The organism is Clostridium sp. OM05-5BH (genome assembly GCF_003481505.1).
Classification (GTDB): Bacteria; Bacillota; Clostridia; order Lachnospirales; family Lachnospiraceae; genus Otoolea; species Otoolea fessa.
This window is the reverse complement of sequence record NZ_QULJ01000004.1, coordinates 1-57,671: the sequence shown is the minus strand read 5'-3', so window position 1 is coordinate 57,671 and position 57,671 is coordinate 1. Positions and strand designations below refer to the sequence as shown.

Genomic DNA, 57,671 nt, shown 5'->3' with positions numbered 1-57,671 from the left:
TCAAGGGGGCAGTGGACAATACGGTGGATTATTCATCGCTTACGATTTACTAATTTCCCTAAACCATCCCACATTCAATCAAATTAAAAAGAGACACGGCATAAATTATTCTGATAGATTTTACATCAGATTGCTTTATGCCGTGCCTTTTATGTTATTATAATGATTGCTACATACATATAGCAGGCTTCACCCTCCGTTATACACCGGATTCGCATTGATTTTCGGTACGAAGGCAACAGCCGTTCCGCAATTTTCACCATCCTCCCCATACTTCTTCATAGATCTGTCCGGCAGAAAATACCCAGGATGGATGTTTTGCCAAGTATACCAATGTTGCAAATTCCCGACGAGTCATAGAAATCAACTCACCGTTCCGGTATGCTGTTCTCTCCTTCAGCCGAAGCTCCAAGCCCGGAAAAACAAGAGTGTTACAAGGATGGGATGTCACAATATGGTCAAATCCTGGCTCGACCGCAATAATCTCCATAATTCTACTGAGTATATATTCTTCATGGTCGGTAAGCGACATTACCAGAAACTTGCCCATATTGTTCACATCCCTCTTTATTGATATTATTTTTGCATTACATTACGGGTTCATTTTTCATCTGTCGGATGCGGTATTCACCGCCATCGTCCCGTCTGCATAGAAGTAGTACCACTTACCATCGATCTGCTTCCAGCCTCCGGCAAACATCATTCCGGTGACCTTGTCCAGCCAGTACCACTTCTGATCCTCGGAGAGCCAGCCCTTCACTGACTCCCCGTTTCTGTAATAGTTCCACTGGCCGCTGTCATTCTGCTGCCAGCCGTTTGCGGCCTGCGGGTCAATGACGATTTCCACAAACCGCCGCAGAACCGTGGCGACCTCGGCGCGGGTGGCGGTTCCCTTGGGGTCAAACTTATTTTCATTCTTCCCGGTCAGGATGCCCGCCTGCTGCATGGACTTGACCGCATCCTTCGCCCAGCTGCTGATCTGTGTGTTGTCCGCAAAGGTCACAGCCTTCAAGGTCTGGGGCAGATCATAGCCCAGCTTTGCAGCATAATTTTTCATAATCACCGCCATCTGTTCCCGGTTGATGTTGGTGTCCGGTGCAAAGGTGGTGGCGGTAACGCCTTCCACAATACCGGTCTGCGCCGCCCAGTTCACATAGGGGGCATAGTAAGCGTCGGCTTTCACATCGGTGAATTTCCCGGTCTGGTAACTGTCCGGGTTGATGCCCGCCAACCGCCCCAGAGCTGTCACAAACATTCCTCTGGTCATGCCGGCGTCCGGGCTAAAGGTGGTGTCGCTGGTGCCGGAGAGCAGTCCCCGGCTGGCTGCAAAGAGGATGTTATCTGCTGCCCAATGGTTATGAATATCGGTAAAAGCCGGGGCAGGGTTCTTGTAGCCCACGCCGTAAACGCTGAAATGACCGGTTTCAAAAACCACCGCTTTCAGGCTGGCATTGTAGCTGGATTTGGTGATCCATTCCACCTTGCCAGCGTCATCTACATAGACTGCATAGAGATTACCTGTCTGCTCACCCTTTGCCGGTGTGTAGGGCAAACGCACCGATATAGTGTGACCATTTAAGTTGGCAATCGGTGTTTCTTTGCCGCCGGAGAGGTAGACCAGTGACAGGTCATAGGCCGGTCTTGTGCCGATGGTGGCTTTGGCCTCGGTGGAACGCAGTGCATCCACCTTATCTGCCCGGAGAATGATGTCCCCGCCAGCGTAGGCGGTATCCAGCTGCTTCAGAGTATCCAGGCCGATATTAACCGAAACCAGATGGTCTGTTGCTACGGTAAACTGCCGGACGTTTTCTTTAACCAGCAGATCCAGTGTCTGCGCCTTGATGGTCACGTTAAAAGAGGTCTGGTCTGCCGCCGGGGTGATGGGAACAGTAACGCCAATCCCGTTCTCTGTGGTACCGTTCTTTTTCGCATCCTGTTTGGCCTTGTCGATGGCGGACTGGACAGAGCTGTTATCCACTGCCGCATTGCCGTTTTTATCCGGCTGTATGGGTTTGGTTTCACCGGTGACAGGGGCTTGAGGCTTGTCCTCCGGCTGGTTGGTGTTATCATTGCTTCCGGAACCGTTAGAACCGCCGGAGGATGAGCCTCCACCGCTGCCCGAACCACCAGAGGAGGAACCGCCGTCGCTGGAAGATTGCTTGGAAACGGTCAACGTTCCAGAAACATAGGTGATCGCATAGTTGTCATTTGACAGCGTACCAGTAATGTTGATCGCAGTTTTGCCGGTTTTGCTCATATCCGGTGTCTGTGCGTAGTCCAGTGTTACCGTGCCGCTCAGGGTATCTGCACCAACCAGACCTTCCACCTTGTAATCCTTATCTGCTTCCGGGCTGCTCAAATCGGGCGCGGTGCTGCCGGTGTAGGCGCTCTTATCAAGCGCCGTAACGGTGACCGCTTTCTTCGCTACGGTCACAGTCACGTTCTGTTCTGCCACATCTGCGTACTCTGCGTTTCCCTGAACCTTATACCAAACAGTGTATTCCCCGGCGTTTTTCGCTGTGGGGATCTGCTCGCTCCACTCAGAATCGTCAAGCCGGTAGAGCATCGTGCCGCCAGTGGTCTTGCCTGCTGTAACCAGAGCCTGTTCTGCACCATTGTAGGTCAGTGTATTGACCGTAGGTGCCGTAACAGTGGAGACAAGCTTGTTGGTCGCATTGACATTGACGGTCAGCGTGATGTCCTCATAGTTTGTGCTCTTGATTACCACGGTCACTGTGCCCACAGAGCCGGTGGTTTCCACGTCATTTTTCTGAATCGGCAGGGTCAGCTTGCCGTTTTCCACCTTCGCGCCGCTGGTGTAGTAGCCGTCATTTAGTTTGATTTCGACGATCTCATAGGTGAATGCACCGTACTCTTTGGGCGTTTCCAGCTTGGGCAGGGCGGGGAGCGTCACAGTGTAGGTCTTTTCGTGGCCGTTTACAATGGTAAGCGCAGTTTCCTTGGCGAAGTCAGGCGCAGCTGCCTTGGTGATGCTGCCAGTAGTAGCGGAGCTGCTCTGCTCCAGGGCGTAATTCTTCGCGGCCTGCCCCATCAGGGTCACTGTGGCAGTGACGTTCTTGCCGCTGCCCACACTGGCATCGTCAAAGCTGGCGGTCACGGTGTAGTCCTTGTCCTTCTGCAAGGTTACGCTACCCTCGAAGGTCACGCTGGAGATGTCCGCGTTTGTCGTGCCATCATAGGGCTTGGACGCAGCCGTTACCCCGGTGATCGTCAGCGATTTCTTTCCAATGCGGACCAATACGCTGGCGGGTGCAGTATCGTTGTGGTTTGCATCTCCAATCACCCGATACCACACGGTATACGTTCCGGCATCGGTGCCGGTAGGGATGACCTGGCTGTATGTACCGTTCTCGGTCAGGCTGTACTGCATAGTGCCATACTTCGTCACGCTACCTGCGGTAATCAGCGCCTGCTCCTGGCCGGTATAGGTCAGGTTTTCCTGCGCTATGGGCGGCGTGATGAGGCTTGCGCTGATGTTGGCCTTTTGTACCGTCACAGCAATATCCTCGCTCATCTTCTCGTAGCCGTCGCAGGTGGCCAAAAAGCGGAAGGTGTGCTGGCCTGCGGACAGCTTTAGCGCAGAAAGATCAAATTGATTCTTTGTTGTCGCACTGCCGACCGCTGTGGCCTTGCCGTCCTCCACCTTGTACCACTGGAATCTTACAGCGCCTGTGCCGGTTTCCTTCTTTACATTGACAAGAAGTGTCCCCGCACCGCCATAAGTCATGCTCATCTCGGTGGGATAGTTCATGCTCTTGATGGGGATCTTGGCCATAGAAACATTGGTCAGCTCCGTACTGCTAAGGTCGCTGATCCAGGTACTGCCGCTCTTAAACACGTAACCCTCCGGCAGCAGGGATGCCAGCGTGACATCTCCGGTGACGGTCAGCTTTGCCGCCGTCTTACCGTTCAGATTCAGCTTGAGCGGGCTGTTGATGGTAATCTCGTCTGCATTTGCCAGCAGCTTCACCGTACCGCCGTCGGCTGCGGCGATGGCCTCGTCTGTCGTCCGATGGTAGGAAATGCTGCCGTCCGTCTTTGTTACCTCAGCGGCATAGCCGCAGTAGGGGCAAACCTTCCCGCCGGAATGGTCATCCGGGTGGCTGCACTTCACAACAGTTACGGCAGTATTCTCCTTCATCTCCGACAGCTTGAGCAATGCGCCGTCTTTCTTCCGATAAGCATATCCCTCTGCCAGCAGGGACTGATAATCTGCGCCATTCTTGATTTTGATGCTGTCAAAGGATCCGCCGGACAGGGTCACTGGAATACCTTTGAGCGCACCCAATTCCAGCAGATCCGCGCTGCCGCCGGACATGGTCAGCGCTCCCTCCGTGTAGATGCCGCCGATGAACTTGCCGCTCGTTACCACGGCTTCGTTCCCGGTAAGAATGCCAAGCCCCACTCCACGGTTTCTCCCGTCTGTGCTGCCCTCCAGGGTGACATTGTCCAGCGTCAGCTTTGCGCCTGTCTGCTTAGATTTTCCGACCGCCACCGCATGATAGGGGTCGCTGGGATGGGTGTTTTGCACCTTGCCGTTTATGATGGCTACATTGGAGCCGAGGATACGTAGAAGCCCCTTCCCAGCGGATTTGCTCAGGGTGTGTCCATTCAAGTTCAGTATAATATTTTTGCTGATTTCGATAGGCTCTGCGTTCTCGATGGCCAAAGGCCCCCGCAGCGCGACCGTGTCACCGTCCTGCGCGGCAGCCAGCGCGTTTTCCAGACTGGTGTATCGCTTGCCGCCGATTTCAAATGCCTCCACCAGCATATGGCAGCGGGTGCAGTAACCGGCGCTGTCCACCTTGCCCGCATGGTCGCAGATTCTGCCGCAGGCGCATTTGCCGTTCTGATATTGGTCGGTATGCGCGACCACCTTGACCGCTCTATTCGCAATATCTACATTGGAAACGTTCAAAATTTCGTCGCTATCAGCGTCTGCAAAGGCATATCCGTCCGCCAGCAGAGCCAGGGCCGGCTCACCAAGTTCTACATTGATTCCACGTTGGAACGTGCCGCCCTGGAGCTGGGTTTTCCCGAGGAAATTCACCTGACGCTCAAACACGCAGTCGCCCTTTACCGTCAGGGTAAACAGGTTATTAACGAGACCCCGGCCTATTGTAACGCTGTCTAATATCAATACCGTGGGGCCTTTGGTGGCAATGACCTCTCCAATGCCCTCTATCGTGCCGTTTTTGATGGTGACGCTGTTGTACGGGCAATCTTGCAAATCCAGCGCCTTGACCTTGTGGCCCTGCAGGTCCAGCGTAAGGTCCTTTTTGTTGGTCCCATCACCTCCTCCCGCACGCAAGATTGCGTCAATATCCCGCACAAAATAAAAGGTTCCGCCGGAGGACCCGGAGGACAGAGTGTCCCCAACCAGGGCCTCACCGTTATCGAGTTCAGACGAATAGGGGAGACCATCTTCGCAAATAAAGAGCACTTCCGCACGACACGGTTCGCCGCACTGTTGGCATTTGCCATCGTGGGTGTATTTTGCATGGGGGCAGGTGTTAAAGGTAACGGTGACCGTGTCTGTATTTGCGGTATAGCTCTGATAGGACAGCTTGCAGTAGACCTGGGCGCTGTACTCCCAGTCCTTGCCCTCCGTTGTGGTCAGGTCGGATTGGGTCAGGGTGATTTTATAATTGCCGCTGCCTGTGCCCTTAAATTCTGTTCCGTTCACATACCACTGATAGGTAATCTTACCCTCCGGACCGCTTGCCAGAGAGGCATTTACCCAGACCTTCGCCTGAAATTGCCCATCGAATTTCACTGTTGAGACCTCCGGCTGCTTGTTTATGGTAATGGGGTTTTTGGGCGCGGCGGCGACGGTGACCGTTGCGGTGGCGGTCGCCTTGTTAGGAGAGTATCCTGCTTTGCTGTCTGCGGTCAGCTTCAGCTTATAGCGGCCCTGCTTGACGGTGCTGTCGGCGGTAACGGTGATGGTCGCGCCGTCAGAGGATTTTTCCGCCGTCAGACCGGTGTGCGCGCCATCCCAGTCCACGTTCAGGGTATTCATCTGGACCTTGCTGCCGGTCACGGAGAAGGTCGCCTTCTGACTGCCTAAGCCTTCCTGTAGGGTTCCCTGCTGCGCGCCGACGGTCAGGCTTGCGCGGGGCGCCATCTTGGCGATGTAGATGGTCTTGACTTCCCCGTTTCTTATTGTATCGTCCACTGTGCCGCCCGACATATCGTCTGTGTTTGCATTCTGTTCGTCCGAATACAGAACGGTCAGGCTGTTGTTGATGTTTCGGGCGTTTCCATAACGACTATAAATCGCACTATATTTTCCGGTGGTGTAGAGAGTGCCGCTGTTCATAGTCAGGGATGCAGTCTCAATACCGTCACCGGAATTTAGATTCAGATTTCCATTCTCAATCACGATGGTTTTAGCGCTCAAGCCGTTCACACCGCCGTTGGTGGTTATCTTTACCCCGTCTTTTATGGTAAGTGTCCCGCCTGCGGTTTCGCCCCAATTGCCGTCCACAATACCACTTTTCCCTTTCGGAACAGTGACCGTCAGACTGCCGCTTCCCTGAATGGTCAGATTGGCGGAATACATATCCAGAGCGGCGGTATAGTCGGTCTCGGTAATCGTAATGGTATTCTTGCCTTTCAGCGTGATTGTTGTGTCGCCCTGCACCACCACCGGGGTAGTTATGTTTCTGTTATCCCAAGTAACCTCGCCGAAGATGGTTTCTTCAGTGCCTGCCGCAGCTGCCATCAGGGGCGTTGCCTGCTCTGTTCCCTTGCAGGCAGAGAGGTCTGCATCTTCCGCAGAGCAGACCGGACAGTCGGGATTGACCGCCTCCTGCTCACAGTGGGTTTCGCAGATACACTCCACCGGAGCATTCCCGGACACGCCGGGAACAAGCCCGCTGTCCTGGGAATTGCACTGCTCGCAGGTATACCCGCAGGGCGTCCCCTCTGTGGCCGGAATGTAGCCGCAGCTATCGTCATGCTCGCCGCGTTCATGAGGACAGCTTAATTTTTTTGTGATACAGCCGCTTTCCTCACTGCATTTATGGGTACACTCGGTCGGCTGGACCTCCTCTACTTCAGATGAGGTCGCCGTATTTTCTGATACGCTGCCTTCCAAAACAGGGTAACAGCTTTCGTCATGTTCATGGATACACTTCTTCACAAGGGGGTAGCAATCCTCAGTATGCTCATGTTCACAGTCTGCCCCTTCGGTTCCTTCCGTATATCCGCAGTCCTCTGTATGTTTCGGGTGATGCTTGCACAACCCCGTATGGACGGCGGATACACCCGCTTCCACCGCAGATGCCGGAACTCCCGGCATCGTAAAAATCATTGCCGCCGCCAGTAAAAATGCGGCCGGCCGTTTCCATTTCCATATCATTTATTCATCCTCCTCACGCGGTTCGTTCCTTCTCGTTGTTTTCTGAAGCAGCTGGGATACCGCCTCCCGCAGCTGATATTCCGTCACAGGCTTCACCAAAAAGGTGTCCGCCTGCATCCTGCGGCTTTGGGGTTCAAATTCTGCCTGGTCGCTGATCCACAGGAGCGGGACATCCTTGCTGTACCCTCGTATGCTCATGCAGAAATTCATTCCCCTGGCTCCGTCCTCCATGACAACCACAGCATCATAAGGCCCATCCCGCTGCATGGCATAGACGCAGAATACGCCATTGTCAAAGCGGTCTACTTTGCCAAGCTTCATCAGTAACGCCGTTTCTTTCTCCTTCTGACTATAACTGCACAGCGCAATTCGCATTTTCGCACCTCCATTTTGTGATGGGTTTTATCGCCTCATATAGCTCCTGATCGGAGCAGTCTGCCGAAAGGAACGCAGGGATACGCAGGTGATATGCGATCAGGGCAAAGTTTTCATCATCGCTCCACCAGACAAGCGGTGTTTCCGGTGCCAGCTGCTTTGCCTGAATGGCAGCCTCCAATCCCCTTGCCCCGGTCATGGCGATGACAACCGCATGGTAGCGGCTCCGCCGCAGTGCCTGAGATAGCTGTTTCTCATTCCATAGCTCGTCGATGACAAGCTGTCCGTCCCCAGCAAAAAGGGAGCGCAGCCTGCTCTCAAACCATTCTGCATTCCTTAATTCCGTACAAAGTGCGATTTTCATGCTGAGCCTCCTTTCCTGAAAAGAAAAACAAGAAAGAATGTGCCTTGGCACATTCTCGCGCCGAGCGCGATCGCTTGCGACATGTTTCTTCTTCGCGCGAGTGCGCATCCCGCGGAGCGTTTTTATGTCATAGGACGTTCCTATGACATAAAAAAACCAGACCTTCTCATCGGAAAGTCTGGTAGTATAATTAGAGTAGCATCTTGTCAAGGGAAATGCAACCGACTTTGTTTAAGACGCAGGTTTTCTGTTTAAGACGCAAGTTTTTCCTGCGGTTTTATGTTATACTAATATTGGATTATTGTGCAAAGGAGATGGCACGATGCAGATTGCGATTGTGGATAACAGAGCAGATGACAGAGCCGAACTGTCTGCCTGTCTGGAAAATTATATGAAAAAGCATCAGCTGGACTATACGCTGACAGAATTTGAGGACGGAGAGAATTTTCTGAAAGCTGCCGCCGAGGTCAATTTTCAGCTTGTCTTTATGGACATCTATATGGAGAACATGGATGGAATAGAGACCGCCAGAAGGCTGCGCCAGAAAAACAGGCTTTGTAAGATCGTTTTTCTGACCATTACAGAAGATTATGCCCGGATGGGGTACAGCCTGTCCGCCAGCTATTATCTGCTGAAGCCGCTTTCGCTCCATCAGGCAGATTTTGAAGAAGCGATGGAGCTGTGCCAGCTAAAACCGCCCTATGAAGTGATGACACTTTCGGTTATGGCTGACCGTCAAAAGCTGGAACTTCCCACAGAAAAGATTCTATACATAGATTATCAAAACCGTATGACACGGATTCATACGGCGGAACGCGTGATACCGGTAAGCGGAGGCTTTCAGGAGGTTACTGCCGCATTGCAGAAGGACAAGCGTTTTTTGCCCTGCTACCGGGGCATTTTAATCAACATGGATTACATCAGCCAGGTTGACAGTCAGACCTTCCGTTTGATAAACGGGGAGGAACTTCCGATTGCCCTCCGCAATGGAAAACAGCTGCGGGAAACCTACCGTCAATATGTTTTCTCTGGAATGGGGGGTATCATATGAGAATGAAGCAAATGCACAGGCGTATTCTGGAGGGCTGTCTGGCCTGTCTCCTCTGCTTCACCTGCAGTATCCCAGCATTTGCCGCCGAAACTGCAACCCCATCCAATGCCGATGAAAGAAGGGAGATTTTGCCGGATTTAGAAAGCGAAGCTCCGGGGACACTGGAGAGCAAAACCCCGGAAGCATCGGAAGAAGTATCCCTCGTCCTTGTCACAGAAATACAAAAGGAAGACGAACTGCTCTCCCTGCCAGATTTCACCCTGCCCCTTAGAACCACACCGTCTGATGATGACCTGGAGGAAATTTATCAGCTGGCCCTTCGGTATCAAACCGTCCGCGCCACGGTAACAGCAGGTGAAGAAATCCGGCAGGAAACATTTTCTGTCGCATGGGATTTTTCGGCCATTGACCAGACCACTCCAGGCAAATATACCGCAGCAGGCCGGATTGAACTGCCGGAGGGGTATGCCTTTGGTGAAGCTGTCTTGCAGGAGCTTCAGATTTCCGTCCGGGTGAAAGAAATGCCGCCTGCTGTCATCACCTCCATAGAGCAATGGTATCCTTATACGGACGCGTTTGCGGTTCAAGAGGGCAGCGAAACCGAAACGCTGGAAAATTTGTTTGCCTTTTCCCCTTACTATCTGGAATGCTATGCGGAAAATGGAACCAGCTACACCGCTGTGGTGGAATGGGATTTTTCTGGTATTGATTTGAATACTGTGGGACTGTACCATGCAGCAGGAAGGCTGACTGCACCGGAAAATACCATATTTGCGGATCGTGTCGATTTCCCTGAAATTTCAATTCCTGTTTCTGTTCAGGCTCCGGGCAGCCCAGACATCAACTGCTTCCTGGTTCGCAGAGGAAGCCTTTATTTTCCCTGGGTCACACCGCCGGGGAATCTGGACAAGGTCAGTATATGGCTGTCCGAAAACAACGGTTCATGGAACCGTCTGGAAAGTGGCGTTTATGTGGGTCAGGAAATGCTCTCGATTGCTACCCGTCTGCTGATGCCGGGAAGCAGTTACCGCCTTCAGGTGGATTATGACGGCGGACAGACCGGCATCCTGTCCTTTACCTACGCAGATGGAATTGTCCTTGAAGGGTATCATGAAGGCGACCGGGATGGAGGGGATGCAGGCGGAAATCCTCCCGATACCATCATTCAACCGCCTCCTGAAGATACCGACGATCAGGATGACGGTTTCGCAGACAGGCCCTCCACAAAGCCTCCAAAACCGCCTGCAACAAATGGCGGCAGAGTGGATTCCAACGATTCTGAAAAAACACCACCTGTCAGTGAAGAAAATGATCCTGCGGATCATGAACCATCCCACAAGTCTTCCGAGCCATCCTGGGAGGGAAAGGATGATTCCATAGATATAGATAAAGACGATTTCCCATCGGAACAGGCAAACGGTGATACAGAGGAAGATGCGGATTCCAAAAGCCCTGATTTTTCAGAGTTCTTCGATGAAACCACCGACCGGATTTCCGGCACGCGCTTTTTGATGATGCTGCAAACAGGGGAGCAAAGAGCCGTCTTTTCCAAACAGGGAATCACCATCAGCATACCAAAAGACGCCTTGCCGGAGGGCATCCAAAACGAAGATCAGATTGAAGTCATCATCCAAAAGGATACGGACGGCGGTTTTTCTTTTTCGTTTTCCATCAATGGAACTGCACTCAGCTCCCTGCCGGATGTTTCTGTCATGCTGCCCTGTCCAAATGACCCGGCAGCCGGCACATGGTTCCTCTGTGATGAAAGCGGCGTGGAAATTCCCATGACCGGTTATGACGATGCGGCAAAAGCCGTCTCCTTTCAGATCAGCCATACAGGGGCATACACCATTGTGGGAAAGGAAGATGCCGTTTCCCTGGCACAGGCCGCCGACACAGAGCATAGCCGGTCGCCCATACTCCTTTTGATTCCGGCCTGTCTGCTTCTTCTGTCTGCCGGTGTGTTTTTCCTAAGGAGGAGGCGAAAATAAGATGGTATCTTCTGCGGTAAAAAAATATGCTGCCTTATGTATGGTCTGCCTGTGCTCATCCCTGTTTTTTCTTGGCCTGTATCAGTTCAATAATAAATATAGCCAGAACACAATCCAGGCGGCAAATGGGATTCTGGCGCTTTCTGAGGAAGAACTTCAAAAGTCACCGGTGCGCTTTCTGGTATCCGGCTGGGCATTTTATCCTGACGCGCTTTTGACCCCGGAAGAAATACGGGATGAAAGCCATTATATGCGCTACCTTTCCATCGGAGAGCAGACCAATTTCTCCAGCCCTGCAAACTCTTCTCCCTATGGCTGCGGGACTTATCAGATGACATTCTTTCTGCCGGAACGGAAGGAAACATATGCGCTGGAAATCCCAGAAGTGTTTTCTGCTTATAACCTTTATCTGGATCATGACCTGATCCTGCAAATGGGGGAACCGTCACAGGGGACACCATTGGTTCAAAACCGCATGGTCACTTTTCATGGCGGAAAACCGGTCACACTCACCATAGCGGTCAGCAACTATGACCACTTTTACGGAGGGATTGTCTATCCGCCTGCTTTCGGAACGATGCTGGCGGTCAATACAACCAGAGGAATCCGGTTTGCATTCTGCCTGTTCAGCTGTACAGTTACCTTTGTCTGTGCGCTGTTGTCCTTTTATTTCAGCCGCCGGATGAAACAGAAAAATACATTCCTGTTCGGACTGATCTGCCTTGCCATGTGCGGCCTGTCATCCTATCCTGTGCTTCATATGCTGGCTGCGGTTCCCGTATTCCCCTGGTACACGATTGAACTGTTCTGTATCTATCTGGTTACCTGGCTGATCGTAGTTCTGCAAAACCGGATATGCAGGCCGGGCTTCCTGCCTGCGGCCATCAGTAATGGGGTGGGCGCTGCCTTCCTGGTATATGCGTTTGTGTATGGCATGATGGCTTCCCATCTCTCCCTTGGAGCGATTCGTTTCTTCTCTGCATCGGTCTTTTGTTATAAGGCGGCATCTGCGCTCTATCTGCTTATCATCGCTGTGCTTGCCATTCACAGAGGAGAAAAACGGAGCAGGCCGATCTTCTATGCTGCGGCAGCCGCAACCTGCGCCTTTATATGGGATCGCCTTCTGCCGGTTTATGAGCCGGTTATCGGCGGTTGGTTTTTGGAATGGGGCAGCTTTTTCATAGCAGCAGCCATCGGTTATTCCCTCTGGCGCGATGTGATAGAAGGATATGGAAACAGCCTGATTTTCCAGGAAGAACGCAAGCAGGTCATCCGTCAGCTTTCTATGCAGACCGAATACAGCCGTCAGGTTTCTGAAGCAGCGGCAGAAAACAGAAGGTTGATCCACGACATCAAACACCATCTGCGCACCATAGACCGCATGGCCTCTGAACGTGGGCAGACGGAGATCTGCTCCTTCCTGTTACAGGTAGAGGAACAGGTTGCGGCATCATCGGGTCACTCCCCTGCCCAGTTCTGCAAAAATCCCGTCGTAAATGCACTGATTGAATACTACTACGGCATGGCGCAGACACAAGGGACAGAATTTCAGGTGCGGCTCGATCTTCCCGAGCAGATGCCGCTTACCGATGTGGAACTGTGTACGGTGCTGGGCAATCTTTTGGACAATGCCGTTGAGGCGTGCAGCCGCCAAAAGCAAGGGGTGCGCCGCGTTTTCATTGCAGGCGAAACCAGAGGCAATATGTACTTTTTGAAGATTGAAAACACTTACGACGGTCTGACCTTGCAAGAGGGAAAAACATTCCTCTCCCGAAAGGGCGCATCCGCCGATCATGGAATCGGGCTTTCCTCTGTCCGAAAAATCATTGAAAGCCATGGCGGTGATCTTGATCTCGTTCCCGGTGAGGAATCCTTTCTTGTTGGAATTACAGTGGGTTTATAAACATTGCTCATACAAAAGGACACCATTACTTACATTTGCATAAGCAATGGTGTCCTCTCTATTTTCCAAGTTCTTCTTCCATAATATTCCTAATCGCTTTAATACCCGTAAAAGTCAATTTTATTCCACGATTATACATAGCCAATACTTCATTCAGATTTTCAACAAGTACCTTATCCAACTTTTTATGTATCGTTACAGGCTGTTCCTGAATCGTATGAACATGGTCAAAATATTTTTCAATAACAGGAAATGTATTCTGTATCAAAAAAGCATTTTCTTTCCCTGCAAATAATCCAATCACTATCGTATTGCATTTACCATATCGTTTCTTTTTCTTTTCAACGATTTCCTTGTATTTCTCAGCTTGTGAGCTAATTGGTATCATCCAATACAATTTTGGATTTTTTCTATCCTGAATTGCATAGTAATGAGGACGATAGTTCCCCTGTTCCTTATTACTCATCAAATATTTATCCTGAACCAAGTCAAAAAATTCATCCTTGATATGATACGAATATCCCTGTTGTATCTCCATAAATAACCTTTCCTATGTGATAAAATTCCCCATCAGCATTCACTGATGGGGAACATTTACAAACTATACTATTTTTATCCCACCTGTATAGCAAGTGGCTTCATTTACGAACTGAATTATTTATACCCCGCACCATCAGCAAGCGGCAAACATTTACTTCTATCTTTAGTATATACAGTTTCTCTGAATTTAGCAACCTGTTTTTTAAGTTTAGAAATATTTTTTACTATATCATAGCTCATCATTTGTCGTAACTCTGTCGTAAAATACATGCATTTACCTTCTTAATACAGCTTAGCCCCAGCAGGAATTGCGTCATCTAACATAAGCAGATTCAATCCTTCGTGTCCGTCATACTCATACACTGCTGAAATCAACATTCCTTCTGATGGGATTCCCATCATCATTCTGGTAGGAAGATTTGTGATCGCTACGCATGTCTTTCCAACAAGCTGTTCCGGCTCATAAGAGTGTTCCACTCTCTGCCGCAATCCTTACACTTCCACCAAGCCTTACGATTGGCAAAGACCGTAACCTGAGTCGGAAGTAAAGGATAATTTCTGTCCGACCACTCGGCAGCTATATCCGGCAGAAGCGTTGCAAGGTCATTAAATCCTGCCAACACTTTATTATGGGAACAATACGGGCAGCCTGTCCTATTTATCGTTCTGCTCTTAACGGCAGCTTCCCACTCGTGTCCTTTCTCACATCTCCAAATCACTTTCTTATGAGAACCAATAGAAACCTCTGTCGGTTTTATCTTATTCTTTTTCGACCACTGTTTTACCAGTAATGGCTCTAATGTCGCCAAATCGTTAATACCTGCAATCACTCTCGCACCGGAACATATTGGGCATTTTTCTCCATTAGAACGAGCCTTAACGCTTGTCTGCCATTCGTGACCGCAAGCACCTCTCCACCATACTTTTTTATTTGAACCGAAAGTAATGTCATCAGGTGTAAGCGGTAAGTTCTTCTCCGACCACTCCGAAACAAGCTCCGGGTGTACTTCTGCTAAACTGTTGTTCATAGCCAACCTCAACCTCCTTGTGCTTAGAGTATATGAAGTTTTGGCTTTATCTTGTAGTTTGCGAATATCTGTATAAATAGAAAAAGCCCTTTGAGAAAAGGATTTCTCCTCTCTCAAAGAGCAAATTGGCAAACTGGAATTGTTCTACTTCTTTATCTTTTTAATATCCTGATACAGCCCATATCCCAGAAACAGGATTCCAATAATAAACGCAATACCAGCCGCTATTGCTAAAAAAGGACCTACATATTCAAGACCTCCTGCAAATAAAGTGGCATTCCACGAAGCTACTCTACTCATAAATATCGCAGCAGAAATATATCGTGCAGAAATTAAAACTGCTGACATGAAACAGAAAATAGCACCTACAATTTTGTTTTCCATTTAAATCACCTCCAAATTCCGATTTGTATTTCTGTTTGTTTTAAAAATGGGCAACTCCGATTGGAATTGCCCACTCATTGCACTAATTATGCGATTTTTTCTTGCTTGCACCGATTTCTGCATCAATTGATGTAAGTTTGATGTAAATCGCTGCTTTTTCAGTTTTTTATCAAATGAAGTACGTCCCGTCTATTCGGTAAAACGGTACATCTTTACATCACGTCGACTGGCGTCTCCGTGCGTTTTTCGCCTTATGTCGGTGTTCGCAAGCGCACACCGCCGCAAGGCTCAGTTTCTCATCTTAATAGAGCTTTGCACCTGCTGGAATGTGGTTATCAACCATCAGAAGATGAAGCTTTTCTTCGCCTTCTTCTTCATGAATAGCACTGAGGAGCATACCGCAAGAGTCAATGCCCATCATAGCTCTCGGTGGCAGATTTGTGATTGCAATCAGTGTCTTTCCAACTAACTCTTCTGGCTCATAATAAGCGTGAATACCGCTTAAAATGGTTCTGTCTGTGCCTGTTCCGTCATCAAGAGTAAACTGTAACAGCTTCTTTGACTTCGGTACTGCAACGCACTCTTTAACCTTTACTGCACGGAAATCTGACTTGCTGAATGTATCAAAATCAACCATTTCTTCAAACAATGGCTCGACTTTTACCTTAGAAAAATCAATCTTTTCAACCGGTTTTTCAGCCTCTGCCGGAGCTGCTTCGGAAGTCTTGGAAGCTTTCTTATCAGCGTCCAGTGACTTCATCGTCGGGAATATAACCGAAGCTAATCCACCACAGTCCAAATAAGTTGATAAACGCTTTTTTACACGATTTTCATTATATATCGCCAGTCCATATTTGTCCACCAAAATCCAACAAACTAATGTCATTTTGATGTATTCTGACTTTTTTGATGTCAGGTTTGTCTTGGAAATCGTCCCCTTGCAAGGACTTCTTCCTAAAATATATCACTATTATTTTCCAGAGCTTTAATTGCTTCCTTTTTCTTCACATCTGTTGCTTCCGCATAAATATCCATCGTTGTTTCAATATTTGCATGACCCATAATACTTTGAATCACTTTCAGATTTCTTTCATTTTCACAAAATCTGGTGCAAAATGTGTGTCGGATATGATGACACGAAAAATGAGGAATCAATACCGGGCGTCTGCTCTCCCGTTTTGCCTTAATAATTTCTTCGGCATTGTAGGCTTCGTAAATTCTTTTGATTGCACTGTTGATTACGCTGGGTTTATGGATAATTCCGTCTTTATTGCAAAAGATAAACCCACTCATACCATCAACCACTTGCACATTAAAACCGGTTTCTTTCTGTGCTTCGTATTCATCCTTAAATGCCTGTTCTACAGCCTGCATCATCGGAATAGTACGAATCCCGGCTTCTGTCTTTGGCGAAGAAATATGAAATTCACTCTTTCCATTCTCCATTACTCGATAGATAGCCGCATGGTTTATACTAATGGTTTTATTCTCATAATCCAAATCTTCCCAACGCAGCCCTATCATTTCTCCTATGCGACATCCCGTTCCAAAAAGTGCTGTAAACAGTGGCAACCAATGGCAATACACAGGACTGTTCGATACATAATTCAAAAATGCTCTCTGCTGTTCCAATGTAAGTGCGTGTCTTATGCCCTTATTCTTTCCATTCGCCTTTTTGATTTCTGCCATTACACCGCTTGCCGGATTATTGCGTATCACATTGTCCCTAACTGCCATCTGAAAGGTTGGGTGCAGAATCGTATGAATATTATCCAATGTATTCGCCTGTAACCCCAATATGTTCATCAACGAACAATAAAAGAATTTCACATCAGAATACTTTATATCATTGATGATTCTTTTTCCAAAAGTATCTCTGACAAAACGGTTATACATATACTTATAATTTACCCGTGTGTGTTCTTTCAAATCATACTTCGTTGAAATATACCTGTCAAATGCATAGTTCAAAGTTGTCTTTCCACTGCAATAGCTTTCAAGACCGTCCAACTGATTGCGAACAAGTTCTTTTTCCTTTTCCCTTAACTCCAACAGGTCATTTGAATAAACGACCCGCCTTTTACCTGTCGAATCGGTGTACTGGTAGATATACCTTCCGTCGTTTTTCCTCTGACTTTCGCCTTTCCTTAATACTCTGCCTTTTGAATCTTTTCTCGACATTGACATTATGTACCACCTTCCTCTCAATATAAGAAAGAGGTCACAAATGCCATTACTCATTCTCGGTATTATCCTGCTCTTGCAGCTTTCTAAATCCTTGAACAAGCGTCTGTGTTATGGTCAGATCATGAGAGCTGGCATACTCTGTTATATCTGTATGCTCATCTTTTGTAAGACGGATGAATACACCTTCACTTCTCGGATTTTCTAACTTAGGTCTACCCATTCTTGCCATCCGTCAACACCTGCCTTTCATAACCTGACTTCATTTTACTACTTGTATATCAAAAAGTCAAATACTTTTTGATATACAATAATTCGTTTTCCTCTTTCTTATCATGTCTACGCTCGAAAAGATTCCAAATACTCCTCAAAAATCTTCACGTTTACCAATGTGATACGGTTAATTTTATAAACAGCACGAGCATCCTGTGCCAATTTCATAAAGCTGTGTTTACTCATAGAATACCTCTCCGCACCCTCGTCATACCTTATAAAATTTTTTGTGTTCACTTTTGCCTGCATTCTTCCACCTACCTTTTCAAAGTGTGTTCTTTTTCTCTTGCTATGGTTATGGCATATCTGCCAATAAAAACATACTTAGCAAACAAATATGCTTTTATTGGAAGATATTAAAAAATCCGTACAGGTGGCAGCTCATTACACTACCCACATCGGTATCGCACCGTCATCTTATCTGACCGGACTAAGCCGGAAGTATCATTATCAAAAATATGTATCAACGCCTCCGTGTAACTGCTACACATTTATGCCGGATATTTCCCGCTCCACACCTTAACTTCAATATCTGCTTTCAATATTCCTTCGTATCCACCTCTGCCAAAGGCAAAAGCAGGTGTCTTATGGCGTATCCTCAAAGCGGCTCCACATATTCCACACGTCCTGTACGCATTGGTTTATGAAATTGTCAAGGTACAATCGCAGACATCGTCTGCATTTTGGATAAAATCAAAGCTGAAATTGTCAGCCTAAAAAGCACATAAGCACACTTCCGTCTGCTATGAACGGTTCTGTAAAAATTATGTGCTTTATCAGAATGACAAGATCAAAGTTGTAATTTATCCGGTCCATATTTTCTTAGGACTTGAAATAAAACTTTTTTATGTATGCCCTCCGTCCAATCATATAATTCATGCAAGGCAGCTACTTCCATAGGTGTCAGCGAATTGGCATAAGGCTTGTAATCCTCTCTTATAAAAATTCCTCCGTTCTCTCCCTGTTTTGTATAAATCGGATAAACCGGAGTTAAAGCCTGAATATCATACTGTATCGTGCGAATGGAAACGCCAAATTCCTGTGCCAATTCATTCGCTGTTGTATGTCGTCTGATAATAAGAATATTGATTATTTCCGTTCTACGATGTACGGTATTCATGCTTCACCCCCTCTCTTCTGGTTTTCCAATTCTAATTTTAAATGCAGAATATGCAGTATCTTTGCTTATTCCCCTAAATTTCTCTGTAAATCTTTTATCTCTCTCCAGCCATTGACTTTCCCCTTTCCCATTGATAAAATCATTATGGATAGAATCAAAAATCATAAAAAGTCACACAAACTGCTATGGAGTTTTTACGGGCAATCAATGCCCTTATGAACCGTGGCAGTTTTTTTATTGCTTCTGCCCAACTGCAAAGTCGAATTATCAACGCTATCCATAACAAGGGCGGTAACGCCCTACTGTGTTGCAAACCGCTCGCCTATACTCACGCAACACGCAAATTCCCTACGGGTAATTTGCAGAAGAATAGCAAGCACTGCCTGTGTTCCCTCACAGGCACCATTTCCGCAAGTTTCTACCAAGTGAAAACTTGCAGAAATTGGCTTGCATGGGGCATATCCCCCTGTCCCCCTAAAAGCAAAAAACAACCGCCGGCTACGGCATATTTGAAAATCTTTTATACAAATAAGGAAAGGACTGATACTGCAATGGCAAACCGAGAAAGACAAAATGAACTTAAAATCTATCTCAGCGATGACGAGCAATACATCTTAGATCAGAAATGGAAAGCCTCCGGCATGAAGAGCAAATCCGCATTTATTCGGCATCTGATTTTGTATGGCTATGTCTACGATGTAAACTACGAACACCTGCGGGAATACAACACCACGCTCGCCCGTATCGGCAATAATCTGAACCAGATTGCCAAGCGGATGAATGCTACTGGCAATGTCTATAAAGCCGATGTAAACGAAGTAAAGGAGCTGATGAAACAGGTATGGCAATCACAAAAATCCATGCTATCCAGGCAACCGTCCATAAGGCAGTAAACTATATCTGTAATTCCCAAAAAACAGATGAAAGTATTCTCATTTCTTCCTTCGGATGCAGTCCTGAAACCGCTGCCTTTGACTTCAAATTTGCTCTGTCAAAAACAAATCAGGCAGACCCCAACAAAGCCTTTCATCTGATACAGGCTTTCGCTCCGGGAGAGGTATCTTATAAGAAAGCACATCAGATCGGTGTGGAGCTTGCCGACAAGCTGTTAGAGGGGAAATTTTCTTATATCGTTTCCACTCATATTGATAAAGGTCACGTTCACAACCACATCATTTTCTGTGCCGCAGATAATGTGAATCACGAAAAATATCATGACTGTAAACAGACCTACTACCACATTCGCCGCCTGAATGATGAGCTGTGTTCCAAGCATCAGTTATCCGTCATTTCTCCCACAAACCAGCGTGGTAAAAGTTATAAAGAATGGACATCCGGCAGAAATGGCACCTCGTGGAAAATCAAGCTCAAGCAGGACATTGATGAAGCAATTCAAAACGCTGATACATATGAACAGTGCATGGAGCTGATACGGGCAAAAGGTTATGAAATCAAAGGCGAAACCATTGGAGAAAACGCCTTAAAGTACATTTCCTTCCGCCCCCTTGACCGGGAGCATTTTGTCCGTGGCAGCTTAAAGTCTTTGGGTGCAGAATACGCCAAAGAACGGATTAAGGAACGGGTAGAAACAAAGGCTTTAGCACAGACACAAAAACGTGTCCCATTCCCTGCCCGAAAGAAACCTCTTATCAAGGATTATTCTTCCCGAACGCTGATTGACACCTCGGAAGAAAAGTTCACGCAAAGCCCCGGTCTGCAGCATTGGGCAGCGATTGAAAATCTCAAAATCGCTGCCAGCAGTTACAGTAAAGCAGGTTCTATCATCGAGCTTGAAAAACAGATTGAAAGTAAGTCTGTTCTTGCAAAAACCGCACGGAACAGTCTTGTGGAAACAGAACGTCAGCTAAAGGATTTAGGACAGATATTGAAATACGCTGAACAATATCAGAGCAATCATATCTATCACATCCGTTACCGGAAATCGAAAGACCCTGACGCTTATCTCCGCCACCATGAAACAGAACTCCTGCTCCATGACGGTGCAGAAAATATGCTGAAACGCTTTGGAATCAGCTTAAAACATTTTGATATTGATAAGTTTCGTAATGATTACAATGCTCTGTATGCCAAGAAAGAAGCCTTGCAGAAAACCTATAAATCTGCTGAAAAAGACATACAGGCTCTCAACCGAAAACTGGATAATCTGAACCAGTATCTTGACCGGACTCCGGGACAGGAACAGACCACAAACCGCAAACCCGAAAAAGACTTTACATCGCTCTGATTTCCCCACAAAAAAGGTGTATCGCGTTGAAGTTTTATACTTCTTTGCGATACACCTTAGTGTGTAATATGCTGCTATCTCAAAACTTTTCACTATTCTTTTTCTATGTATTTTCCCATACTTTACATTCATGTATTACACTCCATATCTACACTGTATTCTATTGCAATTCACTCGTTTTAATAGGTATTGTAAACTACTATCGAGGTGAATTATAATGCATGACATAAAACAAATTCTTGCCATTGCAGTGCGTGAAGCCCGTACCGAACTCGGACTTTCACAAGAAAAGCTGGCTGAAACTCTTAATATGGATACCCGCACCATACTAAATATTGAAGCCGGACGTGGTAACCCCAAATATGATAAGCTGTATCCTTTGATTACATATCTGAAGATACCCGCCGATAAGATTTTCTACCCAGCCAACGCAAACCAACAGCCAAATCTCCAAAAACTCCTGACCCTGCTGAATGACTGCACGGAACAGGAGGCTGCGGATTTATTGCCTATGGTTCGTTATCTGCTTGATCTGCTGCACAAGCAAGACCATCCAACTCTGTAAGAATGCCAATAGACTCCTTGTGACTCTATTGGTTTTCTTATTTTCAAAGCACTTTATTTACAATTTCAATCATCCTGATTCCACTCCTTTTTTTAATTCTTACTTATGTAATATTTGAATTATTACATAAGTAAGATTTCAAGTCAATCTATTTTCTCTTAAATTGACAACTACACAAATAACATCTATAATATTTTTATTACAGCCGTAAGATTTAAGGAGGGATTTGAAATGAGTGATTTACCACAGATTTCTGAAGCTGAATTTGAAGTTATGAAAATCGTATGGAAACATGCGCCGATCAGCACCAATGAAATAACTGATAAATTATTACAGACTACGAGCTGGAGTCCAAAAACAATACAAACTCTAATTAAACGTCTAGTGAACAAGGGCGTTCTGACTTATGAAAAACAAAGTCGGGTGTTTGTTTACACTCCAGTTGTGAAAGAAAGTGAATACATCGGTCAGGAAAGTAACTCTTTTCTAGAACGATACTACGATGGAGACATCACTGCCATGCTGTCTGCATATATAGAAAATGACAGACTGTCCGAAACGGAAATAGACACTCTCCGCTCTCTTCTTTCCAAGAGGTCAAAAAAAGGAGGTAATTAACATGGCTGATTTTATGATACGCTTTTTAATATGCAATGTATTTATCAGCGGTATCATCGGAATTCTTTTGATAGCCAAGCGGATATTCAAAGGCAACCTATCCAGCCGGATGCAGTATAATCTGTGGTTCCTGCTACTTGGATTGTTGGTAGTTCCTTTTATACCGTTCCGTTTAATTGGGTTTCCGCAAATCCTCTCGTGGCTCAGTAGCCTGAAAAGTTCTCCTACTTCTGGCACCAGAACCGCCCTAGGAGAAGCTGTTGGGATCAATCCAGCCGGAAATGCAGACTGGATGAATGACTTTGCCCTTTCGGTAAATAGTGAGACTCCATCCAGCATCGGATACATACTATTTGGAATATGGCTTGTAGGCATCCTTGCAATGATTATATTGGTAATCAAGTCCTCTATCCGCTTACAGAACTTGAAAAAATCTGCACTTCCCCTTCAGAACCCGGAAGTTCGAAAACTATATCATCGATGTATGAAAGAAATGGGAATTAACAGAAATATCCATGTTTACAGTACTGCATTTTTGAAATCTCCGATTATTGTGGGGCTTTTGAAACCTTGTATTTATCTGCCGATTCATCTCATCTCAGATTATAACGAATCGGACATGCGATACATGCTGTTACACGAGCTACAGCACTATAAGCACAAAGATGCTATTGCCAACTATCTAATGAACTTTGCCGGAGTAATATATTGGTTCAATCCTCTTGTCTGGTATGCTCTGAAAGAAATGCGTAATGACAGAGAGGTTGCCTGTGACACCTCTGTTTTAAAGATGCTTGAGGAGGATGATTATGCAGATTATGGTAATACACTGATCAATTTTGCGGAAAAGATTTCACTTACTCCATTTCCGTTTGCCGCCGGTCTTGGTGGAAACATGAAGCAGATGAAACGGAGAATTATCAACATTGCATCTTATGAGAAGCCGACATTTATAAAAAGAGTAAAAGGTATGACTGCATTCATGTTGACTGCTGTCCTTCTCCTTGGATTCGCACCTTTTATTTCTACATACGCAGCAGATGGAAGCCACTACCAATGGGATTCCTCTTCTGAGAATATTTCCTATGTAGACCTCTCCACATACTTCGGAGAATACGAAGGCAGCTTTGTTTTATACGATTTGGAAAACGATGCATGGAGTATACATGACATGGAGCATGCCACCTTACGGGTTGCTCCAAACTCCACCTACAAGATATACGATGCTTTGTTCGGATTGGAAGAAGGCGTCATTACACCAGAAAATTCGTTCATTGCATGGAATGGAGAAACCTATCCATTTGAAGCATGGAACGCAGATCAGACCTTACAGTCTGCAATGAACTCCTCTGTGAATTGGTATTTTCAAGCAGTAGACGAACAGCTTGGAACCTCTGACGTTTACAGCTATGTTCAAGAAATCGGATATGGTAACGAAAACATGAGTGGCGATTTCTCCTCTTATTGGATGGAATCCTCCTTGGAAATCTCTCCAATAGAACAGGTCGAACTTTTAACCAAGCTGCAGAATAACAGTTTCGGCTTCGCCCCTGAAAATATCAATGCCGTAAAAGATGCCATCTGCCTTTCAGCTTCCAATGCCGGAACATTCTACGGAAAGACCGGAACCGGACGTGTGAATGGACAGGATGTAAACGGATGGTTCATCGGTTATATCGAAACTGCAGATAATACATACTTTTTTGCCACCAACATTAGTGCAGACAGCGATGCTACCGGAGGCAACGCAACTGAAATAACCATGTCTATCTTGTCAGACATGAATATCTGGAAATAAAACATAATAAAATCGGGTAAAGGTCATAGTCAGTCGTACAATCTTTTACCCGATAGTATTTATAACATAAGGTTCAAATCTCTAATTTTAAGTATTCCAAATTGTTATAGAAGCATCCTTATTTATAGACTTTTCTACATATCCTTACAAAAAAGGTGAAATGCTTGAATTCAAGTATTTCACCTATATCGTCATAGAAGAATCTTATCTATGGTTCTTTTTGAGAGTTTCTAAGATAAAACTTTTGTAATTGTATTTTGGTATATTAATTTATTTTTGAGTGAATCAATTTTTATGATATTAAATCAAAGATGATTTTTGTGGCATCTGCTATCAGTTTATTGTCATATTCTGCATCTTGTTCTGCTTTTTTTGAAAGTACAGCTACAAATATAGGTTTTTTATTTGGGGGTGTTACAATAGCGATATCATTTCGTGTTCCGTAAGAACCAGCACCACTTTTATCTGCCACAATCCAATCACTTGGTACACCAGCGCGAATTAATTCATCACCAGTTGCATTATTTGACATCCAATCTATAAAAATCTCTTTTTTATCATCTGACAATATATCTCCAGTTGCATATTCTTTTAAATTTAAAGCCAATTGTTTAGGAGTACTAGTATCTCTTATATCGCCAGGTACAGCATCATTCAATTCAGTTTCTATTCTAGAAGGCTCACTTACAGTATCACCAATTTTACTTAATGATTGTTTAAAACCATTAGGTCCATCAAGAAGAGTAAATTGTAGATTTCCAGCAGTATTATCGCTTTGTCTAACTGCAGCATCACATATTTCTCTAATAGTCATTCCAGTATCTACTTTATCTTTTGCAACTGGTGCATAAGATAAAACATCTTCTTCTTCAAAATATATTACATTATCAAGTTCTTCAATAGAGTATTTTTCTAAAATGGCACCGGCAGCTAAAGCTTTATATGTTGAACAGTATGCAAATCTTTCATCTGCATTATAAGAAATTTCTTTATTAGTTTCTGTATCAAGTGCATAAATTCCTAATGTAGCATCATATTTTTCTTCCAGTTCTTGAAATAGAAAATCATAATCTGCATTAACATTTTCATTGCCATCAGAAATGTTTTCTTGATTATTACTACATCCAACAGATAATAATATGACAAAGATCATTAAAATACTTATGGTAATTTTGTTGTGTTTCATAACTTTATCCTCCTAAAATATAGATTATACATAGAATTTTGAATTTTTGAAGCATTTATATCATTTCATATAGCTAACTTATGCATTTGTAATATATTATCTCCACCTTTCAAGTTTTTCATTGCAAATCCATAATAAAATAGTAGTATTTACATTTTAAAGGATATGAGAGTTGTATTTGTCACAATATATAATTCTTTATTTAGGTTAAATTTAGTAAACCATTCATTTTAGTTGTGCTTACGAACTATAATCCAACATAGTTTATCTTTTCTCAACATATTTGTATTAAGATTTTGAAAATGTTTTGTCACCTCTCTTTATAAATAAAATGAATTCTATATGTATTTGTCAATATAAAATTTTAGTTGAGAAAATATAGCAATAAGTCTATTGTGTGAAGCACGCTTTAAATATTACAATAGTAATATTTAAAAGTCAAGCAAAATTTAAAATAATTTTTCCTATTGTATCTGAGCATAAAAAGTGAACTGAACCAATAAAAACGGACAATGACAAAAAGCCCCCTTATTTAAAATAATAGAATCACATAAGGAGCCTGTGGTTTCAACAAAAAACACTTGATTATATGAGCAGGTTTTGTTATAGCAAAAAGTAAATACACGCATATCAAATAATTGAACCAAAGCTGATTGCTATGTGTAAAGTAGGAAAAACCAATCCGTAAGCTTGTAAAATACTTTTAATTAGAGATTCGACAAATTGAAAACTGAATCAATTACTATAATCGGGAATAGACTCGTCTTATTGCTGGGCTTCTGCTAAAATACAGAGGACGTCCTAAAAAACAGACAGAACCAGCTAGTATCAGAGAATATCAGTAAGAAATTGAGTGCCTGAAGATGAAAAATGAACTTTTACGGAATTTTCTGCGATTAGAAGAACGGATGTGAGAGTACAGGTGCAATATGAGGTTATATACAGACACAGAGTATGCGATACATTATCAATGATGTATCATTTCTTTTAGGTATCTTGCTGTGGATATTATGATTTTCGAAAACAATCATGCAATTTATGAAGAAATATGGATAGAAAGTTGCTGACACAGAAAATGGGTAATAGATATTTCTTATATGTATATATAACAGGATATTTTTGTGTTTTAACACTATTCGTATCTTTTATTTCTTATTGTAAATCACCTTCGCCTGTACTTAATCCCTCATACATCCATGTCTTTCCATTGTCGTTAGATGTAAATCTCAAGCCTTCGTAACTGCTGTATTCTGCCTTGATGATTACAGTCCATTGTCCATCGGATACTTGTGGCATCTCTGCGTAATCATAATCTGCGATTGTGTATCCTAGTTCATCAGCAATATCCGGCAGTTCCGTAACCTCTTCCATTGGAAATTCCATCTGTGTAAAAGTAACTCCACCATCTGATGTCACATATAAAGTTGAGGCATCCTGTGAAGCGCCTGTCATACCAATCACACCAAGATTTTCATCGTAAAATTCTATTCCCAGTGCCACGCCAATCTTGTTGTTAAACGGATTGGCATTTATCACATTCCATGTTTCACCACCATCTGATGACTTTTCCAATTCATAATAACGGCTTCCTGCTGCCGCATCAGTAACTACTAATCTCCATCCAATTTCTTTATTCTCAGACAACCAGTAATATACAGAACCGTTGGAATTATCTACATACCAGGATTCTGTTTCTTTAGCATCATCAATAGTCTGCTCTTCCTCCCTGTCGATGATAGTTTCTAATGGAATCACTTCCGGTTCCATAAAATAACGTACCGGAGTCACCTCAGATTCACTTGGAATATGAAGCGAGACTTCATATCCATAAACAGCTCCACCATTCAGTTCCGAATAAATGGCATTGTCTGTGTTGTCCACTCCGTCACCATCCACATCACCTTGAAGATATACAAATCCTTCCATTGTGTTAAATTCCCGCTTGCCATAATAGAGAATTTCATAATCGTCTGCATATCCTTCCACAGCCCAGTTATTTACTCTTGTTTTGTAATCAGCGTTTTTCAAAATTTCAAGCATCGGCTGTAATCTCATGTCATCATCGTAAGATTTGCTCGCAACTCCATTAATACACACAGTCATTTTTGAATCTGCATCCACATCATAGTCAATAAGGAATGTATTTTCGTCTCCATTTTCATATCTTCCATACATATAAGTATAAATACTCTGAATTTCACCATCTTTGTCAAAGGAAAGCTGGAACTTATTTTGAACATAAAGTTCATCCGGTAAATCCAACTCTGTCTCAATGTCTTCCAAGATTCCTTCTACACCTGTCTCAAAGAAGTTGGTATGAGTAAGTTCAATTTTCTTTTGGTTACGCCATTCGTCAATCTTCCATGACAATGCACCATTATAAGGGATTGCCGAATAAATAATCCTGCCTCCAAACAAAATGGTCAGGGCAACAACTACAATACATTTCCCCCAGAACAGTTTACCTTTTTCAATTTTTTCTTCTTTTCTACTGCTAACAATTCCAAAAATGATTGTTGCTATAAGAACAACACCCAAAATCAATATTGGAATCAAGTCCACTTTCGTCCCACCGTATTGACATAGATTTGAAATGCGAATCATCAGCACCGCATATATAGCAATTCCAATAAAACCACATATATTAGAAATTTTCTTCATAATTTGTCTCCATCTCGTTTTTAGTGTCCACGTATATCCAATTCATCCAATAGAGAATTTTCACTTCCCCAAGAATATACAATGTAATAACCCCTGTCCTTTATTTCTTCCGCAAATTGTAGTGTCCCGTGATCAATCCCCTCAATGGACTGCCCTTCCTGAATTTTCACCAAACATTCCCACTCATTACTTCTGTACCTTGAATAGTAAGCATCCAATTCTTCCAAAGACAAGTCACTTCGAATTAGAATTGCTCCGAAATACTGCATTCCATTTCCGTTACCCGTCAGCTTCCCTGCCTGCGACAGCGACTCTATCAATTCCGTTTCCTCTGGCAGCGGGATTTCACATAATGCTTTTTCCACTTTATAGGCAGTGTGGTTATTTATAAGCGGAATTGAAACAACTCCTCCTATTAATACAACTGCTGCCAATATTCCAACTAATTTTAGTTTCTTCATGTGTCCCCCTTTCTTACACCTGTAAGATTACCATAGAACACCACAATTATCAAATCAATCTTTAATACGGTATTGGTAATCAGGTATATGCATAATTCCGTCATTTAGGATTTTATTCCCCAAATACTGAAAACTGCCATCCTCTGCAAACCTTACCGTAAGTTCATGGGTTATGACTGCATCATCGCAAATAACCATATCACAAACCGCCTCAACTGTTAATGTGATTGTCCCATCCTCATTTTCTTTGATGTCGATAACCTCCGGCAGAGAAGTTCCAAAGAAAGTAGGTGCATAATTTCCACATCCTAATCGAGCCCAATCATATGTGTGGTTTTCCTCGTCAAATACTGCGTACTCTTGTATCTGCTCCGCTGTTATCGGAAGATATTCCATAATCAGACTTTCGAATTCTTCTTTTTGAATACCATTTGGATAATCTTCGGAATTGAACTTTTCTCCATATTTCATTCCATACAGATATTCAAACATTCCGTTATAATCCAATTCTCTCATATTTTCCGTATTCCAGTTGGAACACAAAAGGTTCTGTCCCTGATATCCAAGTCCCAAGACGAGGCGCTCAGACATCTCTCGTTGTTCCTCTGTCATAGGTTTTATTCTAATCACGCAGCTTCCATCCACAATTTCACTGACCTCCGGTGGCTCCGGCACACACAACTCGTAGCAGAACCATCCCTTATCTGTATATTTCCACTCTTTTAGTCTTGTATAGGAAATGTATGAAATCCCCGGCTTATTATCAGCATTCCAGATTCCTATTGTACTTACAACATACATATCTGTTCCATCAAAAATGAATTTCATTCTGCCCAATCCACCATCGTTGTGGACTTCATAAATTACTGCAGAACCACTTTTCCCTTCCATACATTCTTTCAGAAAACTGTCAACACTTTCATAATTCTCCATGTTAGAATATGTTACCATTGTTGTAACCGGACATCCTGCATCCTTTAGCTTCCTCTGCATTTCCAAAATCGTTTGATCATCCAAAGCAACATTAGATGCTATCCCTTTATCTGCAGTTTCATAAATATCAAGATAATGTTCCATCAGCTTTTTACAGTCAGTCTCAGCTTCTTCCCTTTCCTGTTCATCTACTGGAAGGTCGTAGCCCTTTTCCCATTGTTCTGCAGCCTCTTCCTCGGCACTTTTTATCTCCTCCGTGGAAGATACATCTTCCGTATCTTTCACAAGAGATTCATCCACAATACTATCTTCTTTTCCACAGGCACATACGAAGCATCCAATCAGAAATGCCATACTCAGCAAAATGCTTTTTTTCTTTAATGCCATAATATCATCCTTTCTTTCAAAGCAAATTTAATGTGCTTTTGCTATTGGCGGCAGTTCCAACTCTATTTGTTCTATAGAATTGGAAAGATACCTGAAAGTTCCGTCTTCAAATGGCTGGACCACAACCGTATTCCGAAAAGCGAGATCAGAATTATAATCCGGCCATACTCCATCCACGATAAGTGTAATCGTTCCATCCGCATTTTTTGTATAGTCAACTACTTCTCCGAAAGGTGGGTATGGGCTGGCATAAATCATCTCATATTCATAGCTATTGCTGCCCTCATCATATCCACAATGCTCTCTCAACTGTTCTACCGATACCGGAAAATAAGTAGTCATTATCCTTTCATATTCCTCTGCCGGAATCTTCCAACCCTCAGTTTTCAGATTTTCCCCCGTAGAAATCCTATAAACATCTTCATACATACAAGGCATCAGAATGTCCTCCACATTGCTGCTATCCCAATCTGTAACGAGCAGATTGTAATTCACATAACTTAACAATACTCCGAATTATTTCCAAATCATCTAACTTATTTTCCTCTGCTGCCTTGTCATAAAGATCTATGCAGATGTTTATAATTTCTTCTTCATTCTCCTGTTCTTCTTCTGAAACGTCCTGAACATCAATTACTGTTTCCGAAACTGTATCTTCTTCCGGTGGTGTATCGCTACACCCCGAAATACTAAACATCAGTACAAAACTAATGACTGCTAAACCACTCTTCCAGAACCAGGCTGTCTTTCTTAACAACATATCCGCTTCCTCCTCTTCCTTTCACATCTTCTACCATACTGATAATCAATATAGGACATTCCGTATCTTCTGCTGTAAAAATTGCAAACCATCCTAATTCTGTACCCGAAGTATCATCCTTCGATGCCTTTATTTCTGCCGTACCTGTTTTTCCTGCTAAAAGAATGTCATCTCGATGGGCTGCATATCCAGTTCCATTAGAATCATTCACAACCTTCTTTGTTCCTTCCAATACACGACTTGCTGTCTCGTTAGAAAAGGCACCCGGAATCCAATACTCAGCTTCCGCTTCATTCTGATATACCAAATAAGGCTTTATTACATTTCCCTCATTACAGAAAGCAGAATAAATACATGCCATATGCAACGGGTTCACTAAAATCTGTCCTTGTCCGTAACCGCTGTCAGCTAACTGTATTTCAGTTTCAATGCCTTCTGTATTGGAATACTGAGATTCTGCCATCTTAATCTCAAATGGTAGTTCCTCATTGAAACCAAGCCGTATCAAAGAATTCTCCAACTCATCCGATCCAATCTTTAATGCTGCTTTTGCGAAATAAATATTATCAGAATAAATCAAGGCATTCTCTAAAATGACTGGTTCATACGCATGAAGCGTTGTTACATGATATGAACCCCACGATGCATCTTTTTGCCAACTTAATCCTACGTTCCCGTAATCTTCCATTGGATCGATTGCTCCTGATTGTAAACCAATCGCAGCTATAATTGGTTTGAAGGTAGATCCCGGACACCACACTTGCCGGAACCGATTATACATTGGCTTATTCTCATCCTCGTTAAGTACAGTCCACTGCTCACTCGATAATCCCATAATAAAATCGTTATTGTCATAGGCCGGTGTGCTGACCAAAGCCAATACCTCTCCGGTATAATGATTTATGGCTACTGAGCAGCTTTTATCTTCCTTAAACTGTTCGTACAAGGAAACCTGCAAATCAGTATCTATCGTAAGCCGGATGTCCTGCCCATGCTGTACCAGGATACAAGCCAGTTCCTCCTTCTCTTTATCTTCCGAATTTACAATGTAAATCCTGCAACCGTTCTGGCCTTTCAGTTCTTTCTCGAACAAGCCCTCCATTCCGCTTCTGCCGATTACACTATTGGCTGTATAACCTTCTCCTGCATGTTCCTCTAAATCTTCCGCAGTAACGCTTTGAACATACCCGACCAAATGCGCAGCGGCTTCCCCTAATGGGTATTCACGCACTTCAACATCAGATATCATCACTCCGGGAATCTCCAGCAACTTATCATGCCTTTCTTTCTCCTTTAAAACTTCTTCCTCTGGACTGATAGACATTAACTCAATTTCTTCCACTCTTGGAATCGTTTTAATAGGTACAAAAGAATCATCCTTTACCCACTTTGCAGACAGGTTCTTTTCTATCACTTCCGTTGTGATTTCCAATAGTCCTGCAATCTGTGCGATTGCTTCCTCTCTGTTTTCCAACTTGCCCGGAACAATTCCAACTGAAGATGCTGTACCTTTTCCTGCAAGGACACGTCCGTTCCTATCCAGAATTTCTCCTCGCTCTGCCTGTGTAGTGGAAACTCTTACTTTATCTGCAGAAGTCAGATTAGGAAAAATCATGGAATCATCCCAAACCAATTTATATCCTTCTTCTCCATTTATAAAAAATGCCTCATTCTCAAAGCTGATAGTTCCTGCCACTGTATCAAACGAAGTCAAATATGTTACTTTTTTATCTTCCTCCACATACTCGACATTTTTTATCGACATGTTTTGCATTTCAATTCCCTCATAAATAGTGGAATTTCTCTTCAGAAAATCTTCCTTACTGATATATCCAGATGACTCCAAATCAATCATTGCATACATTTCTTCGTATTCTTGTTTTGGAATATGCATCATATACTCTACTAAGATAGTATCTGGTGTTTTACACGAATTTTTTCTTTTATATAATACTGTTGCACTCACAACTACTCCAATCAAAGTAATTGTTAATATCAACACTATAATGCCCAACATTTTTCTATATCTTTGTATTCTTTTGGTTCTATGTTTTTCCTTCATCGTTACCTCCATTTCTTATTCGTATCAATGTACTACGCTTATATATTACAAGTGTAAGATTTTAGGGTAAAAAAATTTAATTCCTTTCGTTATAAATATTACACCCGTAATATTTATCAGTCAAGTTCTTATTCAAAAAGACAGAACACAGCCTCCAAAAGCCATGCTCTGCCTTACGTTTGATGTTACTCTGCCGCTACAAACTCCATCTTCATAAATTCATGATCCGTCAATTCCTTTAATTTTACAAGGACACATAATGACAATTCAACCATCTCATCATCCTCCAGATATTTCAGTGCTTTATCAATACCATTTATGACCTTTTTTCTGCCGCCCACATCTGAATCTATACCTTCTTCCATAAAAATACTGATTAAATTACTTTCTTCTACGGTAAATCTCTTATTCATCACTTACATCTCCCTATGACTTTTCTTTTCATTTTCCTGAACATCATGTTCTTTCGATTTCCCTTCTACCTGTGCCTTTTTCTCTGCAAGACGAACTTTTAAGGAAACCCTTGCTGGAGGCTTCTCCTCCATTCTCTTATTTTTTTCCCTTTGGGCTTTCTCCCCAACACCATTATTCAGCACATTATCAATCATATTATAATTCTGTTCTTCTGCCTCCTCAATCTTGGCAAGCGGCTTATACTCTGTCAGTTTTTCCAGAAGCTCCGTTGCTCGTTTTATTTCCTCTGGTACAGCTCCCTCCGAAATAATGTCTGCAAGCCACGTTGTTAAATGTCCGGTATCGCCCTGTTTTATGGATTCTGCAAGCTCTGATACATTCTCGGTCATATTTCTTGTACTATCGTGATACAGTACAGTATCATAATCGTAGGAAAGTCGGTCAAGTTCTACTGCAAGCTGTTCCTCCTGTGGCAAGTCCGGCATACGCAGTTCCCACACTCTTGCTTCCATTTCTTCACTCATCACGCCATCTATCTCCATATCGGGCAATTTAGCCACCAGTTCCGTAATGACTTCCATTGCCTGCGGATTGTTTTTAATATCAGGAACATAGTCCAAAACCCCAAGGTCAATCCTCTTTCCAGATAAAACATCAATCTCGTAATCCTCGTAGGGTTCCGCCCCTCTCCCTAGGATATTGATTCCGATTGCCGGAATACCATTCATCCGCTCTGAAGGTATCTGCTTCCAGATTGCTATAGCTTCATCCACCGTAGGAATATTCTCATAACACTCACCAAGATTATGAAATTCTCCACATTCCGAAACAGTTAAAGTTACTTCTGCGCTCTCCTTTTCCTGCTCTCTTACCTGTCTGACGCCCTCCAAATATTCTTCCACCTGTGGCAGATAGGATTCCAGCGTACCTGTGCGTTGGGCTGTAATTGGATTGATGTCAACTTTTACTTCTCCGATATGAAGTCCATCCTCATTAAAGGCATTAAATAAATCGTCCTCCCGTTCCGCTGTGGAAAGTTCCACCACCACATCAAGGTCAGAACCTTCATGCTCTAATCCCCTGCATCTGCTTCCTGTTACAGCAACATCCACGATTGTTGCATTAATATCATACTCTTCAATCTTCGCCTGCACATGGCATTTCACAGTTTCCTCGATTTCTTCCGGATTCATTTCACTAATATCGTGGAATAATTCCCCGGTCTTTGCCTTAAAATCTGCCACCACACTGCTTGGTGTACTCTCCGGAATAATACGATTTGCTTCCTCTGCTTTTTCCATCAGTCCATCATAATCCATCGGTATCAGTTCATCTTCTCTTTGGATATTTCCTTTTGCACCATTGTAATCCGGCTGTGACTTCAAATCCTCTAAAATATCATGCAAGGCTTCCCTTATCGTCACATCAGGATTATCATAAATTCCTCCGTCAATCTCCTTATAATCAGCTCCCATAATGGAATAATCATAACCGCCATCCACTTCCTGAATGCTGATAAAACGGTCTGCAATAGAAAATGCCAGTTCTGTTTCCTGTTCACTTTCCAAAGTTTTTTTCATTTCCGCAAGCACCTGTTCTGTTTCATCGCCAAGATCAATGATTTCATCTCCATCTATTTCCGGTTCTGTCTTTTGGACATTGTGTCCAGAAGTGTCCTGCATTTCTTCCTTTTCCGGTGTCTGCTCCCGTAAAAAATCCGGTATTTCCGTATATCCAAAAGAATCCACAAAATGAGCCGTATTCTGTCCGTTCTGATGAAGCACCACTATATCGCTGACAGATAGCGAATGTCCTCTGAAATCTTCTGGGTGGTCAAGGTTGAATTTTTCAAAGATTGCCTCTAAAGTTGCCCCCTGCGTCTCTTTTTGCAGTTCAGATAATTCGCCCACATATAAAAGTGTATAATTCTCTGGTTTAATTGCATCAAAATTATCTTTTGTAATGCCCATACGCTTTAAGGATTCCGTCCCCTCAAAACGTAAGGAATCTAATTCCAGATTAGGCTTTAATTGATAAATTCCATATTTATCAGTACTAGCATATAGGAGCTGCTCTTTTCTTGCCATTTCAGGTGTAATAACAGATCCGTCCTCATAGTTAATAGATTCCACCCATGTGATACCTAATTCTTTTTCTATTTCAAATTCCAAATCAGTTCCATAAAAAGCATTATGAATTTCTGCCACATCAGTATCTGAAATAGGCTCTGAGGTCTTGAATACCGCAGTTCTATCCCCACCCATTTCTTCTATATCGACAGCCACAACTGGATACGGGTATGTATATTCTCGCTCCTGTTCGTCCATTAAGATAAGTGTAATCTTAGTCTGCTGTTTCAATGCTTTATTCCATGTTTCCTTTTCAACCCCAAAGATACCTTCATGCTCTTCTATACGCTCCCTGCTTTCTGCCAATGATTCCGTACCGTCAGTATGAAGCAAATATACATGCAAATCATGTTCAAATAATTCCAATGCTTTCTCTTGTGTTAATGGCAGCATTTCATTCCATTGATAGCCATATTCCCTCATTTCCGACAAACCAATCATCGGATCAGGCAGGGCATCAATCTCCGCCTTTGCATCAATTATGGTCAATGCCACATCCTGTTGGACATACTGCTCCCTATATGCCAGTTTCTCTGCAAGTTCCCTTGTTTTATTCATATCATCAAGTTTATAGGCATAATTTACAATCAGATTTCGCTCCTCAGACGTGAAAATATTTTTTTCTGCCTCCAACTGATTGATAAGTTGTTCTGCCTGCCCCATGACAGATAAATTGGTATCAATGGGTTGTTCCACTCTTTCCTTTACATCAATAAGCTCGTCTGTATCCATGTTATAGCGGACATCAATATGATATTCCTCCGCTTCTTCCGTCTGCTCGTCAGCAAGTTCGGTAGTCCATGCTCCTTTGCTTTCAAGATAAGATGATATATTCGATTTATCCTCTTCATTCATGGTAGAAAGAGCGGATATAAGTTCTGCACTGTCCATTCCACGGACACTGACAAGATTGTATTCTGAAAAATCCTCGTTATGTACCAGCAGAATGCTTTCCTTTCCATGTTCCTGCTCCATCTCCCGGTTAAGCTGAAGCTCCTGCATTGCCCCCTCAATGCCTGTAATCAGTTCTGAAGCTGTCTTTCGGATTGTATCAAGGGAAGATTTCAGCTCTTTCATATTCCTACCGCTGCTCCAGCCTGCGATATATCCAAAGGAATAATCGGATGTATCTATACCGAAATGCTGGCACACTGTAAAAGCCACACTCTCCGCTTCCACTTCCTTTGTATTCCTGTCCTTTACCGGAATATCCATGCTCTGATTAACTTCTTTATCATGCAGCATGGAATGAGCCACCTCATGCACCATTGTTTTCAAAGTCTGGCTTTCGCTCATATTTTCCTGAACAGCAATCCGTTTTTCTGCTGTACTGAAATACCCTTTGGAATCGCCGGGAATATCTTCAAATGCAATCGGAACAGGAGAAATATTCATAAGCGCCTGGACAAAATCCTCATATCCCTCCACCGTAGATAACAGCTCATTCACTTCCAGTTCCGGAATAGGCTTGCCATCCGTCTGCGATACATCAAAAACAGATACCGCACGAAAGGCAGGAATGGTAACCTCTGTTTCCTCTTTCTGCGGCATACCGTTTTCATCAAACATCATTTCTCCCGTTACAGGGTCTAACTTATCACGTTCCTCTTTGATTTTATAAGGAGCTGGTGCAAGAATACGGATTGCCTTTTCTCCTTTATTGACGTGCCGCTCAAAGTTCTTCTGCCACGCCTGATAGCCTGCCACCAGCGTAGCTTCCGGCTTCTGCATGGCAATCAGCAGCGTATTGTTAAAACTGTAATTATGAAATTTTGACATGGTGCTGAGATAGCTTTTATATTTTTCACTTTCAAAAAGCTCTTTCAAGCCAGCTTCCAGCTTATCCGTGATCTCTTTGACTTTTTGTTTTTCACTCATGTAAACTGTATTTTTATCTGCCATAATTCGATTATCCTTTCTTTTTTCCACGCAAAAAAGACAACCATCTCTGATTGTCTTTTTCGATATGCCTATTCAATTTGCATCTTTTTTAGATTGCTTTTTTATTACTCTTCTTTCTTTTCTGTATCCTTCTCTAAAATATTGTTCACTAATTTTTGGAGTTCATTGCGATTTGGCAGATACAATTCATATTTTGAAACAAATAAATTGCTGTCCATACCGTAAGTTGCATATTCTACAAGCAGTTCATCTTTGTTATGACTCAGGATAATGCCAATCGGTGGGTTATCATCTGCCATATTTTCTTCTTTTGCGAAATACCCCATATACATATTCATCTGACCGATGTCTATATGCTGGACGGAATTTTTCTTTAAATCAATCAGCACAAAGCATTTCAAAATTCTGTGGTAAAATACCAAGTCCACATGGTAATGAATATTGTTTACAGTTAAGGGATACTGCCTGCCCACAAAGGTAAATCCTTTTCCTAATTCCAACAAGAATTTTTGGAGATTATCTATTATTTTCTGCTCCAAGTCTTCCTCACTATAACGCTCTTTCTCCGGAAGTCCCAAAAATTCTAATGTGTAAGTATCCTTGATAACATCCTCTGGCTTGTCATAAGTAATTCCCTCTCTGGCAAGTGCCAGAATTCCTTCTTTATCTCTGCTTGTAGCTAATCTAAGAAACAAAGCGGAATCCATCTGTCGCCTGAGTGTTCTTACATCCCACTTTTCCTTATAACATTCTTTTTCGTAAAAACTTCTTTCTAATTCATCATCAATCTTTATCAGCTCACAAATATGCGACCATGTCAATTTGTCAGACACCGTCTGACAATTCTCATAACAAAGATAAAACTTCCGCATATTGTTGAGGTTTGGGCGGCTGTATCCTCGTCCCAATCGCAAAGTTAATTGATGCGAGAGTGTTGTTAATAATTTTGAACCGTATGCTGCTTTAACATTTCCATCCTGCTCAAACTCAACAATATATTTTCCGATTTTCCAATACGTCTCTGTAATTACACTGTTTACTTTTTCAGCTATCTCTTTTTTGGCATTTGAAACTGCTGTTTCAATCTCATCCACCAATGGCTGAAGCATATTTGTCTGCTCTAAATCATTCATAATATATCCTTTCCGAATTTGTCAGACAGTGTCTGACAAATTCAATTTCCATTTTTATGTATTACGTTGTCTCCATTTCTCTTTAGCTTTTTCCAAATCGCTCTATCACTATATTTCCCTTGAACTAATATTATATTTCATATTTGCATAAAAAGAAATATAATAATTACAAATACTCCTCCTTCCCCTTATCTCTTTGCACGGAATTTTCTATATTATTCCCCGCAGCCTTTACTTTCATAGTCTCAAGCTTTTCTTTCAAGGATACCCTCTGTGCCGGCTTATCCGCCATCGCTGCTGTGAGCCTCATTCCCTGCGGATTTCCATTCTCCACAGCATAATTATGTCGGGTATTTTCTATGGGATACGGTTTTCTGGTATCTGCCACCTGCTCAGTACCCAGTTCCGATTTATCATCTTCCATACCTATTCCGTCATCTCCCTTTTCGTCCATATTGAGCAGGGCATTTAAGGCAGAAAGGCGGTCTAACTTCTCTGAAAGCTCTGCTTCCTGTGCAAATGGCTTTGTAACCTCTACCTTCGCTGTTTCAAGCTGACGCTCCACATTCTCCAGCTTTGTGGATGCTTCTGCCAGTTCCTTTGTCATGGCTTCCAACGCATGGTTGATACGGGAAATGTTACCCAGCGGGTCAACACCAATCTCCAGATTATGACTGAGCTGTCCTTTGATGTTCATAACGAATTTATGGTTAAAGGAATCAAAGGACACCGCCATTTTAAAGCCTGCATACTCTCCAATGACTGCCGGAGCATTAACGCTCTTGATTTCTTTGCACATCTCCACAAGTGCAGTTCCAGCTTCTTTTTTATCCGTATAGACCTTATTCCCGACCCTCATAGAGAAAAACTCCTTATCTGCTGGGAGATTGGTTTTTGCAGTCTGAATATCTGCCTGCAAGCCACTGATACGCTCCTTCAGAATGGTTATCTGCTGTGGATAATGCTTTGCAATGTTGTCCTCCAGACGGTATTTCTGACTGGTGTGGTTGGCTTTCATCAGTTTCAGCTTGCTGACCTGAATATCCAAATCCATCTTTTCTTTTATATAGGGATTCCCCGTTGCCAGAGCCTTAACCTCTGCATAAGAAAGTGCTGCTTCGTCCACATCCTCACAACTTCGCACCGGAGATTTGCTTGTCATAATCTGACCGATAAATTTCTGCTTATTCTCGATAAGCTGCCATGAGTAGCTGTCAAATGTTCCCTCTGTCACATACCGGAAAATCTTAACCTTTGGATTCCTGTTGCCCTGCCGCAAAATACGCCCCTCCTGCTGTTCAATATCAGACGGACGCCACGGTACATCGAGGTGGTGCAGAGCAATCAGTCTGTCCTGCACGTTTGTCCCGGCTCCCATTTTTGCAGTAGAACCCAATAAAAAACGAACCTGTCCGCTTCTTACCTTACTGAACAGCTCCGCTTTCCTAAGCTCCGTATTTGCCTGATGTATAAAGGCGATTTCTTCTGCGGGAACACCTTTTTCCATCAGTTTATTTCTTATATCCTCATAGACATTAAATGTACCATCTCCTTTCGGTGTCGATAAATCACAGAAAATAAGCTGTGCTGATTTCTCCCCTTTGGTATCTTCCCAAATCTCAAATGCCTTATCCACACAGGTTTTTGCTTTGGAATGTTCCTCATCGGGGAGCATATCGTTGATCAGACGCTGGTCGAGTGCCAGTTTTCTTCCATCGTTGGTAATCTTGAGCATATTATCCTGATGCGGCTCTACCAGTCTGTTACGCACTGCCTCCGCCCGATCTGCCAGCGATGTTACCATCTCTTTCTGATATTCGCTGGGTTTCAGCACCACGTTCTCATATTCTGCTTCCGGCACAGGCAGCTTTAACATATCCGGTGTCTGGATATCCGCACTCTCCTTGAAAAGTGCAATCAGCTCCGGCAGATTGAAGAATTTTGCAAATCTTGTCTTTGCCCGGTATCCTGTTCCCTCCGGTGCCAGCTCAATGGCGGTCTGTGTTTCTCCAAAAGAAGCTGCCCAACTGTCAAAATGCCCTAATCCCATCTTCTGAAGCGTACCATACTGAAGATACCGCATATTGGTGTAAAGCTCCGTCATACTGTTGCTGATCGGCGTACCCGTAGCAAACGTAATGCCCTTTCCGCCAGTCAGCTCATCAAGGTACTGGCACTTAGCAAACATATCGGAGGACTTCTGTGCTTCCGTCTGTGCAATGCCCGCCACATTCCGCATTTTCGTGTATAGAAAAAGGTTCTTATAATTGTGACTTTCATCTACAAACAGCCTGTCCACACCTAACTGCTCAAAGGTTACAACATTATCTTTCCGGGAAGTATCGTTGAGTTTTTCCAGTCTTGTCATAAGGGATTTTCTGGACTTTTCCATCTGCTTAATGGTGTAACGCTCCCCGTTATCTGCTTTCGCCTGCTCTATGGCAAGCTCAATCTCATCAATCTGTCTTTCGATAATGCCTATCTGTCTTTCCTGCGACAACGGGATTTTTTCAAACTGGCTATGCCCGATAATGACAGCATCATAATCTCCGGTGGCGATTCTGGAACAGAATTTCTTCCGGTTGGCTGGCTCAAAATCTTTCTTCGTTGCCGCTAAAATATTTGCTCCGGGATATAACCGCAAAAAGTCACTCGCCCACTGTTCCGTCAAATGATTGGGAACAACGAACAGGCTCTTTTGGCATAACCCTAACCGCTTGCTTTCCATTGCTGCAGCAATCATTTCAAAAGTCTTTCCTGCTCCCACACAATGAGCAAGCAGGGTATTGTCCCCGTAAAGCTGGTGTGCCACCGCATTTAACTGGTGCGGTCTAAGGTCGATGTCCGGTGTCATGCCAGGGAATTTCAAATGGGAACCGTCATATTCTCTTGGTCTGGTAGAATTAAAGAGCTTGTTATATTTCGCCACCAAGTCCTGTCTACGTTCCTGATCTTCAAATACCCAGTTCTTAAAGGCTTCCCGGACTGCCTCCTGTTTCTGACTGGCAATCATGGTTTCCTTTTTATTCAGGACTCTCGTTTCCTTTCCGTCCTCTATCACGGTATCGTACACCCGGCTGTCCTTTAAATTCAGAGAATCCTCTAAAATCTGATAAGCATTTCTCCGGTTTGTACCATAAGTCATATTTACAAGACTGTTTCCGTAATCCGCACTTTTTCCTTTTACATTCCACTGTCCTGTCACATCGGAATACTGAATCCCCATTGTATTCCGGTTGAAGAGATGCTGCGGTGTTTCAAAAACATCACGCATGAAATCTTCAATATATTTCGGTTCAACCCATGTGGCACCGATACGCACCTCAATCTCGCTGGCATCCAGTTCTGTGGGCTGCACCTGTGTAAGTGCCTGCACATTTATGTTGTATTCCGGGTGGTTTTCGGCGTAAATCTTCGCTGTTTGCAACTTATCCCGGACATTGCCGCTTAAATACTCGTCCGCTGCTTCCCACCTGTCTGTGACCGGATTCTGAAAGATAATGCCCGTCAGTTCTTCTTTGATTGTATCAATCTCTTTTCCGGTCAGCTCCGCCATATAAGAAAGGTCAACTTTTGCTTTTTCTGATAAAGATACTGCCAGAGCTTCCGTTGCTGTATCCACGCTTGTAACCACTTCCGCTTTCTTAATGGTACGTTTCGTGAACATATCCGCTTTGCCTTTGAAATTTCCCTCGTCATCCAGCTTTTCCAGAGAACATAACAGACAATAGCTGCTGTCCTGATTAAAGGCTCTTTTGTTGGTCTGGGAATTGATTAAACCGTATTTTCTGCTGAACGTATCATAAAGGGTATTCAATTCTTTCTGCTTTTCCTTAATCACAGTATCCGGATATTCTTCCAACTGCAAATTGATAAGCTCTTGCGTACAGTTTCGGATTCCTACCATGCCTTTTATGCGTTCCTGCATGGATTCTGACATATCCACAGGCTTCATAATGGAATTTTCACGGTAATATACCTTATCTTCCACCAGTGTGTAGCTGTAATTCTTTACGTCCGGGTCTGCCGGAATGGTGGCATCTGCCAGCTCATTCGCAAGCTCGTCCGTCTCCACTGCTTCGATTTCCCCGTCAATCCGGCTGACCGCATCCATTAACTGCTCTGCAAACAGTCTTGTAGCATCCGGTTGGCAGGTGCTTTCCATGCCATAGGGACCGCTGACCATTTCCATCTTCCCAACAATCATTTCCGGGTGTTCCGCAAAGTAGGTATTCATGGCGATACCGTTTGCATCTTCTGATAAATGTACCCAATCCGGTTCTATGTCCATCACACGGTCACGCTTCTTAAAAAACAAAATATCCGAAGTGACTTCTGTCCCTGCATTTTCCTTAAATGCTGTATTCGGAAGTCTGACCGCCCCCATAAGCTCCGCTCGCTGAGCCAGATACTTTCTGACCTCCGGACTTTTTTTATCCATTGTTCCCTTACTGGTAACAAAAGCAACCACACCGCCGGGACGGACTTTATCTAATGTCTTTGCAAAGAAATAATCATGAATCAGGAAATTATTTTTATCATATTGTTTATCCGCTACCTTATACTGTCCGAATGGCACGTTGCCGACTGCTACATCAAAAAAATCATTCGGATAGTCTGTTTTTTCAAAACCGGATATTTTAATATCCGCTTTCGGATAGAGCTGTCTTGCAATCCTGCCCGTAATACCATCCAGCTCCACACCATAAAGTCGGCTTTCCTGCATCTTCTCCGGCAGCATTCCGAAGAAATTTCCGATACCCATTGCAGGCTCTAATACATTCCCCTTTTCAAATCCCATACGGTTTAATGTATCATAAATACTGCGGATAATGGCAGGACTGGTATAGTGGGCATTTAAGGTGCTTTCCCTTGCAGAAGCGTACTCCTGCGACGATAACAATTCCTTTAACTGCTGATATTCTCCCGCCCATGCAGATTTGCTTTCATCAAAGGCATCGGCAAGCCCGCCCCAGCCAACATACTGTGATAAAATCTGCTGTTCCGACCGTGTGGCGATACGGTTCTCGCTCTCCACCTTTTCCAAAGTACGGATTGCTTCTATATTTCGTCGGAATTTCTCTTTCGCACTGCCTGCTCCTAACGCATCGTCTGTAATGTGGAAATTGACCGCATTGGATTTATCAATCTTTGGTGCAGGCTGCTTCACAGGCTTTTCTATGGCAGGTTCTTCCACTGACTTTTGGACATCGTGTCCAGAAGTGTCCGGTTCCATGCTTTGCAGATAGTGTTCCGCTTCCTCTTTTGTTTCAAAGGTGGGAATTGTACCGTCCTCTTTTATATAATAATCTTCCCTGCCATGATCCCATACTGCAAAATCCTGTCCCGGCTCAAAGGCATCGCTGGTTTCCTCAACTGAGAATCGTGATTCTGTTTCCGCTACATCTTCCGTTCCTTCAATGCGTGAAAATACCTCCGCTTCGTGTCGGTCTATATCTTCCATTGCAATGAGATTCAAATAATCGTTTTCAATTTCTTCCCTGCTCGGTTTGTAATCATATTCAAAATGGACATTTTCGTTTATGAGTACGTAAAAGAACGCATTGTCCTGCATGGAATTTCCAAGCACATAGTTATTTTCTTCCGACTTCCATTCATCAATCTTTAAACACAACTGCCCGTCAATGGTAATCTGCTGTGCCGCAATCTCCTTTTCCTGCTCCATATACCGTCTTGTCTGATTGATAAATCCATTTAAGACCGCCGGATGGGAAGAAACAATCAAATCACGGTTCTCATACTTGGCATACGGTTCTATTTCTTTTGCCCATGCCTTATTGTCGGGAGAAAATCTGCCATCGTGCGTCAGGTGCATGACAGTATTGGCAAGTACATAGCTGACACGCTCGCTACCATATTTTCGGATTACTTCATCCGGTGTATCTTTCGGCAGACGATACCCGTCAAATTTTTCCGAAATCGTCCGTTCAATGGCTTCTTTACAGGCAACCTTCGTTTTCCGTTCTATTACCGCCTGTGCTTTTTCCAGCGCTTTCTGTGCTTCTTCCTCTTTGTACCGGGCATAGGCTTCTTTCCCTGCCGGAGATAAATACTTATCTTCCGCCACCAGCTTTCGGATACGCTTTTCGACTACTTTCCAAGACAGCAGCACTTTCGCATAAGGTTCGCAGATATTTCCCTTTTTTAATTCAATCCCTTTAAAGTTGTGGTCTTGCCAGCTATGGTCTGCTCCGGCAAGTGCATGAGAGCCGCCTCCAATGCCATATTCTTTTTTCAGAAATTCCGCTGCTTCTTTGCTGTCATGCTTTTCCTGAAAATAATCATAGATGCGGAAAGAACCATGTGAATATCCACTTCCCCTGCCAAGATTATGGTCTATCTCGTCCTGAGTAATAAAATCCTCCCTTTTTATTTCCACATGGTCTGCGGTTGGAAAGATTTGTTTTTCTATCAGCAGATTGTCAAGTTCCTCCCGCAGCTCCTCTTTTGGCATAACTGAACGGAAACGTAGCTTTTTCTCTCCGGTTTCAAGCTGATGAAGTGCCTGATCCATGTGGGAAGCCACAAGCTCAACTCCTTCTTTTGTAGAAAGGTATTCTATCATTCTTGCATGAGCCTCCGGATAATTTCCTGCTTTTAGCCCAAGCTCCTCCGGCAGTTCTCCCATGCCATCCCGGAAAAAGAAAAAGAGATGCCCTGCAATCCGGTCACGTTCTGCTTCGTCAGTCAGATAAGCTTCATTTGCTCCCATATAGGTACCGTTTACTACCTGTGAGCGGATTTTTGCTTCCACCTCCTGCCAGTTCATCTGAAGCACCGGACGCTCTGTCGATGTGCCATATCCGACACGCATCCCATCCTCATTGAACCATACCGCTAACTGCTTTCCGTCAAATTCAAAGCCCTTTCCGGTTGTTCCATACTCTTTCTGTAAGAAAGCAGCCATCTCCTCCGGTGTCTTTCCCTGCTGATATTTGGTGTAGATACGCTTTCTGCTGTTATCCCTGCCTCCGCCGCTCCGCAGAATATCCGCTATCTGCTCCGGCGGTATCTTTGTTTCTGACCGTATCGGTGTCACTGTTTCCGCCTGTTTCATGGCAAGATTGCCAGCCTGCTCCGTAAACATGGAAAATAAGTCAAGCTGCTGGTACATTCCCGCTGTTTCAATCCGCTCTGCGGTTTCTCCTGGAAGAAGATATACTCCGTCCTCCATATAGGAATTGACAAGAAAACGTGCTTCCTCCCATGACAGCCTGCTTTCCGCTTCACGGGTCAGATAATTGCCTTTCCATAAGGTAATACCGTCCTCATCGGCACGGTAGCCGCCCCGCATTTCCCCGATATTGAACTCGGTGTATTCTTCCATGCGGAACGAATTTCTCAGATAATCCGCCTGAATCTTTGCATCCTGCTCTATCTGAAAATACCCAGCTATTTCCGGTCTTTTATGCTTCAGGAACTCATCACTGCATAAAATACCACGCTGTAAGTCCTCCCCCTGCTCTGTTTCAGACAGCTTCGGAAAAAAAGAACCGGATAATGAATGTTCTCCACTATCCGGTTCTGGTATTTCTTCTTCCTGTATGTCATTTTCTAACTGTAAATCAGTTCCGTCAGCACGATCTCCTCCGCTGAATGTCTGATGTTGTTCATCTTCGCTACCCACTTCATCTGATCGGCTGCTTTCAGTTCCTCGTTCACTCCCTCTGCTTTCGCCATCTGTTCGCTCAGGGCTTCCATTCTCTGCTCTGCCTGCTCCTGTATCTCCAGACAGTGTGCTTTCAGCTCGCCCGCCAGTATCATGCCCTGATAAATCCCTTTCCGGTGTTCCTGTAAGAAGTTCTTCCGCATCATACCGTACTTCGTCAGCGTTCCCTCCGGTTCCTCGTTCGCTGTCAGGTTCGGAATCAGATAATCCCCGTTCTTTTCGTATGTCAGTTTCATGTGCCGCATCCTCCTTTTTGCTCTGTATTTCTATCTCCTGATTGTTTTGTAGCTCCTTTTCACTTTCACGCTTTAAAGCATTATAGTCTGTATCTGCTTCATTTGCAAGCACTTTCTCCGTATTTTCCAAAGAAGTTTGTGTGCGTCCTGCATTAGCTTTTTCATGTGCCTTCCTGCGGGCAATCTGGCGGTCATACGCTCCTATGGTTCTGCCTATCTCCATTAAAAGCGGCTTGCACATATCTGTGGTGGCTGTACCAACAACAGACAGGGTTTTCATCGTATTAAAGTCGCTGATATATTCAAATCCCTGCTCGTCTTTCCACAGTTCCATATCTGCACCGCATCGTGACAGTATGGTGTAAGCAATACTGGAAGAAAGCGTATCACGAAGCCTGACACCTACATTTAACTCGTCCAGTTCCTCTAAAAAGCTGCCCTCTTTCACATATTCGATTTCCGGCAGAAGTTCTTCATAATAATCCAAAGCAATCCGATTGGATATTTCCATTATCCGCTGTTCAAAGGAGCTGTTTTTATCCGTTTCTCCGTATGTCTTTTCAAGCTGTGCCAGGACTGTTTCTTTATGCTCCTCACGCAACTCCCACAAATTCGGATCACGTCCTATCCGCCTTGCCTTATGTACGTCGGACACATCGAAAACATATTTCAATCTTGTATAGGAATTTTCCGTATCCAGCAGGGCAATTCCCTTTGCTCCACGGTTTACCCAGCAATTCATCTTCTCATTCCATAGTTCAAGGGACGCACAGGCTGTTGCATCCGGTCGTTGTGCAAAAATAAGTATCTGTTCATTGAACGGATATTTATAAAGCCTTGCAGCGGTAGTCAGATACCTTGTCCACTCCTGCCCGTTTTTCGCTATCTCTTTTGCGGTATCCTCCGCCAGATAGGAAATCATCTGATATTTTGTTACCATAAGCATTCCTCCAAAATGACGGAGGGGATAACCCCCGCCGCCTTATTCATAAAAACCGTGTTCTTCGATACCGTTTTCCAGAATTGTGCCAATCAGCTCCTCCAATTCCATCTCCTTCAGCTCGCTGATCACAATGAGCTTTGCAAGGATATCTTTTTCCACCGGAACGACATAGCTTTCTTCATCAGGGCAAAGCTCCCGTACACAAATCTCCAGTCCGTCTGCAATTTTGCAGAGCGTACTTATATCTGCTTCCCGGATACCTGCCAGAATATCCATCAATACATCTTCCCTGACACCGCACCGCAAAGAAAGTTCTGGAATATCCATATCCTGCTCTTTCATAATGTTTAAAATTTTATCTCCGGTGCTGTAAACAACGGTCTTTTTCATTTCTGTATTCATTTTTCTGTCTCCTTTTCACTTGCTTTTTCTCGGTGGAAATTCCATCTTGAATTTGTACTGCGAACCTTTGATTTCCTTTCCGTCTTTGATATAAGAATAATCCTCAATTCCCTCCGGAATCAGGTACGCATCGTAGCTTCCCTTTTTCCCTTTTAATCCTCTCACAAGGGTCTTTTTCCCTTCAAGCAGACTTTTCATCTGTGTATCGGAAAACGTTGCTCCCATTGCCCTACCCACATTCATGCCGCATTTTTGTTTGCAGTAAGCACCGAATTTTCCTTTTACTACATCGCTGCCGCATTTCGGGCATTTTCCAAGCACTTCCTGCATCGTTCCAAACAAAGACTTCTGATCGTCACTGATACTGTGGTAGGTTTGCACCAGCTCCCGCACCATATCTTCAATGCCATCCATGAACTCCTGCATGGTGTATTCGCCTTTTTCAACCAAAGTCAGCGTATTCTCCCAATCTGCTGTAAGCTTCGGGGATTTTACCATATCCGGCAGAACAGTAATGAGCTTCATCCCGTCCTCGGTGGGAAGCATCTGCTTTTTCTCCCGTTTCACAAAACCGTCTTTGACCAGCTTTTCAATAATGTCAGCTCTGGTGGCAGGTGTGCCAAGTCCTTTGCGTTCCACCTCATCGCCCATATCCTCTGCTCCGGCACGTTCCATCGCAGAAAGCAGGCTGTCCTCGGTAAAATGTTTGGGAGGCTGCGTGAAATGCTCTGTTACCTTTGTCTGGATAACTGGAAACGTCATGCCTTCAGAAAGCTCCGGCAGTTTCTTCTCTTCCTTATCCTCATCTGTTTTTTCTACCCGGTAGGTACGTTTCAATGCTGCTTCAAATTCTTTCCACCCGTTCTGCAGAACCGTTTTTCCGGATACATGAAAGCTGTAACCACCGCAGGAAAACTCTGCTTTTACCGTTTCATACAACTGCTTTTTCCCGGTTGCACATAACAGACGATTAGCGACAAGGGATAAGATTTTCATTTCTCCCTCCGGCACAGCGGAAAGGTCTGTCTTTGTAATTTCTATGGTGGGAATAATTGCATGGTGGTCGGTCACTTTTTTACTGTTCAACACTCTTTTTATATCCGGCTCTGCTCCGGTCTGTTCCTCAAAGAGAATCGCCTGATAAACTGCCCCGATTACCGCTTTTGCAGTTTCTTCCATATCATCGGATAAATACTGGCTGTCCGTTCTCGGATAAGTGACCAGCTTTTTCTCATAAAGGCTCTGGGTGTACTCCAATGTCTGCTTTGCAGTAAAACCAAAGATACGGTTGGCATCCCGCTGAAGCGTGGTAAGGTCATAAAGTTTTGGTGGTGCAACGCTTTTATTTTCCTTTATAACGGAACGAACCACTCCACTCTGACTTTCACACGCTGCAGCAATACTTTCTGCCCTTGCCTTATCGTCAATCCGTTCTGTCATGGCATCTATCCCATCCATCAGAATATGAGCCATGTAATACTGCTCTTTTTCAAAATTCATAATCTTCACTTCACGGTCTACCAGCATGGCAAGGGTGGGCGTCTGTACTCTGCCCACCTTTAATACCTTTCCGCCATACAGTACAGTAAATAATCTCGTACCATTTAATCCCACCAGCCAGTCTGCCTGCTGTCTGCAAAGTGCAGACTGGTACAGGCTGTCATAATCGCTTCCCGGCTTTAAGTTTTCAAACCCGTCACGGATTGCACTCTCCTCCATTGATGAAATCCACAGGCGTTTCATTGGTTTCCGGCAGCCTGCCTGTTCATATACCAGACGGAAGATAAGTTCTCCCTCCCGTCCGGCATCGGTGGCACACACCACACTTTCAACTCTTGTATCGTGCATCAGATTTTTCAAGATTTTATACTGCGTTGCTGTTTCCTTTTTCACTTCATGCTGCCACTGCTCCGGTATCATGGGCAGGCTCTCATAGCTCCATTTTTTCCATGCTTCTGAATACATCTCCGGCTGTGCCAGCTCTACCAGATGTCCTACACACCATGAAACGAGAAATCCGTTTCCCTCCATGTAACCGTCTTTTCTCTCTTTCGCCCCGATCACATGGGAAATTGCCTGTGCTACGCTGGGCTTCTCTGTAACCACCAACTGCATACCTTATTCCTCCTGTTCGTCAAAGAAATCTTCTTCCGTATCTTCCTCCGATTCCTCATCTTCGTTTTCATACTCCTCGTTATCTTCCTCATCTTCATCTTCGTCCTCGATAAAGTCCTCTTTTTTCTTGCGGACAACCTTAAAATAATAAGCAGCTCCGATAACGATTAAGGCAAGACTACCAATCAGCACATACGAAATCATCGGATTCGGTGCTTCTTTCACTTCCGGCTCCGGTTCGGTTTCCTCTGTATTTCCCGTACTCTCTGCACCTTCCGTACCTTTTTCTGTTTCCGTTTCCTTTCCCTCTGTATCTGCCTGCTCTCCGTTGTTGTTTGGCAATGCACTCTCCCCATTCGGAATTGCAGATTCCAACGCAGCGGAATTTTTCGGCAAGGTTTCACTGTTATCGGAAGTTGCATTTAACAGGTCATTTTCCGTAACCTCAGTCAAAAAATATACCATTTCTTCCTCTCCGTCCCGGTCAATAATCAGATAGAAAACTTTCTCCGTGGCGGTCTGAATAGTATAAAACTCCTTGCCCTGACCGGATTTTTCCGTACTTTCTGTTTTCCCGCTTTCTGCCTCCGCAGCTTCTTTCATTGCCTGCTTTTTCTGTTCGGCAGGACTTGTCTGTGATGTGGTATTTCCGTTACTGTCTGTTTTGGTATGCTCCGTCACGGTTCCCGTAGCACTCCCCGGTTTCGTCGGGGTCGCACTCTCCGGGAGCTGCTCCGCTGGATTCCCATCACTGGTATCGGCAGGGTCTTTATAGTACGGATTTTTCGTTTTATAAACCTCAGACATATTTCCGGCATTGTCCATTGCAGAAATGGTAAAATACTCATACCCTGCGTCAAACTGCTGGAGGCGGATATTTAACGTACCGCCCGTCAGATCTGTAAACTCATATCCATTGACATATACCGCCTTTGCACCGGAATCCGTATCATGTACCTGTATGCTTAAAAGCCCGTCACTGACTGCCGCATTTAAGGTCGGCTTTACGGTATCAAAACACTTTATGGCACGGTTCTTCTCATAGGTATTGCCTTTCTGGTCTGTGACAAGCACATACACGGTACAGTTCTCGGAAATCCTTAATTTCTTTTCCTCCGTCACATCTGTCCAGCTTCCATTCTGCCCTACCTTTGCCTCTATCTTTGCGATTTCAAAATTCCCCGTATCTGCGGTATCTTTTACACTGAAAGAAACGGAAACAATGTCATTATGCCACTCCTCCGGCTGTCTGATTTTGATACTCACATTCGGTTTTTTATAGGTACAGAGCTTATAATCTGTGACGCAGACGGGACAGTTTTTGTCATACTCATACGCACCGCATTGATCTTCGCAATTACATACCGGCTCCGGTTTATCATTTCCCGATACAGTGCCATCCCCGGTGCTTTCATCGGTACTGCCTTCTGTATTCTCTTCGGTGCCGCCTTCGGTGCTTCCCTCCGTGCTGCCCTCCGTAGTTTCTTCCGTGCTTCCCTCGGTACTGTTTTCTGTATTTTCCTCCGTACTGACATCAGTTTCACTTTCGCCGGGTGTCTGCTCCGTACTTTCCTCCGGTTTGGATTCTTCGGTTTCTTTTGTTTCTTCGGCAAAAGCACTGATTGCGTAGTTCCCATTTACAGAAAACGCTACCGCAGGCATGGTAAATAGCACAGCGGACAATATCAGTGATATAACTGCCTTAGATGATAACTTCCTGTTCTTCATGGCTGTAAGCCTCCCTTTCTTCTGATTGTGCTGCTTCTTTCTGCTCTTTTTCTTTCAGCAGACGCATAATTTCTTCTTCGCTGACCTTGTTTAACAGAATCAGCCGATCCAGAGAGATTTTATTCTTTTCAATGAATTTCATCTTCTCCGCATCCTCTGCCATCTGAAGCTGTTCCGCCAAATCCCTCTCCCTCGCCTGCAATCCCGCAAGCTGTTCCCGGACTTTGGAAAGCTCCTTTACAATTCTCTCTTTCGTCATCGTTCCTCACTTCCTGTTATTTTAATTTCCTGATAATCTTCCAAACGCATAAAAATGGCTCTGCCAATAGGACGAATTGATTGAAGCGTAACTGATTGGATCTCCGCAATGAATCATGACCCCGTTTCCGCAGTAAATCCCCACATGGCTGACTGGTACGCCCGAATTGTATGTACCTGTAAAAAAGATAATATCCCCCGCCTTTGCATCTGCCGCCGACACAGGCGTACACTGGTTATAAATGCCCTGTGCTGTGGTTCGTGGCAGGTTATGGACACCGCTGTTTGTAAATACCCAGCAGACAAAACCGGAACAGTCAAAGCTGGTGGACGGACTGGAGCCTCCCCATACATAGGGATAGTCTAAATATCTCGCCGCTTCTTCCATAAGTGCCTGCACGGTTGCATCGTCATAGGAATCCGGCGGTATCACATTTCCTCCGCCGCTTCCGCTGCCCGGCGTTTCGCCATACAGCGTATCCGTGCCTGCTTCAAAATAAAAAAGAGGGTTATAATATTCCCCCTGATACAGACATTCGATATGTAAATGACTTCCGGTACTGCTTCCCGTATTCCCTGTTGTTCCGATCACATTTCCATGCGTCACGCTCTGTCCTGCCCGGACATTTAAGGTATCCATGTGGGCATATTTTGTGCAGTAGCCTTTTTCATCTTCAATCACTACATAATTTCCGTAATAGCTGTCATAAGTTGCGGTAGTTACTGTCCCGTCCATCGCCGCATATACGGTTGTTCCGGTAGGTACTGCAATATCTACGCCCCGATGTAACTGTTCCTGCCCTGTGACCGGATTGATACGCCAGCCATAATAACTGCTCACATAGTTGTACCAATATAAATCAAGGGGCTTATAAAACTGCTGTGTCAGCCCGTGGGTCTGGTTATAAAAAGCATAGATTTCTCTCTGCTCCTCATTCATGCGTCCGGCAACTACTACGTTTAAATCTTTTGCTGTCAGGGTCACTTCCAGAATGGTTACGGTATATTCCTCTTCCACTTCATACTCGTATTCCTCTTCTGTTGTTTCCCCCGTAACCGGGTCTGTTACCGTATGAGTGCCTGTTTTTGTTACCGTCCTTGTCCTCGTTTCCTCTGTAGGATTTAGTGTCAACTCATACATTTCATCAAACAGATATTCTATTTCTGCCTGTACCTCACTTGCAGTAAATTCCGTATGGACTGCCGACAGATAGCTGATCAGTGCAAATGGGTCATGCCCGATAGATGCCAGATTATAACGGTACTCATCATAATCCGGATAAGTGGTTTCTATGGCATCAATCTCTGCCTGCAATTCTTTTTCCAGTTCAGAAAAAGCTAAATCTGCCGCATCTATTTCTGCCGGAACGCTCATATAACTTCCTGCCAGCGTGGTACTGATTCCTCCGGCAAACATCGCCCCACAGGAAGATACTGCTGTCATAATCATCACAAGAAGCACCGAAAAGGCTCCTATGGCAAGCAGAAGCGAAACATTTTTTGATGCAATCTCCTGTATCTTTCTGGCTGCCGCTGTAAAAAGATTCCCGGACTTCGCCGCTGTTTCCTTTGCGGCTTTCGCTGTCTGTCCCGCCCGTCTTGCTTTTGCATATTCCCGTTTGATACGCTGCTTTTGCAGTCTTTTCTGCAACTGCTTCTGAATGGTCTTTTCCTGCATTTCCGGATTTTCTTCCAAGAACTTCTGATAACGGAAATTGACCTCTTTCTGCATCTGCTTTTTCTCCAGCTTTGCAGCTTTCGCTCTCCGTCTTTCCGTTTTCCCTTTGTAATGCCCTTTGAAAAAGCGGTAAACATCTTCCCCGCTCTGCTCTGTCTTGTGGGCAGCCTCCACACCGGAATTTTCTTTCTCCACTTCGGCAACCTTACTATGGGCAAAATTAGAAGATTCCATTCCCACCCTGCCAGCCGCTCTTTTTACCGGACTGTCCGGTTTGAATGGTTTCTCTTTTTTTACAGAAGTCAATACATACTTTGTTCTGCCCGTCTTTTCATCAAAAACACGCTCCAGAGAATACTCCGTTTTCTTTGGAATCTTCTTTCTTGCAGCTTCCGTCTTTTTTCTGGCTTTCTCCGCTTTCTTTTGCAGTCGGTCTAACTTTTTGCTTCCATGAAATTCCGGTTCTGCCTCTTCGGTAAAGGTAGTGTCCTTTGTCTGGAAATCCTGTTCAAAATCAAATTGCTTTACTCGCTCCCGGCTCTTTATCTCCCGCCTTTGATACCTGCCCTTTTTCTGTGACGAATGATAGGTGTCCCTGTGGCGGTAGTCATCGCTGGCAATTTTTCTACCCTGCTCCTCTCCGGCTTCCTCCGTAAAAGTGCTGTCCGGCTGCATAAAATCGCTTTTAGACTTCTCTCCGGCTTCTGCTCCCTCGGACTTTTGGACATTCTGTCCAGAAGCATCTGCTTTCTGATACTTCTTTGTATTTTTCGACCTCTGGACATCGTGTCCAGAAGTGGTATCTGCATCTCTCGGCTGATATGCTGCGGATTTTTTACCTTTACCCTCGTTTGCTTTCTTTGGAATTTCTCCGGTAAAGGTTTTTTTCTCCTGTGCAAATGCAGCCGGTTTCTGTTTCTTTTTCTCCGCCACTACTCATTTACCTCCTGCCTTACACTTTCCTCTGGTTTGGTATTCATAACCGCAAAGGTCTTGGTATCTACCGGATATTTATCTACGAACGGAATAACCACGTTGTCAAACAGAATCAGTCCGCACCCCGGCTCGGAATTGGTTACATGGGCAAGCTGTTTTTCTGACAATCCCAGCTTATCTGCAAGGATTGCCTGATCCTTTGCATTTTGATTCAGGAGATATACAAAATCGGAATTGCCGAGGATTCCCTCGATTTCCTCCGACTTCAAAAAATCGCCTACGTTCTGCGTCAGCCCCGTAGGAATACCGCCCCACTTACGGAAACGCTTCCAGATTTCCACCGAATAGATAGCGGTCTGCTTCTCCTTCAGCAAAAGGTGGAACTCATCACAATAATAGCGGGTGGCAATCTTACGCTCCCGGTTCTGCGATACCCTGTTCCAGACCGCATCCTGTACGATTAACATTCCAAGCTCTTTCAACTGGTTTCCCAAGTCCCTGATGTCAAAGCACATGATACGGTTCTGACTGTCTACATTCGTCCTGTGGTTAAAATAATTCTGCGAACCATGCACATATAGCACAAGGGAGTTTGCAATCCGTTCTGCCTTTTTGTTCTTATGCTCTAACAGGGCATTATACAAATCCTCAAGGATAGGCATATTCTCCGGTACGGGATTTTCAAAATAAGCATCGTAAATATGACGGATACATTCGTCAATGATACCTTTCTCATCATTTTCCAGACCGTTCTTTCCTCCGGCAATCAAGTCACACAGAGTAATGATAAAATCGGATTTCAGCTTTAAGGCTTCCTTATCCCCTTTATGGGAAAGCTGAATGTCCATCGGATTTAAATAATCTTTGGAATTGGTTGCCAGCCTTACCACCTGTCCGTGCAATGCTCCCACAAGGGCAAAATACTCGCCCTCCGGATCGCAGACCACAATATCGTCCTTTGTCATCAGGAAACAGGAAAGAATCTCACGCTTTGCACTAAAAGACTTACCACTTCCCGGTGTACCAAGAATCACACCGTTTGGTGTACGAAGCCGTTTCCGGTCTGCCATAATCATGTTGTTGGAAAGGGCATTTAAACCATAATAAATAGCCGGAGCTGGCATAAATAATTCCTGCGTACAGAACGGTACTAAGATAGCGGTACTCTTTGTTGTCAAATCCCGTTCAATTCCCGTATCGTTGCACCCGATTGGTGCCGATGCCATCAGTCCCTGCTCCTGTAAATACTGCATACATCTGAGGTTGCAGTTCGCCTGTTGGATAATGCCGGATACCCTCTGCGTGATATTTTCCAGTTCCCGCTTGTTTCTGCCATAGCAGGTCAGAAGAAATGTCATCTTTACCATTTTCTGATTGCTGCTGTTTAAATCGTCCAAAAGGTCAAGGGTATCTTTTTCATAAGTGATAATGTCCGTTGGAAGAATGTCCATGTCATAACCTGACCTTACCGCCTTTTTCTGCTCTTCAATCTTCATCTTCTGAATATTCGTCAAAGCACCTTTTAGCATCTTAATCGCCTTGACCGGATCCATTGTCTGCATATGCATGGTAATAGTCAGGTTCGCATCCAGATCAAGAAGCTTTTTCAACAACTCATCATCAAACTTCGGGGCAATAATATCCAGATAATGCACACTGCCATACATTTTTCCCGCCTTAAAACGACTCGGATAGCGAAAATCAAATCCCGGCGGAGCGATGTAATCTTTCACACTTTTTCCCGACTCCGCCAGTTCCTTAAAAGAAAAACGGAAAGGCTCCATAGTATCCTGGTTAAAATACTCATGCAGGATACGCAGACGTTCCTTTCCGTCAAGGCTCTTAGCGTGTGTGCCCAGATTAGTCAAATTTTTAATCACATCTGCTTCAATGCTGACAAGTTTTGCCCTTGCCTCCTTAAAGCCTTTACTCTCAATTCCAAAAATCAGATACTTTGATTTGATAATACCGTTATTTCCCTTTGCAGCCTGTTTCTTTAACATCTGCGTGTATTCCTCACGAATATCATCAAAATCATCTGCCTGCAATGGAATGTCAAACTGGTCAATTAAGGTCTGCTCGTTAACCTGTCGGTTGAACAGGAACAGCTCAAATTTAATAGACGGGTCAAAATAATTGATAAGCCTGCTGTATTCCTCCAGTATTTCCCCCTTATCCTCGATTTCCAGCAGGTCATAATTTATATCGTAAAACTCCACCATTTTCGTATAAAAGCCAGAAGTGACCTGACAGATACCGTCCCGGTACATCTTCTGAAAGGTAATGGTCTTCTGTGCTGTGGTGGGCTTTTCTGCGTTTTTATTCGTTCCGGCAAGCATGTGTTTTAACTCCGCAAGCCTTCTCCGCTCCACAAAGGTCAGCCCCGGCTTCGTTTTTCCTTTTTTCTTATGTCTGTCCGGCTTTTCTGCCGCCTGCTTTTTCTTCAAGTTTACGCACCTCCTCTTTTATACGCTCTGTTTCTTCTAATCTTCTGTAAATATTTTCTGATTTGTAGGGACGAATCCCCGGTGTGAGGAATTTCTGCCTTATCATAAAATACAGAATCTTCTCTGCCGGAAATCCGTCCTTCTCATACATTGCCAGAAAGAAAAAAGGCAGCATGACCGCTACCATCAAAAGTGCCGATGCCTGTGTGCCGATAAACCCTTTTGTAAAAATGTAAAAGGGAATCCCTACCGCACCTGCACCGCTGAAGCAAATAAGCTGGCGTTTCGTCAGATTTAACGCTACTTTTGTCTTTATGCCGCTTAAATTCTTTGGCACTGCTACGGATATTGCCATAACATCACAGCCGGAGCTGATACTGCAAGCCCCGGCTGTTCCCTCCTTTCTTTGAAATGTGTTCTAATGAGCATTCCAGATTGATTTCGCAAGGGAACCTGTCTTGAACAGGCTGAAACACAGAACAACGGTATAAGCTGCCACCGACCACAGTGCTGTGTGCAGATTGTCCGCAACCGCAATGCCGGATACCAGCACCGCATAGATTGCCACGCATACCATAATGAAAAATCCCTGAAACGCCAGTGAACACAGTCCCTTGATATAATTGTTGCCGATACCGCCCCATTCCCGGTTACTGAATGTGGCAAAGGGAACCGGAGCTACTGAAATATAAAGGTAGATTTCAATCATTCTCCCGAAAAGCATGACGGTAATAAGCAGGGAGATGATTTTCATACATAAGCTGACAATCATAGTTTCGATACCAAGCCCGATCAGCTCGCCGATGCCCATTGTATCAATCTGACTGTCAAACATGGTTTTTAGGGTATCCGTCACATCAATGGTAGTGGAACCCGAAACAATACCGCCTGCTCTGGTCACGATATGGTTTCCCACATCAAAAATCGCCATTGTGATGTCAAAGGTGTAGCTGAGAAGCAGCACAGCGATACAGGCTTTGATAAGGTAACGGAAAAAGAACTCGCTTCCTACTTCATGCATATTGTTCTTATCCATGACCATTGTAATCAGCTCATAGCAGAGTATCGCACTGATGATCATGCCCGCTATGGGTATCATCACATTTTCCGAAAGGTTCTCTATCATAGAAAACACTCCGCTGTTCCATGAACTGGGTGTCCTGCCGACTTCCCCTGCGATTGTTCCGACCTTATCATTCACATCTGTAAACATCGTAGTAAGGTTGTCCATGACCCACCCTTGCAGTATTTCCTTTATAAATTCAGTTATCTTGTCGAGAATCGCTCCCATGACTTAGGAAAACAGGCTTGTAAGCTGCGGAATTACCGTCTGTGCCACAATTACAATACCGCCACCCGCCATGAGCTGTTTTATCCCCAATTA

General features: G+C 44.1%; 45 protein-coding genes. 9 read left to right on the top strand and 36 right to left on the bottom strand.

Translation table 11 applies throughout. The features are described from left to right. Nucleotides 1-256: 256 nt before the first annotated feature. The 4 genes from DXB70_RS06600 to DXB70_RS06585 are packed head-to-tail and all read right to left on the bottom strand — an operon-like array spanning nucleotide 257 to nucleotide 8,126. Nucleotides 257-550 carry a winged helix-turn-helix domain-containing protein gene (locus DXB70_RS06600; RefSeq protein WP_243099918.1) on the bottom strand — a complete coding sequence of 98 codons (294 nt, stop codon included), beginning with the start codon at nucleotides 548-550 and terminating at the stop codon, nucleotides 257-259. A 57-nt stretch (nucleotides 551-607) separates the two neighbouring features. Beyond that, a complete protein-coding gene (locus DXB70_RS06595; protein ID WP_118672922.1) occupies nucleotides 608-7,387 on the bottom strand; it encodes an S-layer homology domain-containing protein in 6,780 nt (2,259 codons plus the stop codon). Beyond that, nucleotides 7,388-7,762, bottom strand: a complete 375-nt coding sequence (locus tag DXB70_RS06590) for a hypothetical protein (RefSeq protein ID WP_118467306.1) — start codon at nucleotides 7,760-7,762, stop codon at nucleotides 7,388-7,390. Beyond that, entirely contained in the window at nucleotides 7,737-8,126 is a 390-nt protein-coding gene (locus DXB70_RS06585; RefSeq protein ID WP_118638046.1) for a response regulator transcription factor, read from the bottom strand. The genes DXB70_RS06590 and DXB70_RS06585 overlap by 26 nt, the downstream gene beginning before the upstream one ends. 322 nt (nucleotides 8,127-8,448) lie before the next feature. Here DXB70_RS06585 and DXB70_RS06580 point away from each other — a divergent pair, with 322 nt between their 5' ends. From DXB70_RS06580 to DXB70_RS06570, 3 genes are all read left to right on the top strand, one after another. Continuing rightward, the gene (locus DXB70_RS06580) at nucleotides 8,449-9,177 is read left to right on the top strand and encodes a LytTR family DNA-binding domain-containing protein (protein WP_118672921.1); all 729 of its coding nucleotides are present in this window, start codon (nucleotides 8,449-8,451) and stop codon (nucleotides 9,175-9,177) included. Nucleotides 9,178-9,305: 128 nt separating this feature from the next. After that, entirely contained in the window at nucleotides 9,306-11,168 is a 1,863-nt protein-coding gene (locus tag DXB70_RS06575; protein ID WP_147354045.1) for a hypothetical protein, read from the top strand. A gap of 1 nt (nucleotide 11,169) precedes the next feature. Next, nucleotides 11,170-13,071 carry a GHKL domain-containing protein gene (locus DXB70_RS06570; protein ID WP_118672919.1) on the top strand — a complete coding sequence of 634 codons (1,902 nt, stop codon included), beginning with the start codon at nucleotides 11,170-11,172 and terminating at the stop codon, nucleotides 13,069-13,071. Between the two features lie 58 nt (nucleotides 13,072-13,129). Here the strand turns inward: DXB70_RS06570 and DXB70_RS06565 are convergent, their stop codons facing one another. The 9 genes from DXB70_RS06565 to DXB70_RS14370 form a co-directional block, all read right to left on the bottom strand. Then, nucleotides 13,130-13,609: a hypothetical protein gene (locus DXB70_RS06565; RefSeq protein WP_107001034.1), complete on the bottom strand. Its 480-nt coding sequence runs from the start codon at nucleotides 13,607-13,609 to the stop codon at nucleotides 13,130-13,132. A 116-nt stretch (nucleotides 13,610-13,725) separates the two neighbouring features. Continuing rightward, nucleotides 13,726-13,881 (bottom strand): hypothetical protein, encoded by a 156-nt coding sequence (locus DXB70_RS14140; RefSeq protein ID WP_181357217.1) that lies wholly within the window; start codon nucleotides 13,879-13,881, stop codon nucleotides 13,726-13,728. Between the two features lie 12 nt (nucleotides 13,882-13,893). Further along, nucleotides 13,894-14,088: a hypothetical protein gene (locus DXB70_RS06560; RefSeq protein ID WP_270231859.1), complete on the bottom strand. Its 195-nt coding sequence runs from the start codon at nucleotides 14,086-14,088 to the stop codon at nucleotides 13,894-13,896. Continuing rightward, entirely contained in the window at nucleotides 14,040-14,639 is a 600-nt protein-coding gene (locus tag DXB70_RS06555; RefSeq protein ID WP_243099917.1) for a zinc-ribbon domain-containing protein, read from the bottom strand. The genes DXB70_RS06560 and DXB70_RS06555 overlap by 49 nt, the downstream gene beginning before the upstream one ends. A 144-nt stretch (nucleotides 14,640-14,783) precedes the next feature. Then, nucleotides 14,784-15,023, bottom strand: coding sequence for a hypothetical protein (locus DXB70_RS06550; protein ID WP_118672918.1), 240 nt, complete (start codon nucleotides 15,021-15,023; stop codon nucleotides 14,784-14,786). Nucleotides 15,024-15,324: 301 nt separating this feature from the next. Beyond that, nucleotides 15,325-15,909, bottom strand: coding sequence for a methionine--tRNA ligase subunit beta (locus tag DXB70_RS06540; protein WP_347559603.1), 585 nt, complete (start codon nucleotides 15,907-15,909; stop codon nucleotides 15,325-15,327). Nucleotides 15,910-15,977: 68 nt separating this feature from the next. Further along, a complete protein-coding gene (locus DXB70_RS06535) occupies nucleotides 15,978-17,210 on the bottom strand; it encodes a site-specific integrase (protein ID WP_002596379.1) in 1,233 nt (410 codons plus the stop codon). A 46-nt stretch (nucleotides 17,211-17,256) separates the two neighbouring features. Then, nucleotides 17,257-17,439 (bottom strand): hypothetical protein, encoded by a 183-nt coding sequence (locus DXB70_RS06530; RefSeq protein ID WP_002596378.1) that lies wholly within the window; start codon nucleotides 17,437-17,439, stop codon nucleotides 17,257-17,259. Between the two features lie 107 nt (nucleotides 17,440-17,546). Next, nucleotides 17,547-17,729 carry a DUF6462 family protein gene (locus DXB70_RS14370; protein ID WP_002596377.1) on the bottom strand — a complete coding sequence of 61 codons (183 nt, stop codon included), beginning with the start codon at nucleotides 17,727-17,729 and terminating at the stop codon, nucleotides 17,547-17,549. Between the two features lie 88 nt (nucleotides 17,730-17,817). On the opposite strand from DXB70_RS14370, the gene DXB70_RS14050 reads away from it, so the two are divergent. Further along, entirely contained in the window at nucleotides 17,818-18,003 is a 186-nt protein-coding gene (locus DXB70_RS14050) for a hypothetical protein (protein ID WP_136017837.1), read from the top strand. Nucleotides 18,004-18,270: 267 nt separating this feature from the next. On the opposite strand, the gene DXB70_RS06520 is transcribed toward DXB70_RS14050, so the two are convergent. Beyond that, nucleotides 18,271-18,600: an HTH domain-containing protein gene (locus DXB70_RS06520; protein WP_002596376.1), complete on the bottom strand. Its 330-nt coding sequence runs from the start codon at nucleotides 18,598-18,600 to the stop codon at nucleotides 18,271-18,273. Between the two features lie 3 nt (nucleotides 18,601-18,603). Beyond that, a complete protein-coding gene (locus DXB70_RS14135; RefSeq protein ID WP_014081113.1) occupies nucleotides 18,604-18,765 on the bottom strand; it encodes a hypothetical protein in 162 nt (53 codons plus the stop codon). 20 nt (nucleotides 18,766-18,785) lie between these two features. Between DXB70_RS14135 and DXB70_RS14630 the strand changes: the two genes are divergently transcribed. From DXB70_RS14630 to DXB70_RS06495, 5 genes are all read left to right on the top strand, one after another. Continuing rightward, the gene (locus DXB70_RS14630; RefSeq protein ID WP_347559602.1) at nucleotides 18,786-19,493 is read left to right on the top strand and encodes a MobC family plasmid mobilization relaxosome protein; all 708 of its coding nucleotides are present in this window, start codon (nucleotides 18,786-18,788) and stop codon (nucleotides 19,491-19,493) included. Further along, entirely contained in the window at nucleotides 19,442-20,845 is a 1,404-nt protein-coding gene (locus tag DXB70_RS06510) for a relaxase/mobilization nuclease domain-containing protein (RefSeq protein WP_118672916.1), read from the top strand. The genes DXB70_RS14630 and DXB70_RS06510 overlap by 52 nt, the downstream gene beginning before the upstream one ends. 217 nt (nucleotides 20,846-21,062) lie before the next feature. Further along, the gene (locus DXB70_RS06505; protein ID WP_014081116.1) at nucleotides 21,063-21,410 is read left to right on the top strand and encodes a helix-turn-helix transcriptional regulator; all 348 of its coding nucleotides are present in this window, start codon (nucleotides 21,063-21,065) and stop codon (nucleotides 21,408-21,410) included. 231 nt (nucleotides 21,411-21,641) lie between these two features. Further along, a complete protein-coding gene (locus DXB70_RS06500; protein ID WP_002596372.1) occupies nucleotides 21,642-22,028 on the top strand; it encodes a BlaI/MecI/CopY family transcriptional regulator in 387 nt (128 codons plus the stop codon). 1 nt (nucleotide 22,029) lies between these two features. Continuing rightward, nucleotides 22,030-23,826, top strand: coding sequence for a BlaR1 family beta-lactam sensor/signal transducer (locus DXB70_RS06495; protein ID WP_118672915.1), 1,797 nt, complete (start codon nucleotides 22,030-22,032; stop codon nucleotides 23,824-23,826). Nucleotides 23,827-24,118: 292 nt separating this feature from the next. Here DXB70_RS06495 and bla read toward each other — a convergent pair whose 3' ends face one another. The 21 genes from bla to DXB70_RS06400 form a co-directional block, all read right to left on the bottom strand. Next, nucleotides 24,119-25,012 (bottom strand): class A beta-lactamase, encoded by an 894-nt coding sequence (bla, locus tag DXB70_RS06490; protein ID WP_002575559.1) that lies wholly within the window; start codon nucleotides 25,010-25,012, stop codon nucleotides 24,119-24,121. Nucleotides 25,013-26,164: 1,152 nt separating this feature from the next. Beyond that, nucleotides 26,165-27,673: a hypothetical protein gene (locus DXB70_RS06485; RefSeq protein WP_118672914.1), complete on the bottom strand. Its 1,509-nt coding sequence runs from the start codon at nucleotides 27,671-27,673 to the stop codon at nucleotides 26,165-26,167. 20 nt (nucleotides 27,674-27,693) lie between these two features. Next, on the bottom strand, nucleotides 27,694-28,134 hold the full coding sequence (locus DXB70_RS06480; RefSeq protein ID WP_118672913.1) for a hypothetical protein: 441 nt from the start codon (nucleotides 28,132-28,134) through the stop codon (nucleotides 27,694-27,696). Between the two features lie 54 nt (nucleotides 28,135-28,188). Beyond that, entirely contained in the window at nucleotides 28,189-29,454 is a 1,266-nt protein-coding gene (locus DXB70_RS06475) for a DUF6070 family protein (RefSeq protein ID WP_118672912.1), read from the bottom strand. A 27-nt stretch (nucleotides 29,455-29,481) separates the two neighbouring features. Continuing rightward, the gene (locus tag DXB70_RS06470; RefSeq protein WP_347559600.1) at nucleotides 29,482-29,907 is read right to left on the bottom strand and encodes a DUF6070 family protein; all 426 of its coding nucleotides are present in this window, start codon (nucleotides 29,905-29,907) and stop codon (nucleotides 29,482-29,484) included. Between the two features lie 7 nt (nucleotides 29,908-29,914). Continuing rightward, nucleotides 29,915-30,214 carry a hypothetical protein gene (locus DXB70_RS14045; protein WP_147354044.1) on the bottom strand — a complete coding sequence of 100 codons (300 nt, stop codon included), beginning with the start codon at nucleotides 30,212-30,214 and terminating at the stop codon, nucleotides 29,915-29,917. Beyond that, entirely contained in the window at nucleotides 30,162-32,276 is a 2,115-nt protein-coding gene (locus tag DXB70_RS06465) for a penicillin-binding transpeptidase domain-containing protein (protein ID WP_118672911.1), read from the bottom strand. Before DXB70_RS06465 ends, DXB70_RS14045 begins: the two co-directional genes overlap by 53 nt. A gap of 185 nt (nucleotides 32,277-32,461) precedes the next feature. Continuing rightward, a complete protein-coding gene (locus DXB70_RS06460; RefSeq protein WP_118672910.1) occupies nucleotides 32,462-32,689 on the bottom strand; it encodes a transposon-transfer assisting family protein in 228 nt (75 codons plus the stop codon). A 3-nt stretch (nucleotides 32,690-32,692) separates the two neighbouring features. After that, nucleotides 32,693-36,697: a YodL domain-containing protein gene (locus DXB70_RS06455; RefSeq protein ID WP_347559608.1), complete on the bottom strand. Its 4,005-nt coding sequence runs from the start codon at nucleotides 36,695-36,697 to the stop codon at nucleotides 32,693-32,695. 128 nt (nucleotides 36,698-36,825) lie between these two features. Beyond that, nucleotides 36,826-37,854 carry a PDDEXK nuclease domain-containing protein gene (locus tag DXB70_RS06450; protein ID WP_002596362.1) on the bottom strand — a complete coding sequence of 343 codons (1,029 nt, stop codon included), beginning with the start codon at nucleotides 37,852-37,854 and terminating at the stop codon, nucleotides 36,826-36,828. A gap of 166 nt (nucleotides 37,855-38,020) precedes the next feature. After that, a complete protein-coding gene (locus DXB70_RS06445) occupies nucleotides 38,021-45,502 on the bottom strand; it encodes a DUF3849 domain-containing protein (RefSeq protein ID WP_243099916.1) in 7,482 nt (2,493 codons plus the stop codon). Continuing rightward, entirely contained in the window at nucleotides 45,430-45,780 is a 351-nt protein-coding gene (locus tag DXB70_RS14365; RefSeq protein ID WP_227143085.1) for a TnpV protein, read from the bottom strand. Before DXB70_RS14365 ends, DXB70_RS06445 begins: the two co-directional genes overlap by 73 nt. Before the next feature lie 982 nt (nucleotides 45,781-46,762). Next, entirely contained in the window at nucleotides 46,763-47,125 is a 363-nt protein-coding gene (locus tag DXB70_RS06440; protein WP_002596360.1) for a helix-turn-helix transcriptional regulator, read from the bottom strand. A gap of 15 nt (nucleotides 47,126-47,140) precedes the next feature. After that, nucleotides 47,141-49,240, bottom strand: coding sequence for a type IA DNA topoisomerase (locus tag DXB70_RS06435; RefSeq protein WP_014081130.1), 2,100 nt, complete (start codon nucleotides 49,238-49,240; stop codon nucleotides 47,141-47,143). A gap of 3 nt (nucleotides 49,241-49,243) precedes the next feature. After that, the gene (locus DXB70_RS06430) at nucleotides 49,244-50,968 is read right to left on the bottom strand and encodes a CD1107 family mobile element protein (protein WP_002596358.1); all 1,725 of its coding nucleotides are present in this window, start codon (nucleotides 50,966-50,968) and stop codon (nucleotides 49,244-49,246) included. After that, entirely contained in the window at nucleotides 50,943-51,227 is a 285-nt protein-coding gene (locus tag DXB70_RS06425) for a hypothetical protein (RefSeq protein ID WP_002596357.1), read from the bottom strand. The genes DXB70_RS06430 and DXB70_RS06425 overlap by 26 nt, the downstream gene beginning before the upstream one ends. A 21-nt stretch (nucleotides 51,228-51,248) precedes the next feature. Beyond that, nucleotides 51,249-53,837, bottom strand: a complete 2,589-nt coding sequence (locus DXB70_RS06420; RefSeq protein ID WP_002596356.1) for a CD1108 family mobile element protein — start codon at nucleotides 53,835-53,837, stop codon at nucleotides 51,249-51,251. After that, nucleotides 53,837-56,287 carry a VirB4-like conjugal transfer ATPase, CD1110 family gene (locus DXB70_RS06415; protein WP_002596355.1) on the bottom strand — a complete coding sequence of 817 codons (2,451 nt, stop codon included), beginning with the start codon at nucleotides 56,285-56,287 and terminating at the stop codon, nucleotides 53,837-53,839. The genes DXB70_RS06420 and DXB70_RS06415 overlap by 1 nt, the downstream gene beginning before the upstream one ends. Then, nucleotides 56,247-56,642, bottom strand: a complete 396-nt coding sequence (locus DXB70_RS06410; protein WP_002596354.1) for a PrgI family protein — start codon at nucleotides 56,640-56,642, stop codon at nucleotides 56,247-56,249. Before DXB70_RS06410 ends, DXB70_RS06415 begins: the two co-directional genes overlap by 41 nt. Before the next feature lie 63 nt (nucleotides 56,643-56,705). After that, on the bottom strand, nucleotides 56,706-57,578 hold the full coding sequence (locus DXB70_RS06405; protein WP_038259682.1) for a VirB6/TrbL-like conjugal transfer protein, CD1112 family: 873 nt from the start codon (nucleotides 57,576-57,578) through the stop codon (nucleotides 56,706-56,708). 3 nt (nucleotides 57,579-57,581) lie between these two features. Further along, nucleotides 57,582-57,668, bottom strand: coding sequence for a Maff2 family mobile element protein (locus DXB70_RS06400; protein ID WP_118672908.1), 87 nt, complete (start codon nucleotides 57,666-57,668; stop codon nucleotides 57,582-57,584). Between the last annotated feature and the right edge of the window lie 3 nt (nucleotides 57,669-57,671).

Bases quoted from the DNA above. Each gene is read 5' to 3' on its own strand.
- DXB70_RS06600 (WP_243099918.1), bottom strand. From the start codon at position 550: ATGGGCAAGTTTCTGGTAATGTCGCTTACCGACCATGAAGAATATATA.
- DXB70_RS06595 (WP_118672922.1), bottom strand. From the start codon at position 7,387: ATGATATGGAAATGGAAACGGCCGGCCGCATTTTTACTGGCGGCGGCA.
- DXB70_RS06590 (WP_118467306.1), bottom strand. From the start codon at position 7,762: ATGCGAATTGCGCTGTGCAGTTATAGTCAGAAGGAGAAAGAAACGGCG.
- DXB70_RS06585 (WP_118638046.1), bottom strand. From the start codon at position 8,126: ATGAAAATCGCACTTTGTACGGAATTAAGGAATGCAGAATGGTTTGAG.
- DXB70_RS06580 (WP_118672921.1), top strand. From the start codon at position 8,449: ATGCAGATTGCGATTGTGGATAACAGAGCAGATGACAGAGCCGAACTG.
- DXB70_RS06570 (WP_118672919.1), top strand. From the start codon at position 11,170: ATGGTATCTTCTGCGGTAAAAAAATATGCTGCCTTATGTATGGTCTGC.
- DXB70_RS06565 (WP_107001034.1), bottom strand. From the start codon at position 13,609: ATGGAGATACAACAGGGATATTCGTATCATATCAAGGATGAATTTTTT.
- DXB70_RS14140 (WP_181357217.1), bottom strand. From the start codon at position 13,881: ATGTATTTTACGACAGAGTTACGACAAATGATGAGCTATGATATAGTA.
- DXB70_RS06555 (WP_243099917.1), bottom strand. From the start codon at position 14,639: ATGAACAACAGTTTAGCAGAAGTACACCCGGAGCTTGTTTCGGAGTGG.
- DXB70_RS06550 (WP_118672918.1), bottom strand. From the start codon at position 15,023: ATGGAAAACAAAATTGTAGGTGCTATTTTCTGTTTCATGTCAGCAGTT.
- DXB70_RS06540 (WP_347559603.1), bottom strand. From the start codon at position 15,909: ATGACATTAGTTTGTTGGATTTTGGTGGACAAATATGGACTGGCGATA.
- DXB70_RS06535 (WP_002596379.1), bottom strand. From the start codon at position 17,210: ATGTCAATGTCGAGAAAAGATTCAAAAGGCAGAGTATTAAGGAAAGGC.
- DXB70_RS06530 (WP_002596378.1), bottom strand. From the start codon at position 17,439: ATGGCAAGAATGGGTAGACCTAAGTTAGAAAATCCGAGAAGTGAAGGT.
- DXB70_RS14370 (WP_002596377.1), bottom strand. From the start codon at position 17,729: ATGCAGGCAAAAGTGAACACAAAAAATTTTATAAGGTATGACGAGGGT.
- DXB70_RS14050 (WP_136017837.1), top strand. From the start codon at position 17,818: ATGCTTTTATTGGAAGATATTAAAAAATCCGTACAGGTGGCAGCTCAT.
- DXB70_RS06520 (WP_002596376.1), bottom strand. From the start codon at position 18,600: ATGAATACCGTACATCGTAGAACGGAAATAATCAATATTCTTATTATC.
- DXB70_RS14135 (WP_014081113.1), bottom strand. From the start codon at position 18,765: ATGATTTTTGATTCTATCCATAATGATTTTATCAATGGGAAAGGGGAA.
- DXB70_RS14630 (WP_347559602.1), top strand. From the start codon at position 18,786: ATGGAGTTTTTACGGGCAATCAATGCCCTTATGAACCGTGGCAGTTTT.
- DXB70_RS06510 (WP_118672916.1), top strand. From the start codon at position 19,442: ATGGCAATCACAAAAATCCATGCTATCCAGGCAACCGTCCATAAGGCA.
- DXB70_RS06505 (WP_014081116.1), top strand. From the start codon at position 21,063: ATGCATGACATAAAACAAATTCTTGCCATTGCAGTGCGTGAAGCCCGT.
- DXB70_RS06500 (WP_002596372.1), top strand. From the start codon at position 21,642: ATGAGTGATTTACCACAGATTTCTGAAGCTGAATTTGAAGTTATGAAA.
- DXB70_RS06495 (WP_118672915.1), top strand. From the start codon at position 22,030: ATGGCTGATTTTATGATACGCTTTTTAATATGCAATGTATTTATCAGC.
- bla (WP_002575559.1), bottom strand. From the start codon at position 25,012: ATGAAACACAACAAAATTACCATAAGTATTTTAATGATCTTTGTCATA.
- DXB70_RS06485 (WP_118672914.1), bottom strand. From the start codon at position 27,673: ATGAAGAAAATTTCTAATATATGTGGTTTTATTGGAATTGCTATATAT.
- DXB70_RS06480 (WP_118672913.1), bottom strand. From the start codon at position 28,134: ATGAAGAAACTAAAATTAGTTGGAATATTGGCAGCAGTTGTATTAATA.
- DXB70_RS06475 (WP_118672912.1), bottom strand. From the start codon at position 29,454: ATGGCATTAAAGAAAAAAAGCATTTTGCTGAGTATGGCATTTCTGATT.
- DXB70_RS14045 (WP_147354044.1), bottom strand. From the start codon at position 30,214: ATGTTGTTAAGAAAGACAGCCTGGTTCTGGAAGAGTGGTTTAGCAGTC.
- DXB70_RS06465 (WP_118672911.1), bottom strand. From the start codon at position 32,276: ATGAAGGAAAAACATAGAACCAAAAGAATACAAAGATATAGAAAAATG.
- DXB70_RS06460 (WP_118672910.1), bottom strand. From the start codon at position 32,689: ATGAATAAGAGATTTACCGTAGAAGAAAGTAATTTAATCAGTATTTTT.
- DXB70_RS06455 (WP_347559608.1), bottom strand. From the start codon at position 36,697: ATGAGTGAAAAACAAAAAGTCAAAGAGATCACGGATAAGCTGGAAGCT.
- DXB70_RS06450 (WP_002596362.1), bottom strand. From the start codon at position 37,854: ATGAATGATTTAGAGCAGACAAATATGCTTCAGCCATTGGTGGATGAG.
- DXB70_RS14365 (WP_227143085.1), bottom strand. From the start codon at position 45,780: ATGAAACTGACATACGAAAAGAACGGGGATTATCTGATTCCGAACCTG.
- DXB70_RS06440 (WP_002596360.1), bottom strand. From the start codon at position 47,125: ATGAATACAGAAATGAAAAAGACCGTTGTTTACAGCACCGGAGATAAA.
- DXB70_RS06435 (WP_014081130.1), bottom strand. From the start codon at position 49,240: ATGCAGTTGGTGGTTACAGAGAAGCCCAGCGTAGCACAGGCAATTTCC.
- DXB70_RS06430 (WP_002596358.1), bottom strand. From the start codon at position 50,968: ATGAAGAACAGGAAGTTATCATCTAAGGCAGTTATATCACTGATATTG.
- DXB70_RS06425 (WP_002596357.1), bottom strand. From the start codon at position 51,227: ATGACGAAAGAGAGAATTGTAAAGGAGCTTTCCAAAGTCCGGGAACAG.
- DXB70_RS06410 (WP_002596354.1), bottom strand. From the start codon at position 56,642: ATGGCAATATCCGTAGCAGTGCCAAAGAATTTAAGCGGCATAAAGACA.
- DXB70_RS06405 (WP_038259682.1), bottom strand. From the start codon at position 57,578: ATGGGAGCGATTCTCGACAAGATAACTGAATTTATAAAGGAAATACTG.